This window comes from Stenotrophomonas sp. HMSC10F06 (genome assembly GCF_001807865.1).
In the GTDB taxonomy this organism is placed as follows: domain Bacteria; phylum Pseudomonadota; class Gammaproteobacteria; order Xanthomonadales; family Xanthomonadaceae; genus Stenotrophomonas; species Stenotrophomonas bentonitica_A.
In genome coordinates, this window is record NZ_KV791267.1 from 170,137 (window position 1) to 227,219 (window position 57,083).

Below are 57,083 nucleotides of genomic sequence, written 5' to 3' on the forward strand. Positions count from 1 at the left end.
TGACAGCATGACCCTGCGCCTTTTTCCCGTGTCTTTCCTTGTCGCCCTGCTGGTGGGCTGCACCACCGTGCCCGCGCCCGAGGTACGCCGCGATGCGGTGCTCGACAGCCACCAGGTGGTCGCCGGTGACGGATCCCGTGAAGGCGTCGAGGCCGAGCCGCTGGGCAGCGCCGGCACCCCGCAGGCGGTGATCCGCCGCGGCACCGGCACCATGATCAACCGCAGTGCCGCGGCCGCGCCGCAACCGTCGCTGGGCAATGCCTCCACCGGCAACGCCACCTTCAACTTCGAAGGCGAATCGGTGCACGCGGTGGTCAAGGCGATCCTCGGTGACTTCCTGGGCCAGAACTACGTGATCGCGCCGGGCGTGCAGGGCACCGTGACCCTGGCCACGCCCAAGCCGGTCTCCTCGGCGCAGGCGTTGAACCTGCTGGAAATGGTGCTGGGCTGGAACAACGCGCGCATGGTCTACAGCGCCGGCCGTTACAACATCGTGCCCGCCGACCAGGCACTGGCCGGTACGGTCTCGCCGAGCACGGCGTCGCCGGCCAATGCGCGCGGCTTCGAAGTGCGGGTGGTGCCGCTGCAGTACATCTCGGCCACCGAAATGAAGAAGGTGCTGGAGCCGTACGCGCGCCCGAATGCCATCGTCAACGTCGACAACGGCCGCAATGTGATCACCCTCGGCGGTACCCGCAGCGAGCTGGAGAACTACCTGCGCACGGTGGAGATCTTCGACGTGGACTGGCTCTCGGGCATGTCCGTGGGCGTGTTCCCGATCCAGTCCGGCAAGGCCGAACAGGTTGCCGCCGATCTGGAAAAAGTGTTCGGCGAGGAGAGCAAGACGCCCAGCGCCGGCATGTTCCGCTTCCTGCCGCTGGAGAATGCCAATGCGGTGCTGGTGATCACCCCGCAGGCGCGCTACCTGGACCAGATCCAGCAGTGGCTGGACCGCATCGATACCGCCGGCGGCAATGCGCGGCTGTTCTCCTATGAACTGCGTTACGTCAAGGCCAAGGACCTGGCCGAACGCCTGGCCGAAGCCTTCGCCAACGAGAATGGCCGCAGTGGCCGTGGCAGCAGTTCGCTGGCGCCGGGCGCCTCGCCGATGGATATCGGCAGCCGCGATGGCAACAACAACACCAACGGCAATTTTTCCAACACCGGCAGCAGCACGGGGAGCAGCCGCGGCGGGCTGGGCGATGGCACGATGAACCTGCCGCAGCGCCAGTCCGGCAACGCCAGCTTCAGCCTGGAAGTGCAGGGCGATACGGTCGGCGTCTCGGCGGTGGAGGAAACCAACACCCTGCTGGTGCGCTCCACCCCGCAGGCCTGGCGTTCGATCCGCGAAGTGATCGAGAAGCTCGACGTGATGCCGATGCAGGTGCACATCGAAGCGCAGGTTGCCGAGGTCGCGCTGACCGGCGACCTCAGCTACGGCGTGAACTGGTTCTTCGAACAGGCCGTGACCACCGGCAAGACCGAGAGTGGCATCGACCTGCCCAGTGCTCTGGGTCGCTCGATCTGGGGCAGCATCTCCGGCACCGTCGGCGATGGCGGGGTGGGCTGGACCTTCCTCGGCAAGAATGCCGCCGCCGTGGTCAGCGCACTGGACAAGGTCAGCAACCTGCGGCTGCTGCAGACGCCGTCGCTGTTCGTGCGCAACAACGCCGAAGCCACCCTCAACGTCGGCACCCAGATCCCGATCAACTCGGTCTCGGTCAATACCGGCATCGGCGGCGACAACACCTACAGCCAGGTCCAGTACCTGGACACCGGCGTGATCCTCAAGGTGCGCCCGCGCATCACCCGCGATGGCGTGGTGTTTCTGGATATCGTGCAGGAGGTGAGTTCGGCCGGCGCGATCCCGAGCGGCTGCGACCCGACCCGCACCACCTGCAACCCGCCGATCAATACCCGCAAGATCTCCACCGAAGCGGCCGTGCAGAGTGGCGACACCATCATGCTTGCCGGGCTGATCACCAACTCCGACGATGATGGCGCCAATGGTGTGCCTGGCCTGAGCAGGATCCCGGTCATCGGGGCGCTGTTCGGCAGCAAGACGAAGAAGTCCGGGCGTTCCGAAGTGATCGTGCTGCTGACCCCGACCATCGTGCGCAACGCGCAGGAGTCGCGCAACCTGACCGACGAGTACAGCAGCCGCTTCCGCGCGATGGAGCCGTTCCCCGAGCACAAGGGCAAGCGCTGAGTGCTGCCCGGCCCCGGCTGTCACCGCAGGGGCCGATCTTGCTACGCTGGCCCCGCCCAGGGGAGCCCGCGATGACACAGCGACACGGCGAAGACGGCAGTACGCAGAGGTCCGCATGAGCACGGTCGTCCTGCTGCCGATCGGGGTCGACGATGCCGCGCTGGACCGTTGCCTGGCCGCCCTGGACGCCGGTACCGCGTCGGGAACCGCCCTCTGGCTGGCCGATGATGGCCAGGCCGGGCCGCGGGCCCAGGCCGTGATCGAGCACTGGCTCACGCACACCCCGCTGCAGGCCGAGTACACCCGCCGTGCCCGCGCCATCGGCGAAGTGGCCCATCTGGATGAAATGCTGGCTGCCTGCGCCGGGGCCGATGTGGTGGTGCTGGCGCCGGACGCGATTCCGGCACCGGGCTGGCTGCAGCAGCTGCAGGCCTGCCTGGCCCGCGATGCCTCGATCGGCTCGGCCACGCCGTGGTGCAACGCCGGCGAGACGGCGGCCTGGCCGCGCCTGGGGGAAATCAACCCATTACCGGGTGACCTGGATCTGGCCCCGTTGGCGCAGGCCTGCGCGGCGATGCCGCCGCTGCATCCGGAGTTGCCGTGTGCCGTGACCCATGCAGTGCTGTTGCGCGGCAATGCGCGGCGCAGGGCCGGCGGGCTGGACATGCACAGCTATGCCTCGTGGAATGCCGCGCTGATCGACCTGAGCCTGCGCATGGCCGGGCTTGGCTGGCGCAACGCGCTGTGCGAGACCGCCTTCGTCGCCCGCGTGGCCGAAGGCGTGACCGGCGAGGGCGACATGGACGCGCTCGCCACGCGCTGGCCCGGTTGGCCGCCGCGGTTGGCGGGCTTCCTGATGGCCGACCCACTGCAGCAGGCACGCCACGATCTGCAGCAGCATCACCGGCAGGCGATAATGCCCAAGGCGCAGGGCGATCTGTTCGCGCCGCCTGTCACTGCCGCCCCGGAGCCGCCCGTTTGAGTCCTGCCATCGCCGCCATCATCGTCAGCTACCAGAGCGCCAGCACGCTGGATGCCTGCCTGCTGCGCCTGCGCGAGGCGCGCGACATAGCCGAGATCCGCGTGGTCGACAACGATTCCACCGATGGCACCCTGGAGATCGTGCAGCGCCACGCCAGCGCCGATCCGCGGGTGCGCTTCATTGCCAACCCGGACAACCCCGGATTCGCCGCCGCCAACAACCAGGGCGTGGCCGACAGCCAGGCACCGTGGTTGGCCTTCATCAATCCGGACCTGATGGTCGGTCCCGATACCCTGGCCCTGTTGCGCGAACGCGGGATGCCGCTGGGCGACTGCCTGCTGGGCGTGGAACAGGTCGACGAAGACGGCCGCCCCGACGATGCGGTGCGCCGCCGTGACCCGGATTTCGCCGCGATGCTGCGCCGCCCGGGGCAGGGCGGCAAGCTGGCGATCCCGGTCGATCGCCGCCAGCCGCTGCAGGTCGTGCCGGCCCTGTCCGGCGCGCTGCTGCTGATGCCGCGTGCGCTGTTCGACCGGATCGGTGGCTGGGATGCCGGCTATCGCCTGCACGCCGAGGACCTGGACCTGTGCCGCCGCGCACGTGAGGCGGGCGCGGTGATCGCGATCGCCAACGACCTGCAGGTCACCCATGTCCGCGGCGTCTCCAGCCGCGCGCGGCCGTTCTTCGTGGAGTGGCACAAGCATCGCGGGTTGTGGCGGTACTTCCAGAAATTCGAGGCGCCACAGCGTGCCTGGCCGGTGCGTTGCGCGGTGTGGGGCGCGATCTGGGCGCACGCGCTGGTGCAGGTGCCGCGTCTGCTCCGCCGCCGGTAGAGGCCCGCGCACTCGCTTCGGCACCGGGGCGATACCTGCCGTGAACGCATTCCACGCTGCGGGCACCGGCCGTTGGTCGTACCCGGTGGCGGGCGCATAATCCCCAGCATGATCATCCAGTCCCTGCTCGACACCGACCTGTACAAATTCACCATGATGCAGGCGGTGCTGCATCAGTACCCCGGCGCGCAGGTGCAGTACCGGTTCAAGTGCCGGACCCCGGGCATCGACCTGGCGCAGTTCATCGACCAGATCAACGCCGAGATCGACCACCTGTGCAGCCTGCGATTCAGTGCCGAAGAGCTGGACTACGTGCGCGGCCTGCGTTTCGTCAAACCGGACTTCGCCGATTTCCTCGGCCTGTTCCACCTGGACCGCAAGTACATCGCGCTGCGCCCCTCGGCCACCGTCCCGGGTGAGATCGAGCTGGACATCACCGGCCCCTGGCTGCACACCATCCTGTTCGAGGTGCCGCTGCTGGCGATCATCAACGAGGTCTGGTTCCGCAATACCACCGATTCGGACTTCAGCGAGGGCGAGCGCCGCCTGCAGGCCAAGACCGCGCTGCTGCGCGATACGCCCGGTTTCGAGCTGTGCCGGATCGCCGATTACGGCAGCCGCCGGCGCTACTCGCGCGAGTGGCACGGGCGCATGCTGCCGATGCTGCGCGATGCGCTGGGCGCGCAGTTCGTGGGCACCAGCAACGTGCACTTCGCCCGCCTGTACGGCATGACCCCGCACGGCACCATGGCCCACGAGTACCTGCAGGCCTTCCAGGCGCTTGGCCCGCGGCTGCGCGATTCGCAGGTGGCGGCGCTGGAATCGTGGGCACGCGAGTACCGCGGTGACCTGGGCATCGCGCTGTCCGATGTGGTCGGCCTGGAGGCGTTCCTGCGCGACTTCGACATGTATTTCTGCAAGCTGTTCGATGGCGTCCGGCATGATTCCGGCGACCCCTTCACCTGGGGCGACCGCATGCTGGCGCACTTCCACAGCCGCCGCGTGGACCCGCGCAGCAAGGTGCTGGTCTTCAGCGACGGGCTGAATATCGAAAAGGTCATGCAGCTGTTCGACTACTTCCGCGGCCGCTGCCAGGTGGCCTTCGGGGTGGGCACCCACCTGACCAACGACCTGGGCCCGACCCCGCTCAACATCGTGATCAAGATGGTCCGCTGCAACGGCCAGCCGGTCGCCAAGCTGAGCGATTCGCCCGGCAAGAGCATGTGCGATGACCCGGGGTACCTGGCCTACCTGCGGCAGGTGTTCGAGCTGCCGGCCGAGGCCTGACCCCGGCAACGGGTGGCACGCTTGGCCGCCGTCCGGCTCCGGCGCCGGGGCGGCCCGGTACGCACATCCGTTCAGCGAAGCGGTGGCGGGTGACGCGGCGGGTCAGGAAGCGACGCAGGGCGCTCGCTATGCAGGAAAGCCAGATGTGCCACAATATTGTGAGGCGTAGTTCACACTTTTGACCGACATCGATGCCGGTAATTGCCCGTATACCGCCTCTGCATCGTGGTTCGTCTAGGCTTTCCACATGAAGTCATCAGCATTGCTCGATTACTACCGGACCCACGCGTGCTCACGCCAGTGGCGCGGCTTCCTGCTGGCGCTCTGCGAAGAGTTCGACAGTGCGTTGCCCGATGCCGAACTGTCGCGGTTGATGGCGCGTATCGGTGAGCGCTTCGGCCGTGACCATGCGCTGCCGGCGGTCGCCACACTGGATGAACTGCAGCAGGCGGCCAATGCGGTGTGGTCCTCGACGGAATGGGGGCAGGTCGTGTTCGAGGAAGCCCCCGAACAGGTCCGCATCCACCACGCCGCCTCGCCGCTGTCAGCCGTCCTCGGCGCCCGGGCCGGGTGGGACACTGGGTTTCTGGAAGGTGTGTACCGCCAGTGGTTCCGGGCCGCCGGGATGATGTCGGTGCTGGATGTGCGCTATCTGCAGAGTGATCATCCCGATGTAGCTACCTACACGCTGTCGCGTGTGTTCTGACCCTCTCCCCCTTTCGATGGTGCCATGAGCAAGTTTCAGCAACCTGCCGATGCCGAGAGCCACGACGACGTGGCTGGTCTCTTCAACCGCCTGGGGGATCGCGATGACACGCGTGCTTACCGGGATTTTTCCCACAGCCAGTCCCGCGTGAGCACGGTGGCCAAGCCGCGCGATGAGGTGCCGCCGCCGATTCCGGCCGCGACGAACCTGCCGCCCGCGGTCACTCTCGCGCCGGTGACCACGCCGGTCCAGGCGACCACCGTGGAGACGCCGGCCACGGCCGCACCGGGGCGCAAGACACCGCTGGAGCAGTTGTTCCAGCGCCTGGCGGAGGCACGTAGCGCCACGCCGGGGCACAGCCCACTGAGCCGTCTGCGCCAGGGTTGAAACGTAGTCGGTGATCGTCCGTCGCGCCCAGCCGGGTGCGGCAACGGGATCGGCTGATGCAAGGGGATGCCGCGATCTGCGGCCGTGTTGGGGGAACATCATGAGCAAGTCATCCACCCCGAGAGGGGATGCCATTCTGGCCCGCCTGGCGCTGCTCGCGCTGGCGGTCGGCGGCGCCGTGCTGCTGGCCTTTGTGGTTACCGTCCCGATGGAGATCGGCCAGCAGTTCCTGTTCTCGGCCGTGGTGTTCCTGATCGCCCTGTGCCTGCGCAACCGCGAGAACCGGTTGATCCCGCTGGTGCTGATGGGGCTGTCGCTGGTGATGTCCACGCGCTACATGTACTGGCGCCTGACCGACACCATGGGCATGAGCAGCTTCGTCGACCTTACCCTGGGCCTGGGCCTGGTGGCCGCCGAGGTGTACTCCTTCATCGTGCTGGTGCTGGGCTACTTCCAGGTGGCATGGCCACTGCACCGCAAGCCGATGCCGCTGCCCGAAGACCAGTCGCTGTGGCCGAGCGTGGACGTATTGATCCCCACCTATAACGAGCCGCTTTCGGTGGTGCGTACCACCGTGCTCGCCGCGACCGTGCTGGACTGGCCGGCCGACAAGCTCAACATCTACCTGCTCGATGACGGCCGCCGCGATGAGTTCCGCGCGTTCTGCGAAGAAGTCGGGGTGCAGTACATCACCCGTACCAACAACAACCACGCCAAGGCCGGCAACATCAATGCGGCGTTGAAGAAGACCAGTGGCGAGTACGTGGCGATCTTCGACTGCGACCACATGCCGACCCGCTCGTTCCTGCAGATGTCGATGGGCTGGTTCCTGCACGACGAGAAGATGGCGGTGGTGCAGACCCCGCACTACTTCTTCTCGGCCGATCCGTTCGAACGCAACCTGGGCAACTTCGGCCGCGTGCCCAACGAAGGCGAGCTGTTCTACGGCCTGCTGCAGGACGGCAACGACCAGTGGAATGCGACCTTCTTCTGCGGCTCCTGCGCCGTGATCAAGCGTGCTCCGCTGGAGGAAGTGGGCGGTGTGGCGATCGAGACGGTGACCGAGGATGCGCATACCGCCATCCGCCTGCACCGTGCCGGCTACCGCAGCGCCTACATCCCGGTGCCGCAGGCGGCCGGCCTGGCCACCGAGAGCCTGTCGGCGCACGTCGGCCAGCGCATCCGCTGGGCGCGCGGCATGGCGCAGATCCTGCGGGTGGACAACCCGATGTTCGGCAAGGGCCTGAGCTTCGTGCAGCGGCTGTGCTACACCAACGCGATGCTGCACTTCTTCTACGGCCTGCCGCGGATCATCTTCCTGACCGCGCCACTGGCCTTCCTGTTCTTCGGTGCGCACGTCATCCACGCCTCGGCGCTGATGATCCTCGCCTACGCGCTGCCGCACATCGTGATGGCCAACCTGACCAACCTGCGCGTTCAGGGCAAGCACCGCCATCTGCTGTGGAACGAGGTATACGAGACCACGCTGGCCTGGTACATCCTGCGCCCCACCCTGATGGCCGTGATCAACCCCAAGTTGGGCAAGTTTAACGTCACCGCCAAGGGCGGCCTGGTGCAGCGCAGCTACTTTGATGCGCAGATCGCCCGCCCGTACCTGTTGCTGCTGCTGTTGAACCTGGCCGGCGTGATCGCCGGCATCGTGCGGATGGTGATGGCCCAGACCAGTGGCGAGGTCAATACGATCTGGTTGAACCTGGGGTGGACCGTCTACAACATGATCATGCTCGGGGCGGTGATCGCCACCTCCAGCGAGCAGCGCCAGATCCGCCGCGCGCACCGGGTGCCGCTCAACATGCGCGCCGTGCTGCACCTGCCTGATGGCCAAGCGCTGCCGTGCCGCACGCTGAACTTCTCCACCGGTGGCATGGCGATCCGCCTGGACCAGGCACAGCCGGTGCAGCCGGGCACGCGCGTGGAGGTCGAGCTGGCTCATCGCCAGCGCAGCCAGCGGCTGCCGGCCGAAGTGCGGCATGACCGCGACGACCAGGGCATCAGCATCCAGTTCGGTGAGCTGAGCCTGGAGCAGGAGCGCTGGCTGGTCACGTCCACCTTCGCCCGTGCCGACATCTGGGTGAAGCTGTGGGGCCGCCACGACCGCGACACCTTCCTGCGTTCCACCACTGACGTCCTCAAGGCCAGCATGCGCGGCTTCCACCGCCTGGGCCAGTTCGTTTTCGCGGGCGGCCGCAAGGATGCCCCCACGCCGCCGCGCACCGGAGATTCCGCATGACCCGTCGTCACCGTTCCCTGTTCCGCCCGGTGCGCCTGCCGCGTCCGTCCGCCGCAGCGGTGGCGTTCACCCTGACCCTGCTGTGCGGGGCGGTCTATGCGCAGAGCCCGCCCGTGCCCGCGGCAGCGCCCGCTGCCGTGCCAGCGACCACCCCGGCCGACGCTGCGCCGGCGGCGATGATGCCCGCCACGCCGGCTGCAGGGACCCGGCAGAGCCGCTCCACGCTCAAGCAGCTCGGCATCGACTATGAGATCACCCTGCGCGGCATCCAGGGCACGGCCGGCGTGCCGTTCTCGATCCGCAACGACCAGGTGGTGGACCGCGCATCGCTGCATCTGAAATACAGCTATTCGCCAGCGCTGCTGCCAGACCTGTCGCACCTGAAGGTGACCGTCAATGACGTCACCGTGGCGACCCTGCCGACGCCGGTGGACCAGGCCGGCCGGATTATCGAGCGCGATATCGATATCGACCCGCGCATGATCATCGACTACAACCGCATCAACCTGCAGTTGATCGGCCACTACACACGCGAGTGCGAAGATCCCGATCACACCAGCCTGTGGGCCAACATCGACAGCGCCAGCTACCTGGAGCTGGGCTGGGCGCCGCTGCAGCTGACCAATGATCTGTCGCTGCTGCCGGTGCCGTTCTTCGACGCACGCGACACCAACCGGCTGGAACTCCCGTTCGTGTTCACCGGCCAGCCGGGGCAGGGCCTGCTGCAGTCGGCCGGCATCGTGTCGTCGTGGTTCGGCGCACTGGCCGGTTACCGTGGCGCGCTGTTCCCGGCCTCGATCGATACGGTGCCGATGGAAGGCAATGCGGTGGTCGTGGCCACCCCGCGCAATCCGCCGGCCGGCCTGGTGCTGCCCGACATCAGCGGGCCGACCCTGGCCGTGATCGCCAACCCCAACGATGCCAACGGCAAGCTGCTGCTGGTGCTGGGTCGCGATGATGCCGAACTGCGCATCGCCGCCACCGCGTTGACCTTGGGCGCGCCGCTGTCCGGCCCGACCGCAAGCATCGGGGACTTCAAGGAGATCGCGCCGCGCAAGCCGTACGACGCGCCGAACTGGATTCCCAGCGACCGGCCCGTGCGCGTGTCCGAACTGGTGCGGCAGACCAGCGAGTTGAACGTCGTCGGCTACCACCCGGACCTGATCCGCATCGGCCTGCAGCTGCCGCCGGATCTGTTCGTGTGGCGCCGCGACGGCATTCCACTGGACCTGCGTTACCGCTATACGCTGCCCGAAGGGGCGGACAAGTCAGCGCTGAACATCAGCATCAACGACGCCTTCGTTACCACCCTTCCGTTGAATGGTCGGCCGGCACCGCGCTCGGTCTCGGACATGGTGTGGAACAAGCTCAAGGCACCCGGCGCGATGCCGATCCAGCAGAAGGTGATGCTGCCGACCGGACCGTTCTCGTCCAACAGCCAGCTGCGCTTCCACTTCTTCTTCGACCGCCCCCAGGCAGCCGAGTGCAAGAACACCTTCCCGGATGTCTCCGCGGCGATCGATGGCGACACCAGCATCGACCTGAGCGGTTTCGACCATTACATGGCGATGCCCAACCTGGCCGCCTTCGGTAACGCCGGTTACCCGTTCACGCGCCTGGCCGATCTGTCCGAGACCGTGCTGGTACTGCCGGACAACCCCAACGCCGATGACGTCGGCAACGTGCTGACCCTGCTCGGCCGCATGGGTGCCTCGACCGGCTACCCGGCGCTGCGCAACCGCATCATCGCCGCGCGCCAGGTCGGCGAGCACGCCGGCCAGGACCTGGTGGTGCTGGGCTCGCGCCGCAGCCAGCCGCTGTTCGGCGAATGGGCGGCGCACTTGCCGATCGGCGAGGCGGGGCAGTCGCGCCGCGTGCAGCTCTCGGACTGGGTGTTTGAACGCATGCCCTCGTTCCTGTCGCCGGATGCGCGCCGCACCGATCTGCCCACCACGGCCGAAGTCTCCGTGCGTCCGGATGCCGGCGACGTCGTGTTGATGGGCTTCGAGTCGCCCCTGCGCAAGGGCCGCAGTGTGATCGCGGTGATGGCCGACGACCCGGCCCAGGTCAACCGGCTGTTCGAAGCATGGTTTGATCCGGACCGCCTGCGCGATTTCCAGGGCAGCGTGGTGCTGCTGCAGAAGGACAAGGTGCGCAGCCTGGCCGGCAACCAGAGTTACTACGTCGGCCACCTGCCGCCGCTGACCTGGCTGCGCTGGTACTTCTCGCAGAGCCCGCTGCTGCTCGGCGCCCTCGTCGGCCTGGCCTGCCTGTTGTTGGCGCTGATCGCGCGCTGGCTGCTCAAGCGCAACGCCAGGGCACGCATCGGGATGTCCGGCTGAGCATGCGCGACCCGTCCGTCCCCGCGCCGGCGCCTGCGCGCCGTCGCTTCCTGCAGGCGATGGCGGCCGCTGGTGCTGCCGCCGTGCTGCCGCTCGACGTTCTGGCACAGGCCTGCGGTACGCCGTGGCGTGAGTGGCGTGCGTTTGTCGATCGGCATATCGAGCCGGATGGCCGCGTGGTCGATCATCTCAATACCGACCTGCGCAGCACCTCCGAATCGCAGTCCTACGGATTGTTCTTCGCACTGGTGGACAACGATCCAGTGCTGTTCGACCGTATCCTGGCCTGGACCCGCCGCCACCTGTGCCGCGGCCGTGCCGACCTCAATCTGCCTGCGTGGTTGTGGGGGCGTGCCGCCGATGGCCAGTTCCGCGTGCTCGACCCCAACACCGCCGCTGACGGCGAGCTGTGGATCGCCTACGCGCTGCTTGAAGCGGGCCGCTTGTGGAAACGGCCGGGGCTGGTCGAAGCCGGCCGGCAGACGCTGGCGCTGATGCGCACGGCTGAAGTCGTCGAGCTGCCCGGCTTCGGCCCGATGCTGCTGCCCGGCAACCGCGGGTTCGTGCAGGCCGACCGCTGGACGCTCAACCCGAGTTACCTGCCGTTGTTCGTGCTGCGTCGTTTTGCCGCCGTCGATGCACGTGGCCCGTGGGCGCGGCTGGCCGAACGCAGCGTGGCGATGACGCGTGCCAGTGCGCCGGTCGGATTCGCGCCGGACTGGATCGCCTGGAACGGCAAGGCCTTCGTAGCCGACCCGGGCAAGGGCGCGATCGGCAGCTACGACGCGATCCGCTGCTATCTGTGGGCAGGCATGACCGATCCGGCCGATCCGTTGCGGCGCACCTTGCTTGATGGCCTGTCTGGGCCGGCATCGATGTTGCGCGCGCAGAGCGGCTTTGCCGAAAAGATCGACACACGGCTTGGGGTGGGCACCGGTACGCCGTCAACGGGCTTTGCCGCCGCCCTGCTGCCGTATCTCAGTGCACTTGGCCAGCCCGCATTGGCCAAAGCGCAGCTGGCGCGGATTCCCGCCGCCGGCACCCTCAACTATTACGATCGTGCCCTGGTGCTGTTCGGCAAGGGCTGGATGGATCGCCGCTACCGTTTTTCTGCCGATGGGCGACTGCTGCCCGCGTGGAGTTCGCCATGTTCCGCAAGACCCTGACACCTCTTTGCCTGGTTGGCCTGTGCGTGCTGACCGTGCCGGCCTTCGCGCAGAACGCGTCGTCGACGCAGCAACTGGTCAGCCAAGGCAACTACTGGCAGGACCAGGGCCGCGAGGATCTGGCCGCCGATGCCTGGCGCAAGCTGCTGGCCACCGATCCCAACCAGGCCGATGCACTGCTCGGCCTGGGCCTGATCGACCTCAACCAGGGCCGCCGTGCCGAGGCGCAGAAGCGACTGCAGCAGCTGCAGGCGCGTCATCCGTCCTCGGCGCAGACCACGCGCCTGCGCATGGCGCTCGGCGGTGGCGGTGGCGGGAACCAGCTGCAGACCGCGCGTCGCGCGGCGGCGGCCGGTCGCTATGTCGAAGCGGTACGTGCCTATGACGAGGCCTTCGGCGCAGGCGGTCCGCCCAATGATCTGGCGCTGGAGTACTACCAGGTGCTGGCCGGTACGCCGGAAGGCTGGACGCGCGCGCGCGATGGCCTGCGCCGCATCGCCACCGGCAACAACAACCCGGCCAAGTTGGCGCTGGCCCAGGTGCTGACCTACCGCGAGCCCACCCGCCGCGAGGGCATCGCCCAGCTGCGTACGCTCAGCCAGGCCACCAATACCGCCGGCCCCGCGCGTGCGGCCTGGCGCCAGGCGCTGCTGTGGCTCAACGCCACCACCGCCGATGCACCGCTGTACCAGGCCTTCCTGGACGTGGTGCCGAACGATCGCGAGGTGGCGGCCAAGCAGGCGCAGCTGCGTGAACAGGCCATCGCCAACCGTCCGGTGCCGCAGGACCCGAACCAGCGGCTGCTGGGCGAGGGCTTCCGTGCCCTGGACAGCAACAACCTGGCCCAGGCCGAAGCCCGTTTCGCCCAGGTGCTGCGCGCGCGTCCGCGCGATGCCGAGGCACTCGGTGGCCTGGGCTCTGTGCGTCTGCGCCAGGAGCGCTTCGGCGAAGCCAATGAACTGCTGCGCCCGGCGGCTGCGATCAACGGCAAATGGCGCAGCGCGGCCGATGCCGCGCGCTACTGGCTGACCCTGCAGGAGGTGCGTCGCCAGCCCAGCGGCGATGCCATCGCCCGGGTGCAGCAGGTCATCGCGCTGCAGCCGAAGGAGCCTGCGGGTTACGTCGCGCTGGCCGACCTGCAGAGCGGGAACGATCCGGCCGCGGCCGAACGCAGCTACCGCAAGGCACTGGAACTGGATGCCGGCAATGCTGGTGCGCTGCAGGGCCTGGTCGGCCTGCTTGGTCGTCTTGGCCGCGCCGATGAAGCGGCCGCCCTGTTCGACCGGCTGACCCCGGCCCAGCAGGAAAGTGCCGGCGGCCAGTCGGTGCTGCGTGCCAACCTGGCACGTGCCCGCGCGCAGCAGGCGCTGGCCGAGGGCAGCATCGAGATGGCGCAGATCGAGCTGGAAGATGCATTGCTGGTGCAGCCGCGTGACCCATGGCTGCGGTTGGAACTGGCGCGCCTGTACACGCGCGCGGGTCGTCCCGACCAGGCCAACGGTGTCATCGAAGGGTTGCGCGCGCTGGACGACCGCTCGGCGACCTCGCTGTATGCGCAGGCCCTGTTCGCTCAGGAGAACAGCGACTGGCCGCGCGCGTATGCGTTGCTGGAACGCATTCCCACCGCGTCGCGTGATTCGGAAATGACCGCGTTGCACGACACCGCGTGGGTGCAGGTGCAGGCCGCCCAGGCGCGCTCGCTCATGCAGCGCCAGCGCAGCGGCGAAGCGCAGCTGTTGCTGGCCCGCGCCGAAGCCGCACTCGGCGACCGGGTCAAGAACCCGGCCATCGTGGCCGCGTTGGCCGGTGCCTACGCCGACATCGGCAGCCAGCAGCGCGCCCTCGTGCTCGCGCAGCGCCTGATCGAAGGCGGTTCGCCCAGCGTCGACAACCGCCTGGAATATGCCTCGGTGCTGCTGCGCGCCGGTCGCGATGGCGAGGTCGCCGCGATCCTGCGCCAGCTCGCCGACGTGCCGCTCTCGGCCAGCCAACAGACCCGCTTGAACGATCTGCGCAGCGGTTACGTGCTGCGCCAGGTCGATGCCCAGCGGGAGCTTGGCAATCTTGAAGGCGCATACGCGGTGTTGGCCCCGGCATTGGCCGAGCGCCCGCAGGACCCGCGCAACATCGCCGCGCTGGCACGGCTGTATGCCGCCGCGGGCGACAACGGCCAGGCCCTGGCGCTGTACCAGCAGCAGCTGCAGTTGGCACCGGGCGATCTGGATGCAATGGTTGCCGCCGCGGGCAGTGCCGCGGCGATGCGTGACATGGATCTGGCCGAACAGTATCTGGAGCGCGCGCTGAAGCAGGCCCCGGAATCGCCGGATGTGTTGGCGGCGGCAGGGCGCGTGTATCGCGCGGCCGGCAAGAACCGCCGCGCCGAAAGCTACTTCCGCGCGTCGCTGGCCGCCGCCGCGAAGGGCAGCGGCCAACTCGACAATGGCTACCCGCAGGCCAGCACCGCGATGCTGGCCAGCGGTGGCAGCTTCAATCCGTTCGCCGGTCTCAACCGTGGCGGTGGCACCCGTAACGCAGCGCTGCGCGATGGTGGTCTGCCACTGCCGGCCGCGACTGCCCGCCTGGCTGCCCAACCCCTGCCGATGGACGCCGGCCCGGCGATGGGCATGAGCCTGGGCCCGGCAAGCGTCACCCCGGTAATCGATGCCGATGGCCTGCCGGAACCGGTCATGGCCACGGCTGCGGCCAGCGGCGGTGTCGCCCTGCCGTTGCCGGTGCCCGGCTCGCGCCAGGTGCCCAGCCAGGCGAGTGCGCCGCGCGCCTCGCGCAATACCGCGCTTGGTCCGCTGCCGCCAGCCACCACCGGCAACGGCGTGCTCGATGAACTGCGCGCGCTCAAGGCCGAGAACAGCAGCAGCCTGGCGGTCGGCGCGGCGTATCGCACCCGCGCTGGCGAAGCCGGCATGGGTCAGCTCGATGACCTGCAGGTGCCGCTGGAAGGGCAGTTTGCGGTCGGCGACGGCAAGCTCAAGGTGGCAATCACCCCGACCGTGCTCGATGCCGGGCGCCCCGATCCGGAATACACCAGTGCCAGCCGCTTCGGCGGTGGCCCGCAGGCCGCTTTGGCCGGTGCACTGGCCGCTGACCGCACACCGGTCGATGACTTGGTCGGCTCGTCGCTGTACCAGACGCTGCTGACCCGTGGCGAGAGCAACGCGACCCGCAATCTGATCTACGACCGCGCGCTGGACAACGGTCGTTACCAGGAACTGTTCAACCAGACCGACGGTTCGCTCACCCAGGCCGAACGGGCCGCTGCCGCACGTGCGCTGCTGTTCGCCGATCCGCTGCCGAGTTACATCCTCAGCCGTGATCTGGCCAATACCTCGATCAGCGACATCGCCACCCAGGTGCTGGGCAATGCCGGCCTGGTGCGCGGGCTGAGCGCGGCCGAGCAGGCCCAGCTCAAGACGCTGGCCCAGGGCGGCGGTGGCTCACAGACACCGCAGGCGTTCCAGGACACTTTGTACGCGATGGTGGCCAATGCCGCCGGCGCGCGCCGCATGAGTTCCCAGGATGCCAGCGGCGCCGGTGTCTCGGTGGGCTATGAGCGGGGTGGCTTCCGCGCCGATGTCGGCAGCACGCCGCTCGGCTTCGATGACACGCAGATCGTCGGCGGCATCGGCTACCGCGGTCAGATCGGCGATGCGCTGACCTGGTCCGGCGAAGCCTCGCGCCGCGCGGTGACCGACAGCCTGCTGTCCTTCGCCGGCGTGGAAGACGGGCGCAACGGGCTGCGCTGGGGCGGGGTGACCGCGAGCGGCGCCAAGCTCGCCGCGACCGTCGACAACGGTCAGTTGGGCGGCTACGCCAGCGCGTCCTGGCATCGCCTGGAAGGCGAGAACGTGGCCGACAACGACCGCCAGGAAGTCGGCGTGGGCGTCTACGTGCACGCCCTGGAGACCGACAACCAGTCGCTGACCGCCGGCCTCAACCTGACCGCGATGCAGTACGACCGCAACCTCAGCGGCTTCACCTACGGACATGGCGGTTACTTCAGTCCGCAGCGCTATGTGGATGTCGGCTTCCCGGTGCACTGGAACGGGCGTACTTCCAGCGGCCGCGTGGCGTGGCAGCTGGATACCAGCGTCGGCGTACAGCACTTCAAGGAAGACGCCGCGCCGTACTTCCCGACCGATCCGGCGATGCAGCAGGCTGCCTACGAGGCCGCCTCGATGGCTGCGTTGCTGGGACTGACCACCGAGTACGTGGACCCGGTCTATACCGGCCAGACCAAGACCGGCGTGTCCTACAACCTCAGCGCCGCCGCCGAATGGCAGCTGTCTTCGCAGCTGTTCCTGGGCGGGCGCATGGAGTTCAACAACGCGCGTGACTACCGGCAGTTCGGCACCAGCCTGTACCTGCGCTTCCTGCTCGACCGCCTCGGCGCCGGGCTGGGCAAGCAGCCGCAGCCGCTGCGCTCGCCGTACGCGTCGGGTGAATGATTACCGTCATGCGTTGATGACCGGCCCGCTGCCAGGCTTTACCTGGCCGCGGGCGTCCCGCAGGCTTGCTAGGTTCCTGCTGCGAAGAGGCTGATGTCCGTGACTGAGTCCCCATCGTTCCATCGGATGCGCCGCCGTCTGCTGCAGGCGCTGGCCGTTACTCCGCTGCTGGCCTGCTCGGCCAACGGCCCGGCGCGCGGGCCTGGCCCGTGGACGGCCTGGCAGGTGATGCGTGCCTCCAGCGTGACCCCGGACGGGCGCATGGTCGACCACAACAACGCCGACCAGCGTTCGACCTCCGAAGGCCAGTCCTACGCGCTGTTTTTCGCGCTGGTGGACAACGACCAGCCGCTGTTCGATCGCCTGCTGCGCTGGACGGAGGACAACCTCGCCGGCGGCAGCATGGCCCAGCGCCTGCCGGCCTGGCTATGGGGGCGCGACACCACGGCCAATGCATGGAAGGTGCTCGACGACAATCCCGCCAGCGACTCGGATGTCTGGCTGGCCTATACCCTGCACGAGGCAGCGCGGTTGTGGAAACGGCCGGCGCTGCGGCAGACCGCCGAGGCGATGCTGGCGGCGATCCAGGTGCAGGAGCTGGTCGATGTGCCGGGCCTGGGCACGATGTTGATGCCTGGGCCCAAAGGATTTGCGACGGAAGACACGTGGCGGTTCAACCCCAGCTACCTGCCGTTGCCGCTGCTGCGCCGCTTCGCCGCGCTTGATCCGAGCGGGCCGTGGACCACCGTGATCGGCAACGGCGTTCGCCTGCTGCGCGATACCGCACCCCACGGCTTTGCGCCGGACTGGACCGCGTGGCGCGACGGCGGCTTCATCGCTGATCCGGACAAGGGTCCGCTCGGCAGTTACGACGCCATCCGCTGTTATCTGTGGGCAGGCATGACCGCCGTGAACGATCCCAGTTTCCGCTCGGTTCTGGATGCACTGCACGGCCCGCTGAGCACCCTGCGCGAGGGCCAGCCGATGCCGGAGAAGGTCAACACGCTCACCGGCATACGCGAAGGCACCGGCAACTACGGTTTCCAGGCGGCCCTGGTGCCGTACCTGCAGGCGCAGGGCGAGGCCGAACGCACCAAGGCAATGGTCGCTGCGCTGCCGACACCGGAGCAGCAGCGCGCCGCGCCGCCGCGCTATTACGAGCAGGTGCTCAGTCTGTTTGCCCTGGGCTGGTACGAAGGCCGCTATCGCTTTGCCGCCGACGGCCAACTGCGCCCAGCCTGGGCCTGACCAGCACCAGCACCGGCACACGGCCGGTGCCCGTCGATCACTCCAGCGCGTAGCGCAGCACGAACAACCCGGCCACCAGCCACACCGCCGGATGCACGTCGCGCCAGCGCCCGGTGCCGGCCTTGAGCACCGCATAGGCGATGAAGCCGAAGGCCAGGCCGTTGGCAATGGAGTAGGTGAACGGCATCGCCAGCGCGCACAGCGCGGCTGGCACCGATTCGGTCAGGTCGCCCCAGTCCACATCGACCAGCTCGCGCAGCATCAACCCGGCCACGAACAGCAGGGCAGGGGCGGTGGCATAGCCGGGCACCATTGCCGCCAGGGGCGAGAACAGCAGCGCCGCCAGGAACAATGCCGCCACCACCAGCGCGGTGAGACCGGTACGGCCACCGGCCTGCACGCCCGAGGCGCTTTCAGCGAAGGCGGTGGTGCTGCTGGTCCCGAGCAGCGAACCGGCCACGATCGCGGTGCTGTCGGCCAACAAGGCACGGCCGAACCGCTTCTGCGCGCCGGGCAGTTTCAACAGGCCCGCACGACCGACCACGCCGTACAGCGTGCCGGTGGCATCGAACACTTCCACCAGCACGAACACCAGCACCACCTGCAGCAGCACCGCGATCGGCGCGCCACCGTCGTGGTGCAGCAGGCCCGGCAGGTCCAGCTGCAGGAACGTCGGCGCCAGGCTCGGCGGCAGCGAGATCAGGCCATGGAACTGCACATCTCCGAGCAGCCAGGCCGCCCCGGTCACCGCCAGGATGCCGATCAGGATTGCGCCGCGCACCTTGCGTGCCTCCAGGATCGCGATCAGCAGGAAGCCGGCCAGGGCCAGCAGCGGCGGGGCGGTGTTGAGCGGCCCGAGTGCGACCAGGGTGTCGGTGTTGGCGATGATCACGCCGGATTTCTGCAGCGCGATGATCGCCAGGAACAGGCCGATGCCGGCCACGATCGCCGCGCGCAGCGAAGCGGGGATGCCCGCTACCAGCCAGGCGCGTACGCCGGTCAGTGACAGCACCAGAAAGACCAGGCCGGAGATGAACACCGCCGCCAGCGCCTGCTGCCACGGCAGGCCGGCCGCGCCCACCACGGTGAAGGCGAAGAACGCATTCAAGCCCATGCCCGGGGCCATGCCGACCGGGAAGTTGGCCGCGAACGCCATCACCAGCGAGCCCAGCGCGGCGGCCAGGCAGGTGGCGACGAACACCGCGCCCGGGTCCATGCCGGTGGTGGCCAGGATGTCCGGGTTGACGAAGACGATGTAGGACATCGTCAGGAACGTGGTCAGGCCGGCCAGCAGTTCGGTGCGCACGGAGGTGCCGTGCTGCTGCAGCTGGAACAGGCGTTCGGGGAGGGACATCGCGAAATCTCAAACCGTTGGTGGTGGGTACCGACCGTTGGTCGGTACGCTTCAAAGCATCACCACCAACGGTGGTGACCTACCGAAATGAGAAAGGCCGCGCGAGCGCGGCCTTTCCGGTTGCCTTATTTCAGCGCCTTGAAGCGCAGGCGCTTCGGCGCAGCGTCGTCGCCCATGCGGCGGCGCTTGTCTTCTTCGTACTCGCGGTAGTTGCCCTGGAAGAACTCCACGTGCGAATCGCCTTCGAACGCCAGGATGTGGGTCGCGATGCGATCCAGGAACCAGCGGTCATGCGAAATCACGAAGGTGTTGCCCGGGAACTCCAGCAGCGCATCTTCCAGCGCACGCAGGGTTTCGATGTCCAGATCGTTGGACGGTTCATCGAGCAGCAGCACGTTGCCACCCTGCAGCAGGGTCTTGGCCATGTGCAGGCGGCCACGCTCACCACCGGACAGCGAACCGACCAGCTTCTGCTGATCCTGGCCCTTGAAGTTGAAGCGGCCGATATAGGCGCGCGACTGGATCTCGATGCCGTTGATGTTGAGGATGTCCAGGCCGCCGGCGATTTCCTGGAAGACGTTGTGGTTGCCTTCCAGCGCGTCGCGGCTCTGGTCCACGTAGGACAGCTTGACGGTCGGGCCGACGGTGATTTCGCCAGAATCCGGCTTTTCCTGGCCGGTGATCATCTTGAACAGGGTCGACTTACCGGCACCGTTGGGGCCGATGATGCCCACGATCGCACCGGCCGGCACCAGGAAGCTCAGTTCGTCGAACAGCAGGCGGTCGCCGAACTTCTTGGAGACGTTCTTGAACTCCATCACCGAGTTGCCCAGGCGCTCGCCCGGCGGGATGAAGATTTCATTGGTCTCGTTGCGCTTCTGGTAATCCACCGACTGCAGTTCTTCCAGGCGGGCCAGACGGGCCTTGCCCTTGGTGCGGCCGCCCTTGGCGTTCTGGCGCGACCACTCCAGTTCCTTCTGGATCGCCTTCTGGCGGGATTTTTCCTGGTTGTCTTCCTGCTTCAGGCGCTCGTCCTTCTGCATCAGCCAATCGGTGTAGTTGCCCTTCCACGGAATGCCGCGGCCGCGATCCAGTTCCAGGATCCACTCGGCGGCGTTGTCCAGGAAGTAGCGATCATGGGTGACCGCCACGACGGTGCCGGTGTAGCGCGCCAGGAACTGTTCCAGCCACTCGACGGACTCGGCGTCCAGATGGTTGGTCGGTTCGTCGAGCAGCAGCATGTCCGGCTTCTGCAGCAGCAGGCGGCACAGTGCCACGCGGCGCTTTTCACCACCGGAGAGCTTGCCGATCACCGCATCCCACGGCGGCAGGCGCAGCGCATCGGCGGCCACGTCCAGCTGGTTTTCCAGGGTGTGCGCATCGCCGGCGGCGAGGATCGCCTCCAGGCGCTCCTGTTCCTTGGCCAGCTTGTCGAAGTCGGCGCCTTCCTCGGCATAGGCCAGGTAGACCGCGTCCAGCTGGGCCTGGGCCTGCAGCACTTCGCCGACGCCTTCCTCGACCGCTTCACGCACGGTCTTGGTCGGGTCCAGCTCCGGTTCCTGGGCCAGGTAGCCGACCTTGATGCCGGGCTGCGGGCGGGCTTCGCCCTCGAAATCGGTGTCCACGCCGGCCATGATCTTGAGCACCGTGGACTTGCCGGCACCGTTCAGGCCCAGCAGGCCGATCTTGGCACCCGGGAAGAACGACAGCGAGATGTCCTTGATGATCTGCCGCTTGGGCGGGACCACCTTGCTGACGCGGTTCATGGTGTAGATGTATTGCGAGGACATGAGCTCTCCGAAGGCGCAACCCTGCGCCCGTTCCGGACGGAACAGGAACAGAGGAAGAAAAGGATGCCCCGATTATAGCCGGAAGCGATCAATGCCGCCGGGAGCCAAGGGCGCCGGGGCTTGCCGCCGCCTGAATGCGGGGTCAAAGCCCTTGAATTGGAAACCGTTTCCAGCCGGAGACCGTTCAGATGGGGTGCGCATGATGGAGCCATCAACCCACCAAGCGAGGCCAATCATGCGCATGAATCGATTTGTGGTCGGGGCCGTTGCCTCGCTGCTGGCCTTGGGCACCGTGGCCCCGGCCTTTGCCGATGACCACCGTGGGCGCGGTCACGACCGCCGCGAGTGGCGTGATGACCGCCGTGACAACCGCCACGATCGCCATGACCGGCACGATCGTCATGACCGTCGCGAAGTCCGCCACGACCGCCGTTACGACCGCCGCTATGACAACCGCGGCTACTACCGCCCGGGCCCGCCGCCGCCGCGGGTGGTCTATCGCCCGGCGCCGGGCTATGGCTCCTACGGCTGGGCCCGCGGCCACCGCTACCGTGAGTACTACGGTGGCCCGGTCTATGTGGTCAACGATTACAGCCGCTACTCGGTGCGCCGCCCGCCGCGCGACCATCACTGGATCCGGGACGACCGCGGCAACCTGCTGCTGGTCGCCATCGCCACCGGGATCATTGCCGACTACGTGATCAACCGGTAAGCCCGCCGGCAGGCGCGCTTGACGGCCTGGACGGCGCCCTTCGGGGCGCCGTTCCGCGTTCCGGGGCCGCGCGCCGGGATTGGTCACCCCGCGCCGCGGGGACTACAATCCAGAGCTCGCGCTGTACCCCCTCTGCCTGCCTGGAGTAACCGATGTTCCCGCGTGACGTCCGCATCGAAACCTACGATCCCGAACTGGCCAAGGCCATCGCCGCCGAAACCCAGCGCCAGGAAGACCACGTCGAGCTGATCGCCAGCGAGAACTACACCAGCCCGGCGGTGATGGAAGCCCAGGGCAGCCAGCTGACCAACAAGTACGCCGAGGGCTACCCGGGCAAGCGTTACTACGGTGGCTGCGAGTACGTGGACATCGCCGAACAGCTGGCCATCGACCGCCTCAAGCAGCTGTTCGATGCCGACTACGCCAACGTGCAGCCGCACAGCGGCTCGCAGGCCAACCAGGCCGTGTACTTCGCGCTGCTGCAGCCGGGCGACACCATCCTGGGCATGAGCCTGGCCCATGGTGGCCACCTGACCCACGGTGCCAAGGTCAATGCCTCGGGCAAGCTGTTCAACGCCGTCCAGTACGGTGTCGACGAAGCCGGCCTGATCGACTATGACGAGGTCGAGCGTCTGGCCCTGGAGCATAAGCCGAAGATGGTCGTCGCCGGTTTCTCGGCGTACTCGCAGGTGGTGGACTGGGCGCGCTTCCGCGCCATCGCCGACAAGGTCGGTGCCTACCTGTTCGTGGACATGGCGCACGTGGCGGGTCTGGTTGCCGCTGGCGTCTACCCGAGCCCGCTGCCGCACGCCCACGTGGTCACCTCCACCACCCACAAGACCCTGCGCGGCCCGCGCGGCGGCATCATCATCGCCAAGGGCGCCAGCGAAGAACTGCAGAAGAAGCTGCAGTCCATCGTGTTCCCGGGCATCCAGGGCGGTCCGCTGATGCATGTCATCGCCGGCAAGGCCGTGGCCTTCAAGGAAGCGCTGGAGCCGGGCTTCAAGGCCTACCAGCAGCAGGTGGTCAAGAACGCCCAGGCGATGGCCAACACGCTGATCGCGCGCGGCTACAAGATCGTTTCCGGCGGCACCCAGAACCACCTGATGCTGGTCGACATGATCGGCAAGGATGTCTCGGGCAAGGATGCCGAAGCCGCGCTCGGCCTGGCCCACATCACCGTCAACAAGAACTCGGTACCGAACGACCCGCGTTCGCCGTTCGTGACCTCGGGCCTGCGCCTGGGTACTCCGGCGGTCACCACGCGCGGTTACGTGGAGCAGGACTGCGTGGATCTGGCCAACTGGATCGCCGACGTGCTCGACGCCCCGGCCGATGAGGCCGTGATCGCCCGCGTCCGCGACGCGGTCAGCGCGCAGTGCCGCAAGTACCCGGTTTACGGCTGATATGGGCGAGGGCCGGCAACGGCGTACCTACGCCGTGCTGGCCCTTGTCTGCGGCATCGTGGGGATGGCTGGCGGTGGCACCTTCGCCGCCATTGGGGTCTGGGTCGCGTTCGTCGAGCCGGCCTATCTGGACCGGGCCTCGCGCCTGGTGATCGGCGGCTGGGGGGTGGCCGGCCTGATCGGGATCGTGGGCTGGCTGTGGTTGAGTGGCCGCTATCTCCGAAAGGGACGCACCGGCCTGCGCGATGCCGGGCCTTGGCCGTGGGCTGCATTGGGCCTTGGCGTCCTTGCCGCCCTGGCGGTGGTCGGCATGGCATTCTGGCAGGCCGCCGCGAGTCCGATGGCACTGGTTCTGCTGCTGGCCGGGCCGCCGATGCTCTCCTGCGCGGCGCACCTGCTGTGGCTGCGCTGGCAGCCGGCCTAGGCTGGGCTGGCCTCTGCCCCCTGCCATTTGCTGTTGCCTGTCTCTCTCAGGTACCGTTGCGACGCTGCCGTGACCGCGGCATGACGTTTTCCCGATGCAAGGCGTTCCATGTACTGTCCGTTCTGCCAGCATGCCGATACCCGTGTGATCGATTCGCGCGTCTCTGAAGACGGCGCGACGATCCGGCGTCGCCGCGAGTGCGAGGCCTGCAACGAGCGCTTCAGCACCCTGGAAACCATCGAACTGAAACTGCCGGCGATCGTCAAAAGCGACGGCAGCCGCGAGGCCTTCGATGCGCGCAAGGTCCGCAGCGGCTTTGATCGCGCGCTGCAGAAGCGTCCGGTGCCTGAAGACAAGATCGAGCTGGCGGTGCGCGCGGTGATGCAGCAGGCGCGCATCTGTGGCGAACGCGAAATCCCCTCGATCAAGGTCGGCGAGTTCGTGATGAACGAACTGCGCAAGCTGGACCATGTGGGTTACGTGCGCTTTGCCTCGGTGTACCGCAGCTTCGAAGACGTGGCCGATTTCCGCGAGGAGATCGAGAAGCTCGAACGCGAGCTGCCCTCCAGCACCGAGCAGTTGCAGTTGCTCGGCGATGTGATCGCGCTGACCAAGAAGAAAAAGGGCTGAGCCCCGGCCGCATCGCGGCCACCCCGGCTGGGCTACCATCGCGGCTGCACGCCGCCAGATGATCCCCGCCATGACCGATTTCTCCGCTCTCGACCATCAGCACATGGCGCACGCGCTGCGCCTGGCCGAACGTGCCGCGTACACCGCGCGGCCCAATCCCATGGTGGGGTGCGTGATTGCCCGCGATGGGGTCGTGGTGGGCGAGGGCTGGCACCAGCGCACTGGCGGCCCGCACGCCGAAGTGTTCGCGCTGCGCCAGGCCGGTGAGCAGGCCCGCGGCGCCACCGCCTACGTCACCCTGGAGCCCTGTGCGCACCACGGGCGCACACCGCCGTGTGCACTGGCCCTGATCGACGCCGGTGTCAGCCGCGTGGTGGCCGCGATGCGTGATCCCTTCCCGAAGGTCGACGGGGGCGGCTTCGTGCTGCTGCGCGAGGCCGGCATCGAGGTGGCCGAAGGCCTGATGGCCACGCAGGCGCGCGAGCTCAACAGGGGCTTCCTGTCGCGCATCGAGCGCGGCCGTCCGTGGCTGCGGGTGAAGCTGGCCGCCAGCCTGGATGGCCGCACCGCGATGGCCGACGGGACATCGAAGTGGATCACGGGCGCGGCCGCGCGCGAGGATGTGCAGCACTGGCGCGCGCGGGCCGGCGCCATCCTTACCGGTGCGGCCACCGTGCTGGCTGACGATCCGATGTTGACCGTGCGCCTGGCCGACACCGACGTGCTGCCGCCGCTGCGCGTGGTGCTCGATGCACGCCTGCGTTCGCTGGAATGCGCGCGGGTGCGCGAGGGTGGGGCGCCGACGTTGTATGTGCATGACGCCGCGGTCAGCCCGCCGGACGCCGCCGATGCGGAGTTCGCCAGCGTGCCCAGCCATGACGGTCGTCTGGATCTGGGCGCGGTGTTGGCGCTGCTCGCCGAGCGCGGCATCAATGACGTGCATACCGAGGCCGGCGCCACCTTGGCCGGCGCGTTGCTGGCCGGCGGCTGGGTCGACGAACTGTTGCTGTATCAGGCGCCCACGTTGCTCGGTGAGCATGGGCTGCCGCTGCTGTCCGGCCTGGGTATCCACGCGATGGAACAGCAGCGCCGGCTGCGCGTGGTGGACAGGCGCCAGGTGGGTGAGGACCTCCGCCTGTTGCTGCGCCCATAAAAAACGGGCCCCTTGCGGGACCCGTTCGATCATGGCGCGGCGCGGACGCTGCAGCTCGATCAGTAACCGACGTGTGCGCCGTCATATCCACGCGGCGCAGCACTCAGTCGCGTAGCTTAACACTTATTTAACTTAAAGCCCCCAGTCAGGGTGCCCTGTTACACTAGCCGGGCCGGTTCGCCGGTACATAAACGTCTTCAGGGCGGGGTGCGATTCCCCACCGGCGGTAGGTGCGCAAGCACGAGCCCGCGAGCGCTTCCCGGCCCCCCCGGGAAGGTCAGCAGATCCGGTCCAATGCCGGAGCCGACGGTATAGTCCGGATGAAAGAAGACGGTGCGGCCGGGCCTTGTGCCCGGCGTGCACCTATATGCCTTGCGGCGTTTTTCGCTCACTTTCCGCGGAGAACGTTACGTGTTTACTGGAATCATCGAAGGCGTCGGCCGTCTGGCCGCACGCGAGTCCCTTGGCGGCGATGTCCGCTTCACCTTCAACGTGGGCACCCTGCCGTTCGAGAACGTGCAGATGGGCGAGAGCATCGCCATCAATGGCGTCTGCCTGACCGTCATTGCCCACGACGCCACGTCCTTCCAGGCCGACGCGTCCACCGAGACCCTGAGCGTTACCACGCTGGGTCGGCTGGCCGACGGCGCCGTCATCAACCTCGAACGCGCGATGCGCCCGACCGATCGCCTCGGCGGCCATCTGGTCAGTGGCCATGTCGATGGCCTGGGCCAGGTGTTGTCGGTGCATGACGACGCGCGTGCCCAGCGCTGGCGTTTCGCCGCGCCGGCCGCGTTGCTGCGCTACATCGCCAAGAAGGGCTCGATCTGCGTGGACGGGGTCAGCCTGACCGTCAACGAGGTGGACGAGCAGGGCTTCGAAGTCGCCCTCATCCCGCATACCGTCGCCAACACCGCCTTCGCCGCGACGGCCGTGGGCAGTGCGGTCAATCTTGAAATCGATCTGGTCGCCCGTTACGTCGAACGTTTGTTGGGTGCAGGAGCACGCGCATGAATTTCGCCCCCATTCCCGAGATTCTCGAGGACATCCGCCTTGGCCGCATGGTCGTCATCGTCGATGACGAAGACCGCGAGAACGAAGGCGACCTGATCATGGCCGCCGAGCTGGTCAAGCCGTCGGACATCAACTTCATGGTCACCCATGGCCGTGGCCTGGTGTGCCTGCCGCTGACCCGTGAGCGCGCTGCCGATCTCGGCCTGGCGCCGATGGTCCAGGCCAACACCGCGCAGTTCCAGACCAACTTCACCGTCAGCATCGAAGCGGCCGAGGGTGTCACCACCGGCATCTCGGCCTATGACCGCGCCCACACCATCCGCACGGCGGTGAAGCCGGACGCCAAGCCGGCCGACCTGCACCAGCCGGGCCACATCTTCCCGCTGATCGCCCAGCCGGGCGGCGTGCTGACCCGCGCCGGGCATACCGAAGCGGGCGTGGATCTGGCCATGCTGGCAGGCCTGGAGCCGGCTGGCGTGCTGGTGGAGATCCTCAACCCCGACGGCAGCATGGCGCGCCGCCCGGAGCTGGAGGTGTTCGCCCGCGAGCACGGCCTGAAGATGGGCTCGATCGCCGACCTGATCGCCTACCGCCTGGCCACCGAGAAGACGGTCGAGCGCGTGGACGAGCGCGAGATCGACACCGAGTTCGGTCCCTTCAAGCTGGTCACCTACCGCGACCGCATCGCCCACGACCTGCATTTCGCCCTGGTCCGCGGCACCCCGGATGCCGAGCCCACGCTGGTCCGCGTGCAGGTGGAAAACCCGCTGGCCGACCTGCTGCACTGGCGCCGCGACGATTTCGGCGTGGCCTCCACCGACGCCCTGCGCGCCATTGCCGCCGCCGAGCGCGGGGTGATGGTGGTGCTGTCGGCGCCACGCGACACCAACACCCTGCTGGCCCGCCTGCGCCAGCAGCCGGCCCCGGTGACCCCGGGCAAGGACAAGGATGTGAGCCAGTGGCGCCGCAACGGCGCCGGTGCGCAGATCCTGTCCGACCTCGGCCTGGGCAAGCTGCGCGTGCTGGGCACCCCCCGCCGCCAGATCGGCCTGGCCGGCTACGGCCTGGAAGTAGTGGAAACGGTCACCCCCTGACCGCCCGCCCGACCGCCCACCCTCCCGTAGAGCCGGGCAGAGCCCGGCGCTACGTGGCCATGGCCGCCGGCCCGTGTCCGGCGTAACCGGCCCGCCCGCGTTAAACTAGTCAACCTTTTGGACCCCACGCCGAACATGAGCCACTACGAAGGCGACCTCCGTACTCCGGAAAAGGCCCGTTTCGCCATCCTCGCCAGCCGCTGGAATGCCCGCATCACCGACGTACTGGTCGCTGGCGCGCGGCAGAGCCTGGCCGGCAACGGCATCGACGAAGCCGCCATCGACGTGATCCGTGTGCCCGGCGCATGGGAACTGCCGCTGGTGGCCGCCCGCCTGGCCGCCGCGCATGAACATGCCGCGATCATCGCCCTGGGCTGTGTGATCCGCGGCGACACCCGCCACTACGAACACGTGGCCGATGGCTGCGCCGAAGGCCTGATGCGCGTGCAGCTGGATTTCGGCGTGCCGGTGCTCAATGGCGTGCTCGCCGTGGAACGCGCCGAGGATGCCGAGGCCCGTGCCGGTGGCAGCCATGGCAACAAGGGTGAGGAAGCCGCACTGACGGCGTTGGAAATGGTCAATCTTCTGGAGCAGTTGCCGTGAACAAGTCGAACCCGGGCAAGCCCTCCGGTAAACCCGTCCGCCGTGATGGCATCGACCCCGTGCTGCGCTCGCGCGCGCGCCGTCGTGCCCTGCAGGCGATCTATGCGTGGCAGATTTCCGGTGGCAACGCGCAGACCGTGATTGCCCAGTTTGCCCACGAGCAGGCGCGTGAAATCGCCGATCTGGCCTATTTTGAAGCGCTGATCCACGGCGTGCTGGACAACCGCAAGGACCTGGACGAGGCACTGACCCCGTACCTGGATCGCAGCATCGACGAAGTGGACGCCATCGAACGCGCCGCGCTGCGCGTGGCCGCCTTCGAAATGCGCTACCGCCTGGACGTGCCGTACCGCGTGGTGATCAACGAAGCGATCGAATCGGCCAAGCGCTTCGGCTCCGAGCATGGTCACACCTACGTCAACGGCGTGCTGGACCGCGCGGCCGTGGAATGGCGCAAGGTCGAATCGGGTCACTGCCCCGCCGGTGGCAATGAGCCGCCGGCGGTAATGACCCGTCTGGTAGTGCCGGCCGCTGGCCGGCAACCACCGGGCGTCTGAGGTTGCCGGCCAGCGGCCGGCACTACCGACAACCGCACGCCGCGCGGCACGTACAACCGCCCCACCGCGCACTGCGCGGCACGCACAACCGCGGGAGCGCCCCATGTCCCTTGCCGAATTCGCCCTGATCGACCGCATCCGTGCCCGCACCGCCGAGCGCGACGACGTGGTGCTCGGCATCGGCGATGACGCCGCGCTGCTGCAGCCGCGCCCGAACGAACAGCTGGTGGTCACCGCCGACACGCTCAACAGCGGCGTGCATTTCCCGGCCGAGACCATGCCCTTCGACATCGGCTGGAAGACCCTGGCGGTCAACCTGTCCGACCTGGCTGCCATGGGCGCACGCCCGGCCTGGTGCACGCTGGCGTTGTCGCTGCCCGACGCGCACCCGGACTGGATCGAATCCTTCGCCGACGGCTTCTTCGCGCTGGCCGACGAACACGCCATCGCGTTGATCGGCGGCGACACCACGCGTGGCCCGCTGTCGCTGTCGGTCACGGCGATGGGGCAGGTGGCACGCGGCCAGGCGCTGCGCCGCGACCGCGCCCAGGTGGGCGATGACATCTGGGTGAGCGGCACACTCGGCGACGCCGCCGGTGCCCTGCAGCTGTGGCAGCGCGGTGAGTTGAACATCGCCACCGCCACCGTGCTGGGTGATTACGAAACACTGCGCCTGCGCCTGCTGCGGCCGACCCCACGGGTGACGCTGGGCCTGCGCCTGCGTGCCTTCGCGCATGCTGCCGTGGATATCTCTGACGGCCTGCTGGCCGACCTGGGCCACATCACCACGCGCAGTGGCGTGCGTGCCGAAGTGGATGCCGACGCCGTGCCGCTGTCACCGGCCCTGCGTGCGGTGCTTGGCCGCGACGCCGCGCGTGCGTGTGCCCTGCGCGGCGGCGACGATTACGAACTGTGTTTCACCGCCGCCGCCGACCAGCGCGAGGCGCTGCATGCCGTGGCCGAATCGCTGCGCCTGCCGCTCACCCGCATCGGCCGCATCGTGGAAGGGCAGGGCGTGCAGTGCGAAGGCGAAACCGGGCCCGGCGGCTACCAGCACTTCGCGGAGTGAGCAGCCGGCAGAGCCCGGCGCCACGGTCGCGAGGCGGGTGTTACGGGATGCTCACGGTCGCCTGCTGGTCCCGCGGCGTGCCGTAGTCGTCCAGCCACTGGAACGTCACCTTCGCCGGCATCGGGGCACCCGCCGGCAGCGCGTAGCGCACCTGCTGGCCCGGGGCGATCATGTCCACCTCCACCTTGCGGCCGTCCGCCAGCGTCAGCGTGCTCAGGGTGACGTGGTAGGCGGTAGGGTTGGTGACCTGCAAGGCATTGCCCGCACCGGTCCATACCAGCGCAGCCGCGGCATCGCGGGCGTTGCCGGGCAACCCTGCGGGACGGTGAAACAGCTTCACACGCGTGCGCACGGCGAATTGCAGCAGATTCTTGCCTGCGGCATCGGTCGGCTTGGGCGGAATGTCCAGCAGGTTGAAATAGAACACCGATTCGCGGTCGGTTGGCAGCGGTGCCTCCGACGGGCGCGGTGCATAGGTGATGCGATAGGCCTGGCCCTGATGCGCCTGCAGCAGGCGCGGGTCGGCCGGGGTAAGCCGGAACGGCGTGCGCACGTTCTCCGGCCGGGCATCACTATCGCCCGCGTCCACCCACACCTGCACCATGGCCGGCTGGTCGCCACCGTTGCTTGCCTTCACTGTGACGTCGCGACCCTTGCCTGCGTCGTGCACGATGCGGGTGCCTTGCAGCGTAACCGCGGCCAGCGAGGCATGGCTCGCCAGCAGCAGCGTCACCAGGGCGAACGCCCGGGATGTAATGCGCATGTTCATTGCTCACCTGCTCCAGAAGAAAGTGCCGTACCTGCCGCACGTGCGGCAGGTACGGCGAAAGGGCGTTGAGTTACTTGTAGAGCACCACGAAATCACCGGAGGCATCGGCCTTGCCGGCCGTTGCGTCCTGGCCCGGCGAGGCGTACCACGCGCTGTAGTCCAGCTGGCCTTTGCCGTCGGCAGGAATGACCACCCACTGCGTGGGATCTTCACCGATCTTCTGGTGCGCACCGGCGGCGTCGTACAGCGCAACGCCCACGTTCTGCGCGCCGCCCGGAGCGACACCCAGGTTGCCGGTGCTGCCATGCGGCGTGCCGCCAAAGCGCACACCCACCTCCTGGGAACTGCCCGAACCGGAGCAGTCCAGGCCGATGCTGAAGTTCTTCTGGCCGGCACGGGTGTTGGCGTTGACCGACTTCAGGTCGACCTGGCCCATGGCCACTGTGATGGTGCCGCCGGTGGAGTCCACCGCGCAGGTGGAGGTCATCAGCTCGCCGGTGATCTCCAGCTTCTCGGCCATGGCCGACGGTGCGGCCGTGGCAGCCAGCAGGGAAATGATCGCTACATTCAATTTGTTCAACATGATCTGCACTCGGGTTGGAAAATACGAGGAGCGCAGTGTCGTTCCAGACATATCTCGGAACCATGCAATAAGTTGCAAACGATAGGCGGTGTCTTAAATGGCCGCCGTTTGTACAGGTGGCGTTCAATGCACGGCGCACCGTGCCCGCGCGTGACACCTATAGGGAATCCGCCGCATTTCAAAAACTGCAGATCGGGTGACGCTGAAAATGAATGCGCTTGAAACTTAGATAGGCAAAATCTCTCTAGTTCTAAGGGTTGCATTGAGCATTGCAACTAATTGCATGGGATGACGCGCGGTAGACCCCTACGCTGCGACCCCTCATCCACAGGGAGATGTCGGTTTCAGCCGACGTCGAATGATCGTCGCCATGAATGCATGCTCGCCAGTCTTCGCTCCGCCTCGTCGTCGCACGCGCCACTGCTTGGCAACGGCTATCGCCGTCTCGCTGGCATTGGGTATGGTCGCGCCAAGCCGGGCCGATCCGCTCGACGGCCTGCAGTTCAGCGAGGGGTTCCTGATCGGCGGCGAGGCCATCGACCTGCAGCGCTACGCGCAGGGCAATCCGATGGCGCCAGGCGTGTACCCGCTGGACCTGGTGGTCAACGGGGCGTTCCGCGAAAGCCGCGACATCACCTTCGTGCCGGGCGAACAGGGCGCCGTGCCGTGCCTGCCGGTGGCACTGGTGCGCGAACTGGGTCTGAAGGATGCCTACCTGACGCCACTGGGTGATGATGCGTCGGCCTGTGTCGACCTGGTGGCCATCGTGCCGGGCGCCACGGTCAGCTTCGACAGCGGCGCGTTGCAGCTGCTGGTGACGGTTCCGCAGGCCGCACAGGTCAGCACCGCGCGTGGCTACGTGGCACCGGCGCAGCGCGACTATGGCGTCACGGCAGGATTCTTCGACTACAACGTCAACCACAATCGCAGCCAAGGGCAGGACAACACCTACGCCAGCGTCAATGCGGGCATCAATCTGGGTGCCTGGCGGTTGCGCCATCGCGCGTCGTTCAGCCAGGGCACGCACGGTTCGCGACACGATGTGATCAGCAGCCACCTGCAGCGCGACCTGCCGTGGCTCAACAGCCAGTTGCTGATCGGCCAGAGCAGCACCGGCGGCGAGTTGTTTGAAAGCGTGGCCTTCAGCGGTGCACGCGTGGCCACCGACGAGCGCATGCTGCCCGATTCGCTGCGCGGCTTTGCCCCGGTGGTGCAGGGCATTGCCGAGGGCAACGCGGTGGTCACCATCCGCCAGAACAGCCATGTCATCCATGAGGTGACCGTCGCGCCGGGGCCGTTCTCCATCGAGGATCTGTACCCCACCAACTTCGGCGGCGACCTGGACGTGACTGTCACCGAAGCCGACGGCCGGACCCAGCGCTTCAAGGTCAGCTTCTCGGCGGTGCCGCAGGCGCTGCGCCCCGGCGCCAGCCGCTTCAGCGCCACCGCTGGTGAACTGCGCGCCTCCCGTCGCGGCGGTGAAGACCTGCGCTTTGCCGAAGGCACCTACGCACGCGGCATCAGCAACCGCTTCACCGCATTGGGCGGCGTACAGGCCAGTGAAGGTTTCCAGGCGGCATTGGTCGGCGGTGCGGTGAACACGCCGATCGGCGCGTTCGGTGCCGACATCACCCATTCGCGCGCACGCCTGAGCAACGGCGAGCAGGTGACCGGCAACAGTGTGCGGCTCAACTTCCAGCGCTATGTTGCCGCCACCGGCACCAACTTCGGCCTGGCCGCGCACCGCTACAGCACGCAGGGCTATCTCACCCTGACCGACTTCGCCGACGCACGCAGCGACGACTGGGGCTATGGCCGCCGTGCGCGCCAGCGCTACCAGGTGAACTTCTCGCAGCGAGTGGGCGAGCGCAGCACGCTGTCGCTGAGCGGGGGCCATGTGAGCTACTGGGACAGCGCCGACCGCCAGAACGATTTCCAGCTGCGCTTCCAGAGCACCTGGGGCCGCGCCAACTACGGCATCTCCGCGATGCGCTACCAGTTGGGCAACGGCCGCCAGGACACCCGCTATGCATTCAACGTGAGCGTGCCGCTGGGCCGCAGCCCGAGTGCGCCGCGCCTGAGCAGCCAGGTCGGGCAGTCCGCTGCCGGTCACCAGGCGCAGCTGGGCATCAACGGCACGCTGGGTGAGGACCGCGCACTGAGTTACAGCCTGTCGGCCAGCGATGCCAGCAACGGCCAGCGCAGTACCAGTGCCTACACCACCTACCAGGGCGGACGTGGCACCTTCAGCGCGGGGTATACCCGTTCCGGCGACTACAGCGCGGTGTCGGCCAGCGCGGCCGGCAGCGTGGTGCTGCATGGCGGCGGCGTCAACCTCGGCGCCCCGGTGGGCGACGGCTTTGCGTTGATCCAGGCCGAGGGTGCGCATGGGGCAAAGGTCGGGTACGGAAGCGATACCCGGGTGGCGCGCAATGGCTATGCGTTGCTGCCGCACGTCAGCCCCTACCGCTGGAACCAGATCGACCTGGACCCGTCCGGCCTGCCGCTGGATGTGGAACTGCTGCAGACCTCGCAGCGTGTCGCCCCCACCGCCGGCAGCATCGTGCGGGTGGCCTTCAACGCCAAGCGCGAGCGCACGCTGTTCATCGATGCCACCGACGCGCTGGGCCAGCCCCTGCCGTTCGCCGCCCGCGTTGAAGACGAGGCCGGCCGCGCATTCGGTGCGGTCGGGCAGGGCGGGGTGATCCAGTTGCGCGGCGCGCCCGAACACGGCCAGTTGATCGTCGATCCCGATGGTCCACAGCGCTGTCGCCTGCACTACACCACGCCCGATGCCCCGGATGCCTACGGGCTGTCCTGGAGCCAGGCGGTCTGCACACCGCTGCCCGCGCCCAGCCCGGGTCTGCAGGCCGCTCTGGATGTGTCCAGCGCAGCGTCGTTCTGAGTCTTTCTTTCCTTTCCCTATCTGGAGTTCTGCATGAATCTGTTCAACCGCTTGACCCTGTGCACCGCTCTGTTGGCCGTGGCGCCGCTGGCCATGGCCGACAGCGCCACCCTCACCATCAGCGGCCGGGTGCTGCCCGGCACCTGCACGCTTACGGATGCGCGGATCGATCTGGACCCGGTCAAAACCAGCGACCTCACCCCCGGCACGGACAGCCAGATCAAGGCCGGCGCGCTGGAGTTCAACGGCTGCGTGGGCGTGAGCAAGGCGGTGCTGTCCTTCGCCGGCACCGCTGCCGACGGCGATGCGACGCGCTGGAAGAACACCGAAGCTACCGACCCGGCCGGTGGCGTGTCGATTTCGCTGCTGTCGGGTACCACCGGCAGCACCTATCTCAAGGACGGCGACACCGGCATCGATGTGCCGGTGACCGGCACCAGCGCGCGTTACGACCTGAGAGCGGCGTACTACCTGCCTCCCGCAGGCGTGCCCGAAGCCGGTGGGGTTTCCACGGAGATCGTGGTGACGGCGGACTACGAATGAGAACGAATGTACCCACGCCGACCAGAAGCATGATCAGCGCCGCGCGCCAAATCAGGCGGGCAAGGCACTCCGGACTGCGCATGGCGATCGGCTTGCTGTGTTCACTTGGCTTCTGCGCGACTGCAGTTGCGTGTACGACAAGCCGGGGTTACCCGATGAACTTCGACAAGACCTACAGCTCCTCGCCGCCCTCCGAGGGACGGTTCATGGATTACGGCGGTGCCGTTGCCAACTTCAGCGCATGCAGTGTCCCCGGCCTCTATGATATGGCGCTCACGCTGGATATGCCTGGACTCAGGCCGGCAGGTACCATCAGCTATGACGGAATGACGCTGCCCGTTTACGACTTTGCGGATGATTCGCCGTTGATCGGCTTTGCGTTCATGCAGGTCATAGGATGGTCTGCTCAACCCGTCACTCCGGGTAGTACCACACCGTATGTCATGGATATAGCGGCAACGGAGAGCCCCAAAGCCGATTTCAATTTTCGCGCCTACGCTTTCTCACGGGGAACTCCCATGCGCACCTATGAGATGTCAGGCAGCCTCAAGATCGATGCGCCTGATTTTCCTTCGCTGGGACTCACGATTCCGCTCAGGATCAACCTGAAATTCCCACACGTCACGTGCCCGCTGCTGGACGCGGCGGAGGACCTGCGGGATGTCGATTTCGCCGAGTTGTCCGCACCAGGCAGCACGGCAGGAGAGAAAGTGGTGGCCATTCGGATGGATTGCGGCGCGGATACGCCCCGGGCCAGGATCTCGTTGCATGATGCTGCAGACCCTGGCAATACCGGAAGCCAGCTGACACCCAGTGCGGGTTCGGATGCCGGCGGTGTCCGTGTGCAGCTGATGCGTGCAGGCAGCGAGGTCCAGTTCGGCCAGCAGTGGGATTTCGACCCGGGGGTGGGCGGCATGCATAACCACGAGTTCACGGCGCGCTACATCCGCACCACGGAGACACTCACGCCCGGCATCATCAAGGGGGAGGCGGTGTTGAACGTCGATTACTGGTAGCGGCGATGTCGGGAGTTTCGCCAGCGTCGCAGGCGGATCTGACCGGCTACACCGCTACCGGCCGCGTGCGTGGTACTGCCGCTGGGTGTTTATGGCACCTGGTTGCAGGATGGCGAGGGCACTCACGGCGCCTATATGGATACGAACGTGCAGTACGGCGGTTTCGACAACCGCGTGAGGGGTATCGGCCTGGAGCCGGAGCAATACGATTCGCGGATGGCCAGGGCGTCGCTGGAGGCCGGTTACACGTTCAACGTCTGGCAGGGTGCGTCGAGCCAGCTGTATCTGCAGCCGCAGCTGTCGTATGTCGACTTCGACGCTGATCGCCATGGAACACAACTGCACGGCGATCGATCGTGCCGATGCCGGTGGCCTGAACGGGCGCCCGGGCTGTGCGCGTGTTCGGTCATGGCGCTGCAGCTGGCACGTACCTGGGGGGGAACTGGCTGCGCGGCAGCGGCACCAGCGCCTTGCAGTTCAACGGTGACACGCTGGGTGCGGATGTGCCGCGCAACCGCTATGAAATGCAGGCCGGTGCCGAGTTGAAGCTGGGCCAGCGCTGGGGCGCATGGGGTGGCCTGACCGTGCAGCGGGGTGACCACGGTTACCGCAATGTGGGTGGCCAGGTGGGCCTGCGCATGGCCTGGTAAGCGACAGTGCCGGGGTCGGAGCCCATTGCTTGGCAATGGGATCCGACCCCGGGTAACCGGTAGCGCCGGGCCATGCCCGGCGGGTGTCACCCCGGCGGCAGCACCTTGCCTGGGTTGAGGATGCCATCCGGATCCAGCGCGGCCTTGATCGCGCGCATCGTTGCCAGCGTGGCCGGGCTGAACGCCTTGGCCATGAAGTCGCGCTTGGCCAGGCCGATGCCATGCTCGCCCGACAACGTGCCGCCCAACGCCAGCGTCAGTTCGAAGATCTTCGGCAGCGCCGCATGCGCGCGTGCGTTTTCGTCGGCGTCGTCGGGGTGGTAGAGGATGTTGACGTGCAGGTTGCCGTTGCCGGCATGGCCGAAGGTGACGATGGTGAGCGCGTATTCGCGCGCCAGCGCCTGCACGCCGGCCACCAGGTCGGGGATGCGCGACACCGGCACCACCACGTCTTCGTTGATCTTGCCCGGGGCGATGCTGCGCAGCGCGGGCGACAGCGCCTTGCGCGCGGCCCACAGTTTTTCGCGCGCGGCCCCTTCCATCGCCACGTCCAACGCGATCATGCCGTCGCCCTCGGCGGCGGTGGCCAGTGCCTGCAGCAGGTAGGGCAGGGTGTCGTGGTCGCCGTCGGCTTCCACCAGCAACATCGCGCCGGCCTCGGGCACGTCGGCGCCATTGCGACGCAGCAGCTCCAGGCTGCGCGCGTCCATGAATTCCAGCCGCGTGGGCACCACCGGTTGCGCCATCAGCCGCGACACGGCCGCCGCGGCCGCATCGGCATCGCGATACAACACGCGCAGCCCGGCCTGGGCGACCGGAAGCGGGGTGAGCTTCAGCGTGGCTTCCACGATCAGCGCCAGGGTGCCTTCGCTGCCCACCAGCAGGTGGGTAAGGTCGTAGCCGGTGGCGTCCTTGGTGTAGGCGCCGCCGCAGTGGATGAGGTCGCCTGCGCCGGTCACCGCCACCAGCCCGAGCACGTTGTCGCGGCTGGTGCCGTACTTCACCGCGCGCGGGCCACCGGCATTGCACGCCAGGTTGCCGCCGATGCTGCAGATGTCGGCGCTGGACGGGTCCGGTGCCCAGAACAGGCCGTGCGGCATCAGCGCCTGCTGCAGGTCGCCGTTGAGCACACCCGGTTCGACCACCGCGCAGCGGTTGCCGGGCTGGATGTCGAGGATGCGCGCCATGCGCGCGAACGACAGCACGATGCTGCCGTTGACCGGTACCGCCGCGCCGGTGGTGCCGGTGCCCGCGCCGCGCGCCACCACGGCCACATGGTGCGTGCGGCAGGCGCGGACCAGCGCCACCACCTGCTCGCGGTCACGCGGAAACGCCACGCCGAGCGGCAACTGGCTGCGCCAGGAGTTGTCCTGCGCGTGGGCGGCCAGCACGGCGTCATCGGTGCGCCAGCCGTCGTCGCCCAGCAGGGCATGCACGGTGGACAAGAAGGCGGCGGGCAGGGCGGGGGTGGTCGACATCAGGCGTTCCGGGAATTCACAGGGGCGCGTTGGATCAGCCTCCAGCCGATCACGGCGGCGGCCAGCGGCAACCACACCCAACGCAGTTCAGATACAACAGTGGCCAGCCCGCGCGCGCTGAAGAACTGCCCGGCGAACGGCGACACACGGATCGGGCGCCACGGTGCGAACAACCGCTCGCCACTCCATGGCCACCACAGGGCAACACCCAGCCCGCCGGAGGTGAGCGCGTCCAGCAGCGGGTGCGACAGCGCACTGATGCCAACGAACGCGGCGGCCTGCACTGCACTGGCGCGCAGGCGCGTATGCAGTACCGCAGCGAGCACGGCCAGCACCGCAGCGAACACGATCGAATGACTGGCCCCACGGTGGCCGAAGCTGTCGGCATAGGGAATGTGCAGCGCGAAGGCCAGCACATCGGCGTCGGGCAGCATCGCCGCGACCACGCCCGCGGCCAGCAACGGCGCGGCGATGCGACCGCGATCCGCGGCGCACCACAGCGCCAGCGGAATGGCGGCGTGGGTGAAGATGGAGGGCATCAGCAGTCGTCCAGCCGGAACGCGTCGCGCAGCCAGTTCAGCTGCGGCGGCTCGCCACTGGCTTCAACCACGTCGAAGCGGCAGGGCTGCTCGGCCAGCCAGGGATGCGATTGCAGGAACAACTGCGCGGCGATCACCAGCTTGCGTCGCTTGCGCAGGTCCACCGAGGCCGCGCCGCCGCCAAAGCGGGCACTGGCGCGGTAGCGCACTTCCACGAACACGACGACATCGCCGTCGCGCATGATCAGGTCGATCTCACCGCGGCGATAACGCGCGTTGGTGGTGACCGGGCGCAGCCCGGCCTCACGGAGATGGTGCTGCGCGGCGGCTTCCACCGCCGCGCCACGTAGCGCGCGCCCTGTCGGCACGCCGATCAGTTGCTGCTGGCGATCGGCATCGGCCGGCCGCCGCTGAAGGTCGACCACGCCGGTACCCGCAACACGTTGCCGTTGCTGTCCAGGAACAGGGTGCCGGTGGCGCCGGCCAGGCCGCCTTCGGTGGCGACCTTGTCCAGGTAGGCGCTGATCTTCCAGGCGTCGAAACCAAACGCGAACAGCCGACCGGAGGCGCCACGTGCCGAGGGCAGGATCTGCCCGGCGGTGGACGCGGCTGGCAGGCCGGGCACGCCGCGCACGTTCCAGGCTTCGTTCGGGTAGACGATGCCGTCCAGCGCCATGTCTTCTTCGGGCTTGCCGGCGCCGACGGTGAGCTGGGAGGTGCCGACGCGGGTGGCGCCGCCGGCACCGGCCAGTGCGAGTTGCGGCGTCAGCGCACGCGCCTGTGGTGCCTTGACCGCCAGCAGCACGCCGTCGATGGCACCGGCGGCACGCACCTGCGCGCCGATATCACCGACGGTGTCGCTGACGCCGATCGTCGCCACCACCTGGCCACCACGCTGCGCGAAGCGCTCGCGGAAGGCGGCAGCGGCACGGCGGCCGTTGTCATCGTTGCTGTGGATCACCAGCACCTTGCTGCGTTCGCGGCCGCGAAGATACTCGGCGGCGATGATGCCGTCGTCTTCCGGGGCCAGCGAGAAACCGGCGCTACCGGCCGGCGGGGTGTCCTTGCCGCGGTTCAGCGCCAGCACCGGCACCGGAAGCTCGCGGCGGCCGAACACGGCATCCACTTCGTCGCGGCCGAGCGGGCCGACGATGAAATCGGCGCCGGCGGTCACGGCCTTGTCGTAGGCCGCCACGGCCCCGGCCGCGGTGCCGGCGGTATCGATGAACTGGATGTCCGGGCGGCGGCGGGTTTCACCGTAGTAACCGCTGAGCAGGCCATCGCGGACCGGCTGCGCGGCGGTGGCCAGGCGGCCGCTGAGCGGCAGCAGCACGGCCATCTTCACGGGCGGACGATAGCCATCGCTCATCGCCGGCGGGCGCTTGCTGGTATCGAACTGCGAGGCGCCTTCGCGATCGAACGGACGCGGCAGCGGCAGGCCCCGGGCGATCAGCGCACGGCCGGCGAAGTTGTACAGCGGCTCGTTGGCCGGCAGTGCCGCCGCGCGGGCGCGCAGGGTGGCATCGTCCAGCGTGCCGAGCAGGCCGGCGATGGCCTGCTGGTTGTCGGTACGCGCTTTGCCGGTCAGCGCGGCGTGCGCACGGGCGCGCTCGAGCGCGGCACCGAGGTTGTCGCCGGTGGCCTGCAGTGCGTTGGCGCGCGCCAACTGCCAGCGGGTACGCAGCGATGGGGTGACCGCCTCGGCCGATTCTTTCAGTGCGGCCAGCGCCTGCGCCGGCTGCTTGTCGGCCAGGGCCAGCTCGGCGGTGGTCAGCTGATACCGCTGCAGGCTGGCGCCGCTGAGCTGGCGCGCAGTGACCTGGGCCAGCAGCGTGCGGGCGCGGGTGGCATCGCCGGCTTCGTGCCAGGCGAAGGCGGCATCGGCCAGCGCGGCGCTGCGGGCACTGCCGCGCAGGGTGTTGGCCAGGGCTTCCAGCTGGACCGCCGCATCGCGCGGCTTGCCCTGCTCGATCAGCGCCAAGGCCTGGCTCTGGGCCGGCGAATCCGGCGCACTGGTGAAGCTGGTCGTGGCGCAGCCGGCAAGCAGCATCAGCGACAACGAAAGGGCGGAGATCCGTACGACGGGCTTGTTCATGATCAGGTCCATTCGATGGGGGCAGCGGCCGTGGCCGGGGAACGGTACGATTCTACCCTTGACCACGGAAGAGCCGCTGATGAGTGCTGTCCCCACGCTGTATGTCGTTGCCACCCCGATCGGCAACCTCGCCGATCTGACCCCGCGCGCGCAGGACGTGCTGCGTTCGGTGGCCGCGATCTGCGCCGAGGACACCCGTCGCAGCGGCCAGCTGCTGGCCCACTTCGGCATCCAGCAGCCGCTGGTGGCGCTGCATGACCACAATGAAGAAGCGTTGTCGCAGCGGATCGTGGCGCGCCTGCTGGCGGGCGAGTCGCTGGCGCTGGTCAGTGATGCCGGTACCCCGCTGGTCAGCGACCCGGGTTACCGGCTGGTGCGCGCCGCGCGCGATGCCGGGATCAAGGTCAGCCCGATCCCGGGTGCGTGTGCGGCGATCGCCGCGCTTAGCGTGGCCGGCCTGCCCAGCGACCGCTTCACCTTCGAGGGCTTCCTGCCGGCCAAGGCCTCCGGCCGCCGCGAGCGCCTCCACGCGCTGGCCGGTGAAACCCGCACCCTGGTGTTCTACGAATCCTCGCACCGGATCACCGAATCGCTGGCGGACATGATCGCCGCGTTCGGGCCGGAGCGCCCGGCGGTGCTGGCGCGCGAGCTGACCAAGTTGTTCGAGACCGTGCTCGACGGTGACCTGGCCTCGCTGCTGCAGCGGGTCGAGGCGGACGACAACCAGCGCAAGGGCGAGTTCGTTGTGATGGTGCAGGGCGCGGCCGACGATGAGGAGGCTCAGTTGGCCGCCGGCCGCCGCATGTACGCCAAGCTCAGCGAACACCTCCCGCCGTCCACCGCAGCCAAGCTCGCCGCCGAACTCACCGGTGCCCCCAGAAAAGCCCTGTACGGCGGTTGATCGGCCGGTCGCGCCACCCCACGGGTGGCTGCACGCGGTGCCAAAGAAGGTAGCCACCCCATGGGTGGCTGCACGCTGTGCCAGAACGTGTGGCAGCCACCCATGGGGTGGTTCTACCGCGCGTGCAGATTGAATGCCGGCCCACGCCAACCGTCTGGATGCACAGCCCCCTTTGGTAAAGGGGGGCGCGGCGACAGCCGCGGGGAACTGGGCGCTGGTGGCCCGGGGCCCCAGGTTTGCGCTGCAAACCCTGGGGCTTTTTCGTCATGACGAAAAAAGCGGCGGAGCCGGCCGATAAGCCGGGTTTTGTCGTGGACAGTCATTCTTCTAGGCGCTGCGTCACCGCAGCGCTCAAGCAACCTACCCGGACCCGACGCGGGCCACGCCATTAGGTCCCTATTTGGTCTTGCTCCAGGTGGGGTTTGCCGTGCCGGTCTGTTGCCAGACTCGCGGTGCGCTCTTACCGCACCATTTCACCCTTACCGGCTTCCCGAAGGAAACGTAGGCGGTATCTTTCTGTTGCACTTTCCGTCGGCTCGCGCCGCCCAGGCGTTACCTGGCACCTTGCCCTGTGGAGCCCGGACTTTCCTCGGCATCCGCAAGGGATGACGCGACTGTCTGGCCGACTCCGCCGTGCGCATTGTCCCACATTCACGTCACCTCGGCGCAGACAGCTGCGTGGTCGTCAGCCGGGTCTCGCCGATGCAGACACCCTCCGCATCGAACCGGCGCTCGGCGATGAAGCCGTGGCCATTGGCGTCCAGCGCGATGATCGTGCTGGCGCGGGTGCCGTACTCGGGGCTGCGGATGAAGGCGGAGGACAGCCAGCGCTCGCGCGCCAGGCCGATGCCGGTGTCGGGCAGGGCGCGGTCGTCGGCGCGGGTCTCATCGCGCAGAGCGTCCCACAGCGGGGTCAGGTCCTCGCTGCCGGCGTCCACCCACGCGCGCAGCGCTGCGTTCAATGTCACGGTTTTCGGCCACGGCGCGTCCAGCGGCCCGTTGGACACGCCATGGATGCCCGGGGCCAGCGGTTGGCGGTGCAGGGGGTGGTTGCCCAGGAACTGGCAGCTGCCGCGGTCGGCCAGCACCAGGTTGAAGGGGGCGAACTCGACCGCGCGTGCGGCGAGCTGGTCGGCGAAGACGGCCGCCGGCGCATCGTCGCGCAGGTAGCCGGCCACCAGGGCGCCGCGCGAGGGGCCGGTCTGCCGGGCCAGCGGGTCGCGGACATTGGTCACCACCGCCATCCGACCCTGCGCGCCGATCCCGGCCCAGGTCCCGCCCGAGCGCAGGTCGCGGCCGGCGGCCACGGCCTCATCCGGCGGAGACCAGCGCGCCAGCGCGGCGGTGGGCCGCGCGTGGAACTCATCGCGGTTGCCGGCCATCACCAGCTGCCAGAGCGGGTGTGTTTTCCATGCGAGGGCGAGCAGACACATGCCTCACATTGTGCCGGTTCTGCGCAGCGGCGAGACGATGCCGACCGCGTCAGGACTGAATACGCGGCGATGTTTCACGCGGTCTCCACAGGCCTGAACTTCGGCGAAATCTCAAAAAATGAGACGAAACAGCAACTTGTGGATAAGCCTTGAACAAGTCTCTAAACATTGCTGCAAGCCCTTGATGTTCAAAGTGATTTCCCCTTCGCAAAGTTGTTGACAACCCAATCGGCACTGCTAAGGTGGGCATGAGAGGGGAAACCGGGTTTTTTGTGGTTTTTCGTGGTTCAATGTTTCACCAGGCGAAGGAAAGGTGAAAACGTCGTGTTTCAAGGCGAGACGGCCATCACTGTTGACGACAAAGGGCGCATGGCGGTTCCGACCGCGCATCGCGACCTTGTCGCGCGTGTGAGCAACAACCGTCTGGTCCTGACCTACAACCCGTTCGAGTCCGGCTGCCTCTGGCTGTACGCCGAACAGGAATGGGAACGCGTCCGTGATGACGTCATGTCCAAGCCCAACACACAGCGCGTCGTGCGCCTCCTGCAACAGAAGCTGGTCGGTTCGGCCGCGCATCTGGAGCTGGACGGCAATGGCCGCATCAGTATTCCCGCCAGCCACCGTGGTGCCGTTGGCATTGAAAAGAAGGCGGTGCTGCTCGGTATGGGCGACAAATTCGAATTGTGGAGCGAGCAGGCTCATCGCGCGTTGATCCAGCAGACGTTGTCTGACGAGGATCTCGGCGATGGGTTGCTCGACCTGAAGTTGTGAGCCGGGGTGCCCGGATGCGCGGAGCAGCGCAGACCGGTCACCTTCCGGTGTCGCAGTCGCCGGCAGGCCACCTGCCGGTCCTGTACACGCAGGTCCTGGATGGCCTGAAGGTGATCGAAAACGGAGTGTATCTCGATGGCACGTTCGGTCGTGGCGGTCACGCCCGCGGCGTGCTCGAGCAACTCGGTCCCGGAGGCCGGCTGCTGGTCATGGATAAGGATCCCGAGGCGATTGCGGTAGCCGAGCGTGATTTCGCGCCGGACCCGCGCGTCTCGATCTTCCGTGGCAGCTTCGCCGATCTGCTGCACTGGGAGGCCACGGCGCAGGGCCTGGATGGCGTGCTGTTCGACCTGGGCGTGTCCTCGCCCCAGCTGGATGTCGCCGAGCGTGGCTTCAGCTTCGGCAAGGACGGCCCGCTGGACATGCGCATGGACCCGGACAGCGGCGAAAGCGCGGCGCAGTGGCTCAACCGCGTTGAAGAGCGCGAGTTGATGGACGTGCTGTGGACCTACGGCGAAGAGCGCCAGGGCCGCCGCATCGCCAAGGCCATCGTCGCCCGCCGCGACAAGCAACCCTTCACCCGCACCGCCGAGCTGGCGGAGGTGATCGCCTCGGTGATGCCGCGTGGCAAGGACAAGATCAACCCGGCCACGCGCAGCTTCCAGGCGATCCGCATCCACATCAACCGCGAACTGGCCGACCTCGAGGCCGGCCTGGATGCCGCCCTGGCGCGCCTCAAGCCCGGTGGCCGCCTGGCCGTGATCAGCTTCCATTCGCTGGAAGACCGCATCGTCAAGCAGTTCATGAACCGCCATGCCAAGGCCCCGCCGAGCAACCGCCGGTTGCCCGAGGCGCAGCCGTTCGTGCCGACCCTGCTGCTGCACGGCGGCGCCATCAAGGCCGACGATGACGAGCTGGCGGTCAATCCGCGCTCGCGCAGCGCCGTGCTGCGCGTCGCCGAGAAGTGCGAGGTGGCCGGATGAGCCGCCTGCTGTTGATCGTGCTGCTGGCCTGCACCGTCGCCTCGGCGATCGGCGTGGTGTTCATGCGCCATCGCCACCGCCAGACCTTCGTGGAGCTGTCCCGGGTCGAGCGGGCGCGCGATGAGATCAACATCGAGTTCGGTCGCCTGCAGCTCGAGCAGGCCACCCTGGCCGAGGCCACTCGGGTCGACCGCGTCGCCCGCGAGCGCCTGGGCATGAAGTTCCCCGAAGCGGCCGATGTCGTGGTGATCCGGCCATGAACAAGTCCGGGCGCAACCGTGCGCGCAACAGCTTCAACCTCCGCCAGCGCCTGAAGTGGGTGGGGCTGGCGCTCGGCTTGTGCTCGGTCTCGCTGGTCGGTCGCGCTGCCTACGTGCAGATCATCAACAGCGAGTTCTACCAGCGCCAGGGCGAAGCCCGTTACCTGCGCGAGCTGCCGATCAATACCTCGCGCGGCATGATCACCGACCGCAACGGCGAGCCGGTGGCGGTCTCCACGCCGGTCGCCTCGATCTGGGTCAACCCGCAGGAACTGCTGCGCGCCCCGGACCGCATCCCGGAGCTGGCCACCGCGCTGGGCATGCCGCTGGACGAGCTGACCTCCAAGCTCTCGCAGAAGGCGGACAAGGAATTCATGTACCTGCGCCGCCGGATCAATCCGGACGACGCGGAGAAGGTGGTCGCGCTGAAGATCCCGGGCGTGGCCTCGCAGCGCGAGTTCCGCCGCTTCTACCCGCAGGGTGAGGCGATGGCGCACGTGCTGGGCTTCACCAACATCGACGACCGCGGCCAGGAAGGGCTGGAACTGGCCTTCGACGAATGGCTGCGCGGCAAGGCCGGTGCCAAGCGCGTGATCCGCAACCGCAAGGGCGACACCGTCGAGAGCGATCTGCTGCGCGCCGCCGAGCCGGGCAAGGACCTTACCCTCAGCATCGACCGCCGCATCCAGTTCCTGGCCTTCAAGGAGCTGCGCAACGCGCTGATCGCCAACAAGGCGGCCGGCGGCTCGATGGTGATCATGGACGTGGCCACCGGTGAAGTGCTGGCCATGGTCAACCTGCCGACCTACAACCCCAACGCCGTCGGCGGCGCGGCACCGGACACCCGTCGCAACCGCGCGGTGACCGATCTGGTCGAGCCGGGTTCGACCATGAAGCCGCTGACCATCGCCTCGGCGCTGCAGTCCGGCGTGGTCACCAAGGACACCACGGTGGATACCAACCCGGGCTACATGGCCGTCGGGCGTTTCACCATCAAGGACGTGCCGCGCAACAACGGCGTGCTCAACGTCACCGGCGTGATCACCCGCAGCTCCAACATCGGCGCGGCCAAGATCGCGGCCAAGATGCCGGACCAGGTCTTCTACGACCACGTGCACAGCTTCGGCTACGGCGTGTCGCCGCACAGCGGCTTCCCCGGCGAATCGGCCGGCGTGCTGCCGCGCCCGGCACGCTGGAGCGGCTCGTCCAAGACCACCATGTCCTACGGCTACGGCCTGAATGTCACCCCGCTGCAGATCGCCACGGCGTACTCGGCGCTGGGCAACGGCGGCAAGTTGATCGCGCCGACCTTCGTCAAGGGCCAGCGCAACGAAGGCAAGCAGATCATCGATGAGAGCATCGCCAAGGAAGTGGTGGCGATGATGGAAACCGTGGTCACCCAGGGCGGCGCCAAGCAGGCCGCGGTGCTGGGCTACCACGTGGCCGGCAAGACCGGTACGGCCCGAAAGGCCGGCCCGGGCGGGTACGAGCGCGGGCATTACAACGCGCTGTTCGCCGGTGTGGTGCCGGCCACCAACCCGCGCTTTGCCACGGTGATCGTCATCAACGACCCGCAGGCCGGCAAGTACTACGGCGGCCTGGTGTCCGCACCGGTGTTCCACAACGTGATGGAAGGCGCCCTGCGCCTGATGGACGTGCCGCCGGACGACATCGAGTCGTGGCTGGCCGCCCAGCAGTCCGGAAAGATGGGCCACTCGGCCTCGGTGCTGCCGATGCCGCCGCCGGAAACGGTGATCGCCCCCGACGCCGCCGCAGAATTCGATGCCGCGCTGCCCAGCGCGCACGCCACGGTGCCGCCCGCGCAGGGAGGCACCCAATGAGCCAGACGATGTTGCTTTCGCAGTTGCTTCCCGATGTGGCGCTGAGCCACGATCCGACCCTCACCGGCCTGGTGCTGGACAGCCGCGCGGTGCGCCCGGGCAACGCCTTCGTGGCGATCGCCGGTTTCGGCGCGCACGGGCTGGGCTTTGTCGATCAGGCGCGCGCCAATGGCGCTGCAGCGATCCTGTTCGACCCGCCGGCCCCGGCCGAACTGCCGGCGCCGGCCGATGCGATCGCCGTGCCGGGCCTGCGCAACCGCATGGGTGCGATGGCCGACCAGTTCCACGGCCATCCCTCGCGCGCGATGACGATGGTCGGCGTGACCGGCACCAACGGCAAGACCTCCACCGTGCAGCTGCTGGCCCAGGCCTGGCACCTGCTCGGCACCGCCAGTGGCAGCATCGGCACGCTGGGCGTGGGTCTGTACGGCGACGTCGTGCCGACCGGGTTCACCACGCCGCTGGTGCTGCAGATGCATGAGGTGCTGGCGCAGCTGCGCGATGCCGGCGCCCAGGCCGTGGCGATGGAAGTCAGCTCGCACGCGCTCGACCAGGGCCGCGTGGACGCCGTGCATTACGACGTGGCGGTGTTCACCAATCTCACCCGCGACCATCTCGACTATCACGGCGACATGGCGCAGTACGGTGCGGCCAAGGCCAGGCTGTTCCACCGCGATGGCCTGAAGGCTGCCGTGGTCAACCTCGATGACAGCTTCGGCAGCGAGCTGCTGCGCACCATCGGCGAGAGCGTCCGCCCGATCGGCGTCAGCTCGCGCGGTGCCGCACAGGCCACCCTGCGTGCCGATTCGCTCACCCTGGATGGGCGCGGCATCGCCTTCGACCTGGTGGTCGACGGCCAGCGCCATCCGGTGCAGTCGCCGCTGCTCGGCCGTTTCAACGTGGACAACCTGCTGGCCGTGGCCGGTGCGCTGTATGCGCTGGACCACACCCCGGCCGCGATCGCCGCGCTGCTCTCGCAGCTGCAGCCGATTGCCGGCCGCATGAACCGCCTGGGCGGCGAGGGTGGGCTGCCCACCGTGGTGGTCGATTACGCCCACACCCCGGATGCACTGGAACAGGCCTTGACCAGCGTGCAGGGCCATCTGGCCGGCCGCCTGGTCTGCGTGTTCGGCTGCGGCGGCGAGCGCGATACCGGCAAGCGCCCGCAGATGGCCGCCATCGCCGAACAGCATGCCGACGTGGTGATCGTCACCGACGACAATCCGCGCGGCGAAGACGGCGACGTGATCGTGGCCGACATCCTCAAGGGATTTGACGCACCCGCGGCGGTCACCGTGCAGCGCGACCGTGCGGCCGCGATTGCTGCTGCGATCGGCCAGGCCGGCACGGGCGACATCGTGCTGATCGCCGGCAAGGGACACGAGCCCTACCAAGAGATCCACGGGGTCAAGCACGCCTTCGACGACACCGAGGTTGCCGGCCGAGTGCTGGCCGCGCGTGTGGACAACGTGGGCACGCTGCGCAGGGAGGCCCCATGAAGCGCACACCGCTGTCGCTGATCGCCCATTGGGCCGGTGGCGAGATCCATGGCGAAGACACCGCCATCGATGCGATCAGCAATGACACCCGCACGCTTGCCCCGGGCAGCCTGTACGTGGCGCTGCGCGGCGAGCGTTTCGATGGTCATGATTTCGCAGCCGACGCCCTGGCGCGCGGTGCTTCGGCGATGCTGGTCGAGCGCCTGCTGGATGTGGCCCTGCCGCAGATCGTGGTTGCCGACAGTGAGCACGCCCTGGGCCGCATCGCCGCCGGCATGCAGCGCGACCGCGGCACCGAGGTGTTCGCGATCACCGGCAGCAACGGCAAGACCAGCGTCAAGAGCCTGCTGCTGGCGATTCTGGAGCAGGTGGCACGGGACGACCGCAAGGTGGTCTACGCCAACCCGGGCAACCGCAACAACGAGATCGGCCTGCCGCTGGCGGTGCTCGATGCGCCGGAAGATGCCGACTACGCCGTCTACGAGATGGGCGCCGGCAAGCCGGGCGATATCGCCTATCTCACCGAGATCGTGCGCCCGCACTACGCGCTGGTGAACAACATCGCGCCGGCGCATCTGGAGCGCATGGGCAGCCTGCAGGGCGTGGCCACCACCAAGGGCGCGATCTACGCGGCGCTGCCCTCCGATGGCGTGGCTGTGATCAATGCCGATGACGCCTTCGGGATCTGGTTCGAACAGCACATCGTCGGCCAGCCGCCGCGCTGCCGCGTGCTGCGCTACGGCCTGGACCACAGCGCCGATGTCACCGCGCGTGCGATCCGTCCGGCCGCGCAGGGCAGCCAGTTCGTGCTGTCCACGCCGCAGGGCGATGCAGAGATCACGCTGGGCCTGCCGGGCCGGCACAACATCAGCAATGCCCTGGCCGCTGCCTCGCTGGCGTTGGCCGCAGGCCTTCCGGTGGCGCAGATCGCCGCCGGCCTGGCCCGCGCCGAGCCGGTCCCGGGCCGCCAGATCGCGCACCAGCTGCCCAACGGGGCGGTGCTGATCGATGACAGTTACAACGCCAACCCCGGCTCGTTGGCCGCGGCCATCGATGCCTTGGCAGGCGCGAAGGAAGAAGGCTGGCTGGTGCTCGGCGACATGCGCGAACTCGGCCCGGACGGCGAGGCGCTGCATGCGCAGGCCGGCCGCCGTGCGCGCGAGGCTGGCCTGGCGCGGCTGTACACGCTCGGTCCGCTGAGCGCCGCCGCCTCGACCGCCTTCGGTGAAGGCGGCCAACAGTTCCAGAGTCACCAGGCCCTGGCCGCCGCGCTCGCCACCGAACTGCATGCCGGCGTGCGCTGCCTGGTCAAGGGCTCGCGTGGCAGCGCCATGGACACGATCGTCAAAGCGCTGCTCGCGCAAGGAGAGGAAACCCCCAATGTTGCTTGAACTGGCCCGATGGCTGCAGCAGTTGGAGAGCCTGTTCGGGCTGTTCGGCTACCTGACCCTGCGCGGCATCCTCGCGGCGCTGACCGCCCTGTTCCTGTCGCTGTGGCTCGGCCCGGCGATGATCCGCAAGCTTGCCCAGTTCAAGGGCGGCCAGCCGATCCGCAAGGACGGGCCGCAGACCCATTTCTCCAAGGCCGGCACGCCGACCATGGGCGGCTCGCTGATCCTGCTGACGATCACGCTGTCGGTGCTGCTGTGGGCCGACCTGCGCAACCGTTACGTCTGGCTGGTGCTGGCGGTGATGCTCTGCTTTGGCGCGATCGGCTGGTACGACGACTGGATCAAGATCGTCCGTCGTGATCCCAACGGCCTGAAGTCGCGCTGGAAGTACCTGCTGCAGTCGATCTTCGGCCTCGCGGCCGGTCTGTTCCTGTTCTACACCGCCGATGTCCCGGCGGCGATGACGTTCTACATCCCGATGTTCAAGTCGATCGCGCTGCCGCTGGCCGGCATCAGCTTCGTGGCCATCGCCTACTTCTGGATCGTCGGCTTCTCCAACGCGGTCAACCTGACCGACGGCCTGGACGGGCTGGCGATCATGCCGACGGTGCTGGTCGCCTGCGCGCTGGGCGTGTTCGCCTACGCCTCGGGCAACGTGGTGTTCTCCAGCTACCTGCAGATCCCGCAGATCCCGGGCGCCGGTGAGCTGGTCATCATCTGCGCGGCGATCGCCGGCGCAGGGCTGGGCTTCCTCTGGTTCAACACCTATCCGGCCATGGTCTTCATGGGCGACATCGGCGCGCTGGCGCTGGGCGCGGTGCTGGGCACGATCGCGGTGATCACCCGCCAGGAACTGGTGCTGGTGGTGATGGGTGGCGTGTTCGTGATCGAGACGCTGTCGGTGATGATCCAGGTCGCCTCGTTCAAGCTGACCGGCAAGCGCGTATTCCGCATGGCACCGATCCACCATCACTTCGAACTGAAGGGCTGGCCGGAGCCGCGCGTGATCGTGCGCTTCTGGATCATCTCGGTCGTGCTGGTCCTGATCGGCCTGGCCACGTTGAAGGTCCGCTGATGAACGACCTGTCGCGCCAGGCAACCCGCCTTGAAGCCATCGGAGGCCACTTCGACAAGTGGCTGCTGGGCGCGATCATCGCGCTCACCGGGCTGGGCGTGGTGATGGTCGCGTCGAGCTCGATCGCGCTGATGAGCAGCCCGTTCTATTACCTCAACCGCCACCTGATCTTCCTGGCGGTGGGTATCGGCCTGGCAATCATCGCCATGCGCACCGAGCTCAAGAGCATCGAGCAGTACAACCAGATCCTGCTGCTGGGCTGCTTCGCGCTGCTGGTGGTGGTGTTCATCCCGGGCCTGGGCAGCAGCGTCAACGGTGCCCGCCGCTGGATCAACCTCGGTATTTCCAAGTTCCAGACCGTCGAAGCGGTGAAGGTGCTCTACATCGTGTGGCTGTCCAGCTACCTGGTCCGCTTCCGCGATGAGGTCAACGCCACCTGGCCGGCAATGCTCAAGCCGCTGGGCGTGGCCGGCGCGCTGGTGGTGCTGTTGCTGCTGCAGCCGGACTTCGGCTCGTCCACGCTGCTGCTGGCGATCACCGCCGGCATGCTGGTGCTGGGCGGGGTCAACATGCCGCGCATGTCCATGCCGGTGATCATCGGCATGGTCGGCATGAGCGCGCTGGCGATCATCGAACCGTACCGCATGCGCCGCATCACCTCCTTCCTGGACCCGTGGGCCGATCAGCAGGGCGACGGTTACCAGCTGTCCAACGCGCTGATGGCCGTGGGCCGTGGCGAGTGGACCGGCGTGGGCCTGGGCAACTCGGTGCAGAAGCTCTATTACCTGCCCGAAGCGCATACCGATTTCATCTTCTCGGTCACCGCCGAGGAGCTGGGCTTCCTTGGCACCTGCCTGATCATTTCGCTGTATGCGCTGCTGGTCGGCCGCACCTTCTGGCTGGGGATGCGCTGCGTGGAAATGAAGCGCCACTTCTCCGGCTACATCGCCTTCGGCATCGGCCTGTGGATCAGCATGCAGAGCTTCGTCTCGATCGGGGTCAACCTCGGCATCCTGCCGACCAAGGGCCTGACCCTGCCGCTGATTTCCTCGGGCGGCTCGAGTGTGCTGATGACCTGCGTGGCGATGGGCCTGCTGCTGCGCGTCTCCTATGAACTGGACCGCGCCGAGCGCCGCCAGGCCGTGCGCATGGGCGCCGACCAGGAAGGCCCGCTGCCGGGCGACGTGCCCAAGGCCGACAGCGCCAGCGCGGTCGCCGCGGCGATGCAGGACAGCGGCAACCGCGATGCCGCACCGCGCGACAGCGCCACCCGTGGCACCAGCCGCATGCAGCAACGCATCGAACCGACGCTGGGGAGGATGGGATGAGCACGCCTCGCCTCGATCCGTCCCAGCGCCCGGTCATGATCATGGCCGGCGGTACCGGTGGGCACATCTTCCCCGGCCTGGCCGTGGCCAAGGTGCTGCGCGAACGCGGCGTGCCGGTCACCTGGCTCGGTGCCGATGGCGCGATGGAAACGCGCCTGGTGCCGCAGCACGATATCCACATCGATACGCTCGCCATCGGTGGCCTGCGCGGCAAGGGCAAGCTGGCCCTGATCGGCGCACCGCTGCGGCTGCTGCGCGCGATCCGCGCGGCCGGCTTCCTGATCCGCGATCGCCAGCCGCGGGCGGTGATCGCCTTCGGTGGCTTTGCTTCCGGCCCCGGCGGCATCGCCGCGCGCCTGCATGGCCTGCCGCTGCTGGTGCACGAACAGAACCGTGCCCCGGGCATGACCAACCGCGTGCTGTCGCGCGTCGCGCGCCGCGTGCTGGCCGGTTTCCCGGGCAGCTTCGCCAAGCGCGAGGAAGCGGTCGGCAACCCGGTGCGTGCCGAGATCGCCGCGATCACGCCGCCGGATCTGCGCCTGGCCAATCGCCAGGGCCCGTTGCACCTGCTGGTGCTCGGTGGCAGCCAGGGCGCACGCGTGCTCAACAACGCGGTGCCCAAGGCGCTGGCCGCACTGGGCGCCGGCATGCCGGTGCAGGTGCGTCACCAGAGCGGCGAGAAGCTGCATGCCGAAGCCCTGCAGGCCTATGCCGATGCCGGCGTGCAGGCAAGCGTGGAACCCTTCATCGCCGATATGGCCGAGGCGTTCGCCTGGGCCGATCTGGTCGTGTGCCGCTCCGGTGCCTCCACCCTGGCCGAGCTCTGCGCGGTCGGTGTGGGCAGCGTGCTGGTGCCGTTCGCGGCGGCCGTCGACGATCACCAGACCCGCAATGCGGAGTATCTGGTCGAGCGCGGCGCGGCCGTGTTGCTGAAGCAGGATGAAACGCTGGCGACGCAGTTGGAAGGCGTGCTGCGCGATCTGTCCGAAAATTCCGCCCGACGCATGCAGATGGCCAACGCCGCGCGTGCCCTGGCCAAGGTCGATGCCGCTGAGCGCATCGCCGACATCATTCTCGAGGAATCCAAATGAACACCGCTACGCGCGCCAGCCTGGCGCGAGGCCGCGCATGATCCGCCGCCTCCACGACACCAACGACCTGGTACGTGCGTTCCCGCGCGTGCACTTCGTCGGCATCGGCGGCACCGGCATGAGCGGCATCGCCGAAGTGATGCTGACGCTGGGCTATGAAGTGTCCGGTTCGGACAACGCCGACAACGCCGCGACCCGTCGCCTGGCCGGCCTGGGTGCGCGCGTGATGCGTGGCCATTCGGCTGCCAACGTGCTCGGCACCGACTGCGTGGTGGTCTCCAGCGCGATCCGCGATGACAACCCCGAGTTGATGGAAGCGCGCAGCCAGCGCATTCCGATCATGCCGCGCGCGGCGATGCTGGCCGAACTGATGCGCTTCCGCCGCGGCATCGCGGTGGCCGGCACGCACGGCAAGACCACCACCACCAGCCTGACCGCCGCGGTGCTGAGCGAAGGCGGGCTGGACCCGACCTTCGTGATCGGCGGCCAGCTGCTCGCTGCCGGTGCCAACGCCAAGCTCGGCAGTGGCCAGTGGCTGGTGGCCGAAGCCGATGAAAGCGATGGCAGCTTCCTGCGCCTGAACCCGCTGGTCTCGGTGATCACCAACATCGATTCGGACCACCTGGAAAACTACGGCAACGATTTCGCCCGGGTCCAGGCTGCGTTCGCCGAGTTCCTGCAGCGCCTGCCGTTCTACGGCCTGGCGGTGCTGTGCATCGATGATCCGGAAGTGGCCGCGCTGGCCGCGCAGACGCCGCGCCATGTCATGAGCTATGGCATGAGCAGCAACGCCGACGTGCGCGCCGAGGATGTGGTCCAGGATGGCCCGCGCATGCGCTTCACCCTGCGCCTGCCCGAAGGCAGCAGCCACCCGGTGACGCTGGCCCTGCCGGGCGCACACAACGTACTCAACGCCCTGGCCGCCGCGGCCGTGGGCTGGCAGCTGGGCGTGGCGCCGGAGGCAATCGCACGCGCGCTGGAAAGCTTTGCCGGCATCGGCCGCCGCTTCAACGATCTGGGCATCGTCACCACGCACACCGGTGCCAAGGTGCGCGTGATCGATGATTACGGCCACCACCCGCGCGAACTGGCCGCCGTGTTCGCCGCCGCCCGCGGCGGCTGGCCGAGCCAGCGCCTGGTCGTGGCGTTCCAGCCACACCGTTACAGCCGTACCCGCGATCAGTTCGACGCCTTCGCGGCGGTCCTCTCCGAAGTGGACGCACTGGTGCTGAGCGAGGTCTATCCGGCCGGCGAGGCGCCGATCCCGGGGGCCGATTCGCGTTCGCTGGCGCGCGCCATCCGCGCGCGTGGCCGCAGCGAGCCGGTCGTGGTCGGCAACGCCGCCGAACTGGCGCACGTGCTGCCCGACGTCCTGCAGGACGGTGACCTGCTGCTGATGATGGGCGCAGGCGACATCGGCTACATCGCCCAGCAGATCGCCGGCGAAGGCTTCCAGGAGGCCCCGGCGGCATGAACGCGCTGACCTTCCCGCCACTGCGCCTCACCGACCCGGCCATGTTCGGCCGCGTCGCCGTGCTGCTCGGTGGCACCTCCAGCGAGCGCAACGTCTCGCTGGATTCGGGCCGCAACGTGATCGAAGCGCTGCGCGCGCGCGGCGTCGATGCGATCGCCGTCGATGGCATCCCGGCCCTGGCGCTGGCGCTGGTCGAGAAGCGTTTCGACCGCGTCTTCAACATCCTCCACGGCCACAACGGCGGTGGTGAGGACGGCATCGTGCAGGGCCTGATGGAGGCCTTCGGCGTGCCGTACACCGGCTCGGACGTGCTCGGCTCGGCGCTGAGCATGGACAAGATCCGCACCAAGCAGGTGTGGATCTCGCACGGCCTGCCGACCCCGCGCTTCATCGCGCTGGACCAGGCCTCCGATGTCCATGCCGCCGCGGCCGAGCTCGGCCTGCCGGTGGTGGTCAAGCCGGCCAACGAAGGCTCCAGCGTCGGCATCAGCCGCGTGGTGGAAGAGGCCGGCCTGGATGAGGCGGTCGCACTGGCGGTGCGCTATGACGGCCAGCTGCTGATGGAGCAGATGGTGGTCGGCGACGAGTTGACCGTGGCGATCCTGGGCGACCAGGCACTGCCGTCGATCCGCATCGTGCCCAAGGGCCAGTGGTACGACTACAACGCCAAGTACATCGCCGAGGACACCCAGTACCTGTGCCCGGGGCTGGAAGGCGAGGACGAGATCGAGATCCGCCGCCTTGCACTGGCCGCGTTCCGCGCTGCCGGTTGCCGCGGCTGGGGCCGGGTGGACGTGATGCGCGACCGCAGCACGGGCCGCTTCTACCTGCTGGAAGTGAACACCGCGCCGGGCATGACCAGCCATTCGCTGGTGCCCAAGGCGGCCAGCCAGGCCGGGATCGGCTTTGAAGAGCTGGTCTGGCGCGTACTGGAACAGACCCTGCCGGGTCACGCAGCGCAGGAGAACCGCCACGCATGAACGCGGTGCTGCGCATCTTCGTCTGGTTGCTGGCCCTGTCGGTCGTGGCACTGCCCGTGGTGGCGGTGCTCAACGGCTGGGTCGGTGCCGAGCGGTGGCCGTTGGCCAAGCTGCGTGTGCACGGTGAGTTCAAGCGGGTGCCGGCCGAGCAGCTGCAGCAGGTGGTGCTGCCGTATGCGAAGTCCGGCTTCTTCGCGGTCAAGCTGCAGGATGCGCAGGACGCCATCGAAACGCTGCCGTGGGTGGAAAGCGCGCAGGTCCGCAAGCAGTGGCCCGACGTGCTGGAAATCACCCTGGTCGAGCACAAGCCGTTCGCGCGCTGGGGCCATGACCGCCTGCTCTCCGAGCAGGGCAAGCTGTTCGCCACGCCCAAGAAACTGCAGGACCTGGAGCTGCCCGACCTGGATGGTCCGGACAGCCAGACCGAAGAAGTGGTGGCGCTCTACAACGATGCGCGCGCGCTGTTCGCGCCGGCCGGGGTGGACGTCAAGCGGGTCACCATGGACGCACGCGGCAGCTGGTCGCTGGTGCTGAGCAACGGCACCGAAGTGGTCGTGGGCCGCGACGATGCCCGCTCGCGCCTGCAGCGCTTCGTGCGCGTGCTGCCGCAGCTGGCCAACCAGGCGGCGCCGATCGAGCGCGCCGACCTCCGATATACCAATGGTTTCACACTGAGCTGGGGTACCCCGGCTCCGGCGACGCCGGCCGCACCGGCCGCGCCGGCCAATGTGGCGCACACGACGCAGGACAGGACATGAATCGCAAGGGTGACAAATCACTGATCGTCGGTCTGGACATCGGCACCTCCAAGGTGGTGGCGCTGGTCGGCGAGTATTCGCCGGGCAATCCGATCGAGGTCATCGGCATCGGCTCGCACGAATCGCGCGGTCTCAAGCGCGGCGTGGTGGTGGATATCGAATCGACCGTGCAGTCCATCCAGCGTGCGGTCGAAGAGGCCGAGCTGATGGCCGGCTGCGAGATCCGCTCGGTGTACGCCTCGATCTCCGGCAACCACGTGCAGTGCAAGAACTCGCCCGGCATCGTGCCGATCCGCGACGGCGAAGTGACCTGGGGCGACCTGGATCGCGTGCTGGACGCGGCCAAGGCGGTGGCGATCCCGGCGGACCAGAAGATCCTGCATGCGATCCCGCGCGAGTACGTGCTGGACGATTCGCAGGAAGGCATCCGCAATCCGGTCGGCATGACCGGCGTGCGCCTGGAAGTGCACGCCCACCTGGTGGTGTGCGCACAGTCGGCCGCCGCCAACATCTCCAAGTGCGTGCAGCGCTGCGGCCTGCAGGTCGATGACCTGGTGCTGTCCTCGCTGGCCTCCAGCGTGGCCGTGCTGACCGCCGACGAGCGCGAGCTGGGCGTGGTGCTGGTCGACATGGGCGCGGGTACCACCGACCTGGCCGTGTTCGTGCAGGGCGCGATCTGCCACACCGCCTCGCTGCCGATCGCCGGCGACCACGTCACCAACGACATCGCGCACATGCTGCGCACGCCGACCCCGGAAGCCGAGCAGATCAAGGTGCGCTACGCCTGCGCCCTGGCCCAGCTGGCCACCGCCGAGGAAAGCATCCAGGTGCCCAGCGTCGGCGATCGTCCGCCGCGCCGGATGCCGCGCCATGCACTCGCCCAGGCGGTGCAGGGCCGCTACGAAGAGATCTTCGAGATGGTGCAGGCCGAACTGCGCCGCTCCGGTTTCGAGGAACTGGTGCGCGCCGGCATGGTGCTCACCGGCGGCGCTTCGAAGATGGAAGGCGTGGTCGAACTGGCCGAGGAAATGCTGCAGATG

The 57,083-nt window shown here is 68.0% G+C and carries 46 protein-coding genes, 1 other RNA gene, 2 pseudogenes and 1 riboswitch (1 of these 50 running past the window's edge); of the genes and pseudogenes, 39 read left to right on the plus strand and 10 right to left on the minus strand.

Going from position 1 to position 57,083, the window contains the following annotated elements; translation table 11 throughout:
• The first annotated feature begins 7 nt into the window (after positions 1 to 7).
• From gspD to bcsZ (HMPREF3113_RS08025), 11 genes are all read left to right on the plus strand, one after another.
• Complete coding sequence (gene gspD / locus HMPREF3113_RS07975) at positions 8 to 2,209, plus strand: type II secretion system secretin GspD (protein WP_070471697.1); 2,202 nt, start codon at positions 8 to 10, stop codon at positions 2,207 to 2,209.
• A 115-nt stretch (positions 2,210 to 2,324) separates the two neighbouring features.
• Complete coding sequence (locus HMPREF3113_RS07980) at positions 2,325 to 3,191, plus strand: glycosyltransferase family 2 protein (protein ID WP_070471698.1); 867 nt, start codon at positions 2,325 to 2,327, stop codon at positions 3,189 to 3,191.
• On the plus strand, positions 3,188 to 4,024 hold the full coding sequence (locus HMPREF3113_RS07985; RefSeq protein ID WP_070471699.1) for a glycosyltransferase family 2 protein: 837 nt from the start codon (positions 3,188 to 3,190) through the stop codon (positions 4,022 to 4,024). Before HMPREF3113_RS07980 ends, HMPREF3113_RS07985 begins: the two co-directional genes overlap by 4 nt.
• Positions 4,025 to 4,132: 108 nt before the next feature.
• Positions 4,133 to 5,311, plus strand: coding sequence for a nicotinate phosphoribosyltransferase (gene pncB / locus HMPREF3113_RS07990; protein WP_070471700.1), 1,179 nt, complete (start codon positions 4,133 to 4,135; stop codon positions 5,309 to 5,311).
• Between the two features lie 247 nt (positions 5,312 to 5,558).
• Entirely contained in the window at positions 5,559 to 6,017 is a 459-nt protein-coding gene (bcsD, locus tag HMPREF3113_RS07995) for a cellulose biosynthesis protein BcsD (RefSeq protein ID WP_026069674.1), read from the plus strand.
• A 24-nt stretch (positions 6,018 to 6,041) separates the two neighbouring features.
• Positions 6,042 to 6,404, plus strand: a complete 363-nt coding sequence (locus HMPREF3113_RS08000) for a hypothetical protein (protein WP_070471701.1) — start codon at positions 6,042 to 6,044, stop codon at positions 6,402 to 6,404.
• A gap of 100 nt (positions 6,405 to 6,504) precedes the next feature.
• On the plus strand, positions 6,505 to 8,655 hold the full coding sequence (bcsA, locus tag HMPREF3113_RS08005; RefSeq protein WP_019182528.1) for a UDP-forming cellulose synthase catalytic subunit: 2,151 nt from the start codon (positions 6,505 to 6,507) through the stop codon (positions 8,653 to 8,655).
• On the plus strand, positions 8,652 to 10,997 hold the full coding sequence (gene bcsB / locus HMPREF3113_RS08010; RefSeq protein ID WP_175440339.1) for a cellulose biosynthesis cyclic di-GMP-binding regulatory protein BcsB: 2,346 nt from the start codon (positions 8,652 to 8,654) through the stop codon (positions 10,995 to 10,997). Before bcsA ends, bcsB begins: the two co-directional genes overlap by 4 nt.
• A gap of 2 nt (positions 10,998 to 10,999) precedes the next feature.
• Positions 11,000 to 12,163 carry a cellulose synthase complex periplasmic endoglucanase BcsZ gene (gene bcsZ, locus HMPREF3113_RS08015; RefSeq protein WP_070471702.1) on the plus strand — a complete coding sequence of 388 codons (1,164 nt, stop codon included), beginning with the start codon at positions 11,000 to 11,002 and terminating at the stop codon, positions 12,161 to 12,163.
• Complete coding sequence (locus tag HMPREF3113_RS08020) at positions 12,145 to 16,626, plus strand: cellulose biosynthesis protein BcsC (RefSeq protein ID WP_070471762.1); 4,482 nt, start codon at positions 12,145 to 12,147, stop codon at positions 16,624 to 16,626. The genes bcsZ (HMPREF3113_RS08015) and HMPREF3113_RS08020 overlap by 19 nt, the downstream gene beginning before the upstream one ends.
• A gap of 126 nt (positions 16,627 to 16,752) precedes the next feature.
• A complete protein-coding gene (gene bcsZ, locus HMPREF3113_RS08025) occupies positions 16,753 to 17,874 on the plus strand; it encodes a cellulose synthase complex periplasmic endoglucanase BcsZ (RefSeq protein WP_083298748.1) in 1,122 nt (373 codons plus the stop codon).
• Positions 17,875 to 17,911: 37 nt separating this feature from the next.
• Here the strand turns inward: bcsZ (HMPREF3113_RS08025) and HMPREF3113_RS08030 are convergent, their stop codons facing one another.
• Both HMPREF3113_RS08030 and ettA read right to left on the minus strand, forming a co-directional pair.
• Positions 17,912 to 19,228, minus strand: a complete 1,317-nt coding sequence (locus tag HMPREF3113_RS08030) for an NCS2 family permease (protein WP_019182523.1) — start codon at positions 19,226 to 19,228, stop codon at positions 17,912 to 17,914.
• A 125-nt stretch (positions 19,229 to 19,353) separates the two neighbouring features.
• Positions 19,354 to 21,018: an energy-dependent translational throttle protein EttA gene (ettA, locus tag HMPREF3113_RS08035; RefSeq protein WP_019182522.1), complete on the minus strand. Its 1,665-nt coding sequence runs from the start codon at positions 21,016 to 21,018 to the stop codon at positions 19,354 to 19,356.
• 235 nt (positions 21,019 to 21,253) lie between these two features.
• Between ettA and HMPREF3113_RS08040 the strand changes: the two genes are divergently transcribed.
• The 10 genes and pseudogenes from HMPREF3113_RS08040 to thiL all read left to right on the plus strand — a co-directional run bounded on the left by HMPREF3113_RS08040 (position 21,254) and on the right by thiL (position 29,680).
• Positions 21,254 to 21,730 carry an RcnB family protein gene (locus HMPREF3113_RS08040; RefSeq protein ID WP_070471704.1) on the plus strand — a complete coding sequence of 159 codons (477 nt, stop codon included), beginning with the start codon at positions 21,254 to 21,256 and terminating at the stop codon, positions 21,728 to 21,730.
• Positions 21,731 to 21,882: 152 nt separating this feature from the next.
• Positions 21,883 to 23,136, plus strand: coding sequence for a serine hydroxymethyltransferase (gene glyA / locus HMPREF3113_RS08045; RefSeq protein ID WP_070471705.1), 1,254 nt, complete (start codon positions 21,883 to 21,885; stop codon positions 23,134 to 23,136).
• Between the two features lie 34 nt (positions 23,137 to 23,170).
• Positions 23,171 to 23,560, plus strand: coding sequence for a hypothetical protein (locus HMPREF3113_RS08050; protein WP_139146318.1), 390 nt, complete (start codon positions 23,171 to 23,173; stop codon positions 23,558 to 23,560).
• Between the two features lie 108 nt (positions 23,561 to 23,668).
• Positions 23,669 to 24,190, plus strand: a complete 522-nt coding sequence (gene nrdR, locus HMPREF3113_RS08055; RefSeq protein WP_019182518.1) for a transcriptional regulator NrdR — start codon at positions 23,669 to 23,671, stop codon at positions 24,188 to 24,190.
• A 70-nt stretch (positions 24,191 to 24,260) separates the two neighbouring features.
• Positions 24,261 to 25,343, plus strand: coding sequence for a bifunctional diaminohydroxyphosphoribosylaminopyrimidine deaminase/5-amino-6-(5-phosphoribosylamino)uracil reductase RibD (ribD, locus tag HMPREF3113_RS08060; protein ID WP_070471707.1), 1,083 nt, complete (start codon positions 24,261 to 24,263; stop codon positions 25,341 to 25,343).
• Positions 25,344 to 25,532: 189 nt separating this feature from the next.
• Positions 25,533 to 25,679: riboswitch (FMN riboswitch) on the plus strand.
• 75 nt (positions 25,680 to 25,754) lie between these two features.
• Positions 25,755 to 26,357 (plus strand): riboflavin synthase, encoded by a 603-nt coding sequence (locus tag HMPREF3113_RS08065; RefSeq protein ID WP_070471708.1) that lies wholly within the window; start codon positions 25,755 to 25,757, stop codon positions 26,355 to 26,357.
• A complete protein-coding gene (gene ribB, locus HMPREF3113_RS08070) occupies positions 26,354 to 27,451 on the plus strand; it encodes a 3,4-dihydroxy-2-butanone-4-phosphate synthase (protein WP_070471709.1) in 1,098 nt (365 codons plus the stop codon). Before HMPREF3113_RS08065 ends, ribB begins: the two co-directional genes overlap by 4 nt.
• A 135-nt stretch (positions 27,452 to 27,586) precedes the next feature.
• A complete protein-coding gene (ribH, locus tag HMPREF3113_RS08075) occupies positions 27,587 to 28,054 on the plus strand; it encodes a 6,7-dimethyl-8-ribityllumazine synthase (protein WP_038690522.1) in 468 nt (155 codons plus the stop codon).
• Positions 28,051 to 28,536, plus strand: a pseudogene (gene nusB / locus HMPREF3113_RS08080) (transcription antitermination factor NusB); the annotation flags it as partial. The gene ribH and the pseudogene nusB, both read left to right, overlap by 4 nt.
• A 178-nt stretch (positions 28,537 to 28,714) precedes the next feature.
• Positions 28,715 to 29,680, plus strand: a complete 966-nt coding sequence (gene thiL, locus HMPREF3113_RS08085; protein ID WP_070471710.1) for a thiamine-phosphate kinase — start codon at positions 28,715 to 28,717, stop codon at positions 29,678 to 29,680.
• Between the two features lie 40 nt (positions 29,681 to 29,720).
• Here the strand turns inward: thiL and HMPREF3113_RS08090 are convergent, their stop codons facing one another.
• On the minus strand, positions 29,721 to 30,443 hold the full coding sequence (locus HMPREF3113_RS08090) for a fimbrial biogenesis chaperone (RefSeq protein WP_139146319.1): 723 nt from the start codon (positions 30,441 to 30,443) through the stop codon (positions 29,721 to 29,723).
• 76 nt (positions 30,444 to 30,519) lie between these two features.
• The gene (locus HMPREF3113_RS08095) at positions 30,520 to 31,032 is read right to left on the minus strand and encodes a fimbrial protein (protein ID WP_070471763.1); all 513 of its coding nucleotides are present in this window, start codon (positions 31,030 to 31,032) and stop codon (positions 30,520 to 30,522) included.
• Positions 31,033 to 31,492: 460 nt separating this feature from the next.
• Between HMPREF3113_RS08095 and HMPREF3113_RS08100 the strand changes: the two genes are divergently transcribed.
• From HMPREF3113_RS08100 to HMPREF3113_RS18325, 4 genes and pseudogenes are all read left to right on the plus strand, one after another.
• Positions 31,493 to 33,937, plus strand: coding sequence for a fimbria/pilus outer membrane usher protein (locus HMPREF3113_RS08100; RefSeq protein WP_254427833.1), 2,445 nt, complete (start codon positions 31,493 to 31,495; stop codon positions 33,935 to 33,937).
• Between the two features lie 33 nt (positions 33,938 to 33,970).
• The gene (locus HMPREF3113_RS08105; protein WP_070471713.1) at positions 33,971 to 34,480 is read left to right on the plus strand and encodes a fimbrial protein; all 510 of its coding nucleotides are present in this window, start codon (positions 33,971 to 33,973) and stop codon (positions 34,478 to 34,480) included.
• 155 nt (positions 34,481 to 34,635) lie between these two features.
• Complete coding sequence (locus HMPREF3113_RS18940; protein WP_254427834.1) at positions 34,636 to 35,496, plus strand: fimbrial protein; 861 nt, start codon at positions 34,636 to 34,638, stop codon at positions 35,494 to 35,496.
• Positions 35,497 to 35,528: 32 nt separating this feature from the next.
• Positions 35,529 to 36,146 (plus strand): annotated as a pseudogene (locus tag HMPREF3113_RS18325) (autotransporter outer membrane beta-barrel domain-containing protein); the annotation flags it as partial.
• Positions 36,147 to 36,232: 86 nt separating this feature from the next.
• Here the strand turns inward: HMPREF3113_RS18325 and HMPREF3113_RS08120 are convergent.
• Genes HMPREF3113_RS08120 through HMPREF3113_RS08135 form a run of 4 tightly spaced genes read right to left on the minus strand, consistent with a single transcriptional unit; the run spans position 36,233 to position 40,258 of the window.
• Positions 36,233 to 37,624 carry an FAD-binding oxidoreductase gene (locus tag HMPREF3113_RS08120; protein WP_070471715.1) on the minus strand — a complete coding sequence of 464 codons (1,392 nt, stop codon included), beginning with the start codon at positions 37,622 to 37,624 and terminating at the stop codon, positions 36,233 to 36,235.
• Positions 37,624 to 38,163, minus strand: coding sequence for a metal-dependent hydrolase (locus HMPREF3113_RS08125; RefSeq protein ID WP_070471716.1), 540 nt, complete (start codon positions 38,161 to 38,163; stop codon positions 37,624 to 37,626). The genes HMPREF3113_RS08120 and HMPREF3113_RS08125 overlap by 1 nt, the downstream gene beginning before the upstream one ends.
• On the minus strand, positions 38,163 to 38,531 hold the full coding sequence (locus HMPREF3113_RS08130; protein ID WP_070471766.1) for a YraN family protein: 369 nt from the start codon (positions 38,529 to 38,531) through the stop codon (positions 38,163 to 38,165). The genes HMPREF3113_RS08125 and HMPREF3113_RS08130 overlap by 1 nt, the downstream gene beginning before the upstream one ends.
• Before the next feature lie 5 nt (positions 38,532 to 38,536).
• Positions 38,537 to 40,258, minus strand: coding sequence for a penicillin-binding protein activator (locus HMPREF3113_RS08135; RefSeq protein WP_070471765.1), 1,722 nt, complete (start codon positions 40,256 to 40,258; stop codon positions 38,537 to 38,539).
• Between the two features lie 79 nt (positions 40,259 to 40,337).
• On the opposite strand from HMPREF3113_RS08135, the gene rsmI reads away from it, so the two are divergent.
• Positions 40,338 to 41,159 (plus strand): 16S rRNA (cytidine(1402)-2'-O)-methyltransferase, encoded by an 822-nt coding sequence (gene rsmI / locus HMPREF3113_RS08140; RefSeq protein WP_070471717.1) that lies wholly within the window; start codon positions 40,338 to 40,340, stop codon positions 41,157 to 41,159.
• Positions 41,160 to 41,438: 279 nt separating this feature from the next.
• On the opposite strand, the gene rnpB is transcribed toward rsmI, so the two are convergent.
• Positions 41,439 to 41,789: RNase P RNA component class A (gene rnpB / locus HMPREF3113_RS08145), an RNA gene on the minus strand.
• A 26-nt stretch (positions 41,790 to 41,815) separates the two neighbouring features.
• A complete protein-coding gene (locus HMPREF3113_RS08150) occupies positions 41,816 to 42,592 on the minus strand; it encodes an NRDE family protein (RefSeq protein ID WP_070471718.1) in 777 nt (258 codons plus the stop codon).
• Between the two features lie 324 nt (positions 42,593 to 42,916).
• Between HMPREF3113_RS08150 and mraZ the strand changes: the two genes are divergently transcribed.
• The 13 genes in view from mraZ to ftsA are tightly spaced (at most 37 nt apart) and all read left to right on the plus strand, a layout consistent with a single transcriptional unit that may run on beyond the window.
• Positions 42,917 to 43,363, plus strand: a complete 447-nt coding sequence (gene mraZ, locus HMPREF3113_RS08155) for a division/cell wall cluster transcriptional repressor MraZ (protein ID WP_019182494.1) — start codon at positions 42,917 to 42,919, stop codon at positions 43,361 to 43,363.
• A gap of 14 nt (positions 43,364 to 43,377) precedes the next feature.
• Entirely contained in the window at positions 43,378 to 44,346 is a 969-nt protein-coding gene (rsmH, locus tag HMPREF3113_RS08160; protein ID WP_070471719.1) for a 16S rRNA (cytosine(1402)-N(4))-methyltransferase RsmH, read from the plus strand.
• Positions 44,343 to 44,606 (plus strand): cell division protein FtsL, encoded by a 264-nt coding sequence (ftsL, locus tag HMPREF3113_RS08165; RefSeq protein ID WP_019182492.1) that lies wholly within the window; start codon positions 44,343 to 44,345, stop codon positions 44,604 to 44,606. Before rsmH ends, ftsL begins: the two co-directional genes overlap by 4 nt.
• The gene (locus tag HMPREF3113_RS08170) at positions 44,603 to 46,447 is read left to right on the plus strand and encodes a peptidoglycan D,D-transpeptidase FtsI family protein (RefSeq protein ID WP_070471720.1); all 1,845 of its coding nucleotides are present in this window, start codon (positions 44,603 to 44,605) and stop codon (positions 46,445 to 46,447) included. Before ftsL ends, HMPREF3113_RS08170 begins: the two co-directional genes overlap by 4 nt.
• Entirely contained in the window at positions 46,444 to 47,946 is a 1,503-nt protein-coding gene (locus tag HMPREF3113_RS08175; RefSeq protein WP_070471721.1) for a UDP-N-acetylmuramoyl-L-alanyl-D-glutamate--2,6-diaminopimelate ligase, read from the plus strand. The genes HMPREF3113_RS08170 and HMPREF3113_RS08175 overlap by 4 nt, the downstream gene beginning before the upstream one ends.
• Positions 47,943 to 49,337: a UDP-N-acetylmuramoyl-tripeptide--D-alanyl-D-alanine ligase gene (gene murF / locus HMPREF3113_RS08180; RefSeq protein ID WP_070471722.1), complete on the plus strand. Its 1,395-nt coding sequence runs from the start codon at positions 47,943 to 47,945 to the stop codon at positions 49,335 to 49,337. The genes HMPREF3113_RS08175 and murF overlap by 4 nt, the downstream gene beginning before the upstream one ends.
• Positions 49,327 to 50,412, plus strand: a complete 1,086-nt coding sequence (gene mraY / locus HMPREF3113_RS08185) for a phospho-N-acetylmuramoyl-pentapeptide-transferase (protein ID WP_019182488.1) — start codon at positions 49,327 to 49,329, stop codon at positions 50,410 to 50,412. Before murF ends, mraY begins: the two co-directional genes overlap by 11 nt.
• Positions 50,412 to 51,740, plus strand: coding sequence for a putative lipid II flippase FtsW (ftsW, locus tag HMPREF3113_RS08190; protein ID WP_070471723.1), 1,329 nt, complete (start codon positions 50,412 to 50,414; stop codon positions 51,738 to 51,740). Before mraY ends, ftsW begins: the two co-directional genes overlap by 1 nt.
• Positions 51,737 to 52,831: an undecaprenyldiphospho-muramoylpentapeptide beta-N-acetylglucosaminyltransferase gene (murG, locus tag HMPREF3113_RS08195; protein ID WP_070471724.1), complete on the plus strand. Its 1,095-nt coding sequence runs from the start codon at positions 51,737 to 51,739 to the stop codon at positions 52,829 to 52,831. The genes ftsW and murG overlap by 4 nt, the downstream gene beginning before the upstream one ends.
• Before the next feature lie 37 nt (positions 52,832 to 52,868).
• Positions 52,869 to 54,305 (plus strand): UDP-N-acetylmuramate--L-alanine ligase, encoded by a 1,437-nt coding sequence (gene murC / locus HMPREF3113_RS08200; protein WP_019182485.1) that lies wholly within the window; start codon positions 52,869 to 52,871, stop codon positions 54,303 to 54,305.
• On the plus strand, positions 54,302 to 55,285 hold the full coding sequence (locus HMPREF3113_RS08205) for a D-alanine--D-alanine ligase (RefSeq protein ID WP_070471725.1): 984 nt from the start codon (positions 54,302 to 54,304) through the stop codon (positions 55,283 to 55,285). Before murC ends, HMPREF3113_RS08205 begins: the two co-directional genes overlap by 4 nt.
• Positions 55,282 to 56,043, plus strand: coding sequence for a cell division protein FtsQ/DivIB (locus HMPREF3113_RS08210; RefSeq protein WP_070471726.1), 762 nt, complete (start codon positions 55,282 to 55,284; stop codon positions 56,041 to 56,043). Before HMPREF3113_RS08205 ends, HMPREF3113_RS08210 begins: the two co-directional genes overlap by 4 nt.
• Positions 56,040 to 57,083, plus strand: the 5' portion of a protein-coding gene (gene ftsA / locus HMPREF3113_RS08215) for a cell division protein FtsA (protein WP_017355446.1). It continues 192 nt past the right edge of the window; the window shows 1,044 of its 1,236 coding nt (coding positions 1-1,044); it begins with the start codon at positions 56,040 to 56,042; its stop codon lies beyond the right edge, outside the window. Before HMPREF3113_RS08210 ends, ftsA begins: the two co-directional genes overlap by 4 nt.

Excerpts from the sequence above, each read along its gene's own strand:
- gspD (WP_070471697.1), top strand. The coding sequence starts at position 8 with ATGACCCTGCGCCTTTTTCCCGTGTCTTTCCTTGTCGCCCTGCTGGTG.
- HMPREF3113_RS07980 (WP_070471698.1), top strand. The coding sequence starts at position 2,325 with ATGAGCACGGTCGTCCTGCTGCCGATCGGGGTCGACGATGCCGCGCTG.
- pncB (WP_070471700.1), top strand. The coding sequence starts at position 4,133 with ATGATCATCCAGTCCCTGCTCGACACCGACCTGTACAAATTCACCATG.
- bcsD (WP_026069674.1), top strand. The coding sequence starts at position 5,559 with ATGAAGTCATCAGCATTGCTCGATTACTACCGGACCCACGCGTGCTCA.
- HMPREF3113_RS08000 (WP_070471701.1), top strand. The coding sequence starts at position 6,042 with ATGAGCAAGTTTCAGCAACCTGCCGATGCCGAGAGCCACGACGACGTG.
- bcsA (WP_019182528.1), top strand. The coding sequence starts at position 6,505 with ATGAGCAAGTCATCCACCCCGAGAGGGGATGCCATTCTGGCCCGCCTG.
- bcsB (WP_175440339.1), top strand. The coding sequence starts at position 8,652 with ATGACCCGTCGTCACCGTTCCCTGTTCCGCCCGGTGCGCCTGCCGCGT.
- bcsZ (WP_070471702.1), top strand. The coding sequence starts at position 11,000 with ATGCGCGACCCGTCCGTCCCCGCGCCGGCGCCTGCGCGCCGTCGCTTC.
- HMPREF3113_RS08020 (WP_070471762.1), top strand. The coding sequence starts at position 12,145 with ATGTTCCGCAAGACCCTGACACCTCTTTGCCTGGTTGGCCTGTGCGTG.
- bcsZ (WP_083298748.1), top strand. The coding sequence starts at position 16,753 with ATGCGCCGCCGTCTGCTGCAGGCGCTGGCCGTTACTCCGCTGCTGGCC.
- HMPREF3113_RS08030 (WP_019182523.1), bottom strand. The coding sequence starts at position 19,228 with ATGTCCCTCCCCGAACGCCTGTTCCAGCTGCAGCAGCACGGCACCTCC.
- ettA (WP_019182522.1), bottom strand. The coding sequence starts at position 21,018 with ATGTCCTCGCAATACATCTACACCATGAACCGCGTCAGCAAGGTGGTC.
- HMPREF3113_RS08040 (WP_070471704.1), top strand. The coding sequence starts at position 21,254 with ATGCGCATGAATCGATTTGTGGTCGGGGCCGTTGCCTCGCTGCTGGCC.
- glyA (WP_070471705.1), top strand. The coding sequence starts at position 21,883 with ATGTTCCCGCGTGACGTCCGCATCGAAACCTACGATCCCGAACTGGCC.
- nrdR (WP_019182518.1), top strand. The coding sequence starts at position 23,669 with ATGTACTGTCCGTTCTGCCAGCATGCCGATACCCGTGTGATCGATTCG.
- ribD (WP_070471707.1), top strand. The coding sequence starts at position 24,261 with ATGACCGATTTCTCCGCTCTCGACCATCAGCACATGGCGCACGCGCTG.
- ribB (WP_070471709.1), top strand. The coding sequence starts at position 26,354 with ATGAATTTCGCCCCCATTCCCGAGATTCTCGAGGACATCCGCCTTGGC.
- ribH (WP_038690522.1), top strand. The coding sequence starts at position 27,587 with ATGAGCCACTACGAAGGCGACCTCCGTACTCCGGAAAAGGCCCGTTTC.
- thiL (WP_070471710.1), top strand. The coding sequence starts at position 28,715 with ATGTCCCTTGCCGAATTCGCCCTGATCGACCGCATCCGTGCCCGCACC.
- HMPREF3113_RS08090 (WP_139146319.1), bottom strand. The coding sequence starts at position 30,443 with ATGCGCATTACATCCCGGGCGTTCGCCCTGGTGACGCTGCTGCTGGCG.
- HMPREF3113_RS08095 (WP_070471763.1), bottom strand. The coding sequence starts at position 31,032 with ATGTTGAACAAATTGAATGTAGCGATCATTTCCCTGCTGGCTGCCACG.
- HMPREF3113_RS08100 (WP_254427833.1), top strand. The coding sequence starts at position 31,493 with ATGGTCGCGCCAAGCCGGGCCGATCCGCTCGACGGCCTGCAGTTCAGC.
- HMPREF3113_RS08105 (WP_070471713.1), top strand. The coding sequence starts at position 33,971 with ATGAATCTGTTCAACCGCTTGACCCTGTGCACCGCTCTGTTGGCCGTG.
- HMPREF3113_RS18940 (WP_254427834.1), top strand. The coding sequence starts at position 34,636 with ATGAACTTCGACAAGACCTACAGCTCCTCGCCGCCCTCCGAGGGACGG.
- HMPREF3113_RS08120 (WP_070471715.1), bottom strand. The coding sequence starts at position 37,624 with ATGTCGACCACCCCCGCCCTGCCCGCCGCCTTCTTGTCCACCGTGCAT.
- HMPREF3113_RS08125 (WP_070471716.1), bottom strand. The coding sequence starts at position 38,163 with ATGCCCTCCATCTTCACCCACGCCGCCATTCCGCTGGCGCTGTGGTGC.
- HMPREF3113_RS08135 (WP_070471765.1), bottom strand. The coding sequence starts at position 40,258 with ATGAACAAGCCCGTCGTACGGATCTCCGCCCTTTCGTTGTCGCTGATG.
- rsmI (WP_070471717.1), top strand. The coding sequence starts at position 40,338 with ATGAGTGCTGTCCCCACGCTGTATGTCGTTGCCACCCCGATCGGCAAC.
- HMPREF3113_RS08150 (WP_070471718.1), bottom strand. The coding sequence starts at position 42,592 with ATGTGTCTGCTCGCCCTCGCATGGAAAACACACCCGCTCTGGCAGCTG.
- rsmH (WP_070471719.1), top strand. The coding sequence starts at position 43,378 with ATGCGCGGAGCAGCGCAGACCGGTCACCTTCCGGTGTCGCAGTCGCCG.
- ftsL (WP_019182492.1), top strand. The coding sequence starts at position 44,343 with ATGAGCCGCCTGCTGTTGATCGTGCTGCTGGCCTGCACCGTCGCCTCG.
- HMPREF3113_RS08170 (WP_070471720.1), top strand. The coding sequence starts at position 44,603 with ATGAACAAGTCCGGGCGCAACCGTGCGCGCAACAGCTTCAACCTCCGC.
- HMPREF3113_RS08175 (WP_070471721.1), top strand. The coding sequence starts at position 46,444 with ATGAGCCAGACGATGTTGCTTTCGCAGTTGCTTCCCGATGTGGCGCTG.
- murF (WP_070471722.1), top strand. The coding sequence starts at position 47,943 with ATGAAGCGCACACCGCTGTCGCTGATCGCCCATTGGGCCGGTGGCGAG.
- mraY (WP_019182488.1), top strand. The coding sequence starts at position 49,327 with ATGTTGCTTGAACTGGCCCGATGGCTGCAGCAGTTGGAGAGCCTGTTC.
- ftsW (WP_070471723.1), top strand. The coding sequence starts at position 50,412 with ATGAACGACCTGTCGCGCCAGGCAACCCGCCTTGAAGCCATCGGAGGC.
- murG (WP_070471724.1), top strand. The coding sequence starts at position 51,737 with ATGAGCACGCCTCGCCTCGATCCGTCCCAGCGCCCGGTCATGATCATG.
- murC (WP_019182485.1), top strand. The coding sequence starts at position 52,869 with ATGATCCGCCGCCTCCACGACACCAACGACCTGGTACGTGCGTTCCCG.
- HMPREF3113_RS08205 (WP_070471725.1), top strand. The coding sequence starts at position 54,302 with ATGAACGCGCTGACCTTCCCGCCACTGCGCCTCACCGACCCGGCCATG.
- HMPREF3113_RS08210 (WP_070471726.1), top strand. The coding sequence starts at position 55,282 with ATGAACGCGGTGCTGCGCATCTTCGTCTGGTTGCTGGCCCTGTCGGTC.